This is a genomic window from Oryzobacter faecalis, assembly GCF_046764005.1.
Taxonomy (GTDB): domain Bacteria; phylum Actinomycetota; class Actinomycetes; order Actinomycetales; family Dermatophilaceae; genus Oryzobacter; species Oryzobacter faecalis.
Genome location: NZ_JBKOFW010000002.1, coordinates 338614 through 396029, shown reverse-complemented (window position 1 = coordinate 396029; position 57416 = coordinate 338614). Strand labels below are relative to the sequence as shown.

The following is a 57416-nucleotide window of genomic DNA, read 5'->3' as shown; positions in this document are numbered from 1 at the left end:
TCGGGCCGACCTGCTGTGGGGGCCGCTGGAGGAGGCCCTGCGCGCCAACTCCGACTCGTTCCATTTCACGAACATCACCCCGCAGATGGACGACTTCAACCAGGAGCGGCTCGGCGGCAGCTGGGGGATGCTCGAGGCCGCGATCCTCTCCGCGGAGGGACTGCGCCCACGGCGGCTCACGCTCTTCGGCGGACCGGTGCTCGGGGCCGACGACCCGCCCTACCGCGGGCTCGTCCGCATCCCGCGCGAGCACTGGAAGGTCGTCGTGTACCGGCTCGACGGGGCGCTGCGGTACCGCTGCTTCCTCCTCACCCAGCAGGTCGACCCCGACCTGCGCGGTGCCGTCGGCTACCTCGACGAGTTCGACACCTGGGCCCTGCCCCTGCCCGACCTCGCGTCCCGGACCGGCCTCACCTTCCCCGGCCTCACCGGCGCGACCGGCGACCCGGCGCGGGCTGACGCGGACACCCCCGTCGACGCCGGCCGGGAGGACGGGGCGCGGCTGGTCCTCAGCGCCCTCGACGTGCGCTGGTGACGAGCGGACCCGCGGTCCGCGCGTCAGCCGGCCGGCGGCGGGTAGGTGGAGCCCCGTGGACGTCCTCGTCGGCACCTCGGGCTGGACCTACCGCAGCTGGGCCTCCCCCGTCTACGCGGGTGTGCCGCAGCGACGCTGGCTCGAGCACTACGCCTCGCTCCTTCCGACCGTCGAGCTCAACGCCAGCTTCTACCGGTGGCCGGCCGACCGGACGTTCGCGGGCTGGCACGACCGCCTGCCCCGCGGCTTCGAGATGGCGGTCAAGGCGCCCCGCGCCCTGACGCACGCCCGCCGACTGGCCGACCCGGACCGGTGGGGCGAGATCGTCGGTCGGGGGCTCCGCCTCCTCGGCGACCGCGCCGGGCCCCTCCTCCTGCAGCTGCCCCCGGACCTCGAGCGCGACGTCCCCCTGCTCGGCCGCGCGCTCGCCGCGATGCCGCCGAGCGCCCGGGTCGCCGTGGAGACCCGCCACCCGACCTGGGTGCACGAAGACCTCTTCGCGCTTCTCGAGCGGCACGGGGCGGCGTGGGTCGTCGTCAGCGGCGCCGGTCTGCCGTGCGTGCTCCGGGCCACCGCGCCGCTCGTGTACGTCCGCTGGCACGGACCCGACCCCGACCACCTCTACCGCGGCTCGTACCCGGACCCGGACCTGCACTGGTGGGCCGACCGCATCCACGAGTGGGTGGCCGCGGGGCACGCCGTGCGGGGCTACTTCAACAACGACGAGCACGGGTTCGCGGCGGCCAACGCCCTGCGGCTCAGCGAGATCCTGTCGTCGACAGGGGCCGGGTGAGCACCCGAGGGATGGCCCCATCGGGCCATGGGAAGGCGCCCCCGGGCTTCCTACGCTGGCAGCCGTGGACGCCTTCAGTCACCTCCAGGCCGGCCTGCGCGCCGTGCTGGAGGCGAACGCGCCGGGCTCGACGGTCGAGCACGTCGTCGTCGCGCTGCCCTCGTTCAGCATGGGCGAGACGCTCCTCGCCCACTACGCGACCCGTCTGCCCTCGCTGGAGCACCGCTACCTGCTCGGGGCCCTCCAGGTCGGCCGCACCCCCGGGGCGCACGTCGTCCTCGTCACCAGCGGTCCGCCGTCCGGCGACGTCCTCGACTACTACTCCCGGCTGGCGAGCCCCGACGACCCGGACGACGCCCGCCGCCGGATCTCCTGCCTCGTGGTCCCGGACGCGAGCCCGCGTGGGGTCGCGGCCAAGCTGCTGGACCGGCCCGACCTGCTCGGCGAGCTCCGCGAGCGCATCGGCGGCCGTCCCGCCCTCGTCGAGCCGTGGAACGTCACCGAGGACGAGGTCTCGGTCGCTCTGGCCCTCGGCGCCCCCCTCAACGGCACGCACCCGGCGCTGTGGTCCCTGGGGTTCAAGAGCGCGGGGCGACGACTCTTCACCGAGGCCGGGGTGCCCGTCCCCTCCGGCGTCGAGGACGTCCACGACCGGGAGCAGGCCGCCGCAGCGGTGGCGCTGATCCGGCGGATCCGTCCACACCTGGACCGGGTCGTCCTCAAGCAGGACAACAGCGGTGCGGGGGACGGCAACTGGGTGGTGTCCACCCGGGACGAGGACGGGCGCCGCGTCCCCAGGTCCCGGCTGGGGACGGACGCCTTCGGTGTGGTCCCGGACTGGTTCGCGGCCGACCTGGCCGCGGGCGGGGTCGTCGAGGAGCTCCTCCGCGGTCGCCGGGTCAGCAGCCCCAGCGCCCAGGTGGACATCCGCCCCGGGGGCGAGGTGCGCGTCCTCGCGACCCACGAGCAGGTCCTCGGCGGTCCCAACGGGCAGGTGTTCACCGGGTGCCGCTTCCCGGCCGAGGACGCCTACGCCCCCGAGCTCGCGCGCCACGCGGCCGCCGTCGGCGTCCGCCTCGCAGGGGCCGGCGCGGTCGGGAGGGTGGCGGTCGACTTCGTGGCCGTCCGGCGCCGGGGCACGTGGTCGGTCCACGGCCTCGAGCTCAATCTCCGCAAGGGCGGGACGACGCACCCCTTCACCGCCCTGCGCCACCTCGTGCCGGGCGTCTACGACCCCGGCCGGGGCTGGGTCACGCACGCCGACGGCCTACCGCGGTGCTACCGGTCGAGCGACACGGTCGAGGACCCTGCCTGGGTCGGCCTGCCCCCGGGTCGGGTCATCGAGGCCGTCGCAGGCGCGGGCCTCGCCTTCGACCACGGGACCGGGACCGGCGTCGTCCTCCACATGCTGTCGGCGCTGGAGCGGGACGGGAGGTTCGGGGTGACCGCCATCGCCCCCACGCCGGCGGAGGCGGACGAGATGTACGCGGCGGTACCGTCGGCCCTCGCGGGTCAGCGAGGGACGAGCATGGCCCGGGCCGCGGCGCGCAGGTCGCCGTCGGGGTCGGCCGCGAGCGCGTCACGCATCCGCTGGTAGCCCGCCCCGGCCCGGAGCATCGCCTCGATGCCGGCCAGCTCGGCCTCGCACCCGAGCTTCCGGGCGGTCGGCGCCAACCGGGTCAGGAGCTCGCGCAGGTCGTCGGTGACGAGCACCTCGCGGCTCTGGACGTCGGTGATGATGATGGCGTCCAGCCCGTACCTCGCGGCGCGCCACTTGTTCTCCTGCACGTGCCACGGAGGGAGCGGTGGCGGGAGGGTGCCGTGGTCGAGCTGGCCCTCGAGGTACCGGACGAGGCAGTGGATGAGCGCGGCGACCGCGGCGACGTCCTCGACGCGGGCGAGCCCGTCGCAGGTGCGCACCTCGATCGTGCCGAGCCTCAGCGAGGGCCGGATGTCCCAGCGGAGCTCGCTCGGGTCGCTGACGACGCCGGTGGTGAAGACGTCGCGCAGGTAGGCGCGGTACCCCGACCAGGTGTCGAACTGGAAGGGCAGCCCCGCGGTCGGCAGCTGCTGGAAGAGCATCGTCCGGTTGCTCGCGTACCCGGTGTCCTCGCCCGACCAGTACGGCGAGGACGCGCTGAGCGCGGTGAGGTGCGGGTGGTAGGTGAGGAGGGCGTTGATGAGCGGCCAGACCTTCGCCGCCGACCGGACCCCGACGTGGACGTGGACCCCGAAGATCACCATCTGCCGGCCCCACCACTGGGTGCGGTCGATGAGGGTGGCGTAGCGCTGCCCGTCGGTGACCTCCTGGTCGGCCCACCTCGCGAACGGGTGCGACCCGCCGCCGTAGAGGTCGACCCCCACCTCCTCGGCCGCGGCTCGGATGCGGGCGAGCCCCTCGACGAGGTCGGCGTGCGCCTGGGCGGCGTTCGCGCACACGCCGGTCGTCAGCTCGACGGTATTGGTGAGCAGCTCCTTGGTGACCCGGCTGCGCGCCGTGGCCTGGCGGGCGTGCGCGCCACCCGCGTCGTCGTCGACGAGGGCGAGCAGCTCCTTGGCGCGCGGGACGAGGTCGAGGGTGGTGGGGTCGACGAGGCCGAGCTCCCACTCCACGCCGAGCGTGCGCTCGGGTGAGGGCGGGAAGGTCAGCGTCTCGACGAAGGCCGCGATCTCGTCGGGCCCGGCCCCGTCGGGCACGCTGGTCATGGCGCCAGCGTAGCCGCGCCCCGGTCCACCCCCACCCGGCCTCGAGTGCGGACGACGGTGGCTGGGGCAGCCATGTCCGCACTCACCGCGGGGCGGGGCGGCCCCGCAGTCGTCAGGCGGCGACCAGCTCGGTGTCGTCCGGGCGGCCGGTGAGCTCGGCCCGCCGGTCGGCGGCCCAGCCCGGCCCGCGCAGCAGGAAGCCCCAGCGGTCGCGCCACGTGTCGGCGCCGGCGATGTCGCGGAGCATGTCGCGCCACTCGTGGCTCGCGATGCGCCACCAGCCGAAGCTGTCGATGTTCGTCGTCAGGCCGTAGACGACCGGCTCGCCCTCGGCCTCGAAGGTCCCGAACAGCCTGTCCCAGACGATGAGGATCGAGCCGTGGTTGCGGTCGAGGTAGCGCGAGTTCGAGCCGTGGTGGACCCGGTGGTGGGACGGGGTGTTGAGGACCCTCTCGAGCCGGCCGATCGAGCGGATCGCCTCGGTGTGGATCCAGAACTGGTAGATGAGGTTGAGGGCCCGGGCGTTCTCGATGACGCTCGGCCGCACCCCGGCCAGTGCGAGCAGGCCGTACGGGACCGTCATCGTCAGCCCCTCGGCGACGGGCTGGCGCAGCGCCGTCGAGAGGTTGTAGCGCTCGCTGCTGTGGTGGACGACGTGCATCGCCCACAGCCAGCGGCTCTCGTGGTTGAGCCGGTGGTTCCAGTAGTAGATGGCGTCCCACCCCACGACGGCCACGGTGTTCGCCACCCACCCGGTGCCGAGGTCGCGGCGGTTCGTCGCGTAGAGGCGCGTGGCGCTCGTCTGCGCGGCCCAGGTCGTCGCCACGGTGAGGGCGGTCGAGGCGACGGCGGCCGCCGCCGTCGCCCCGGTGACGCGCGCAGCCAGCGGACGCCGGCCCCGGTTCCGGTCCGTGCGGAGGGCGGACCCGGTGGAGAGGACCGGCCGGTCGCCGCGCCGGGAGGCGACCTCGAGGGCCGGGTGACCCTCGGGCAGGGTCCCCGCAGGCGGCAGGCCCCCCTCGGCCCGGCGCCGGCGGACGACGTCGGCGACCGTCGTCGCGGCGGTGGCGAGGACCGCCGTCGTCATGAGCGCCTTGCCCCAGCGCCCCACCCCCGGGGTCACGGGGTCGAGCAGCCTCTTCGTGACGAACGGAGCGGCGAGGCTGCCGACGCCCATCGCCAGGCTGGCGACGGTGTCGGCGAGCTCGTAGTCACCGGCTCGCACGGTCCCCGGAGGCGCCGGGTTGCGTCGCTCCCAGACGTACTCGGCCGTCATCGCACCGACGTAGGCGGGGATCGCGAGGACCGTGAGGTCGGGTCGGCGCACGGGTCGGGCCTTTCCGTCGGGGCGGGGATGCTACGGCACGTTACCCACCGGTAGGGCGCGGGTCGAGCCACTGTGACGCACCGCCCACCGACGACGCACGGCGACGGTCGCGGGCGGTCTCCACGGTCGCCCCGGTCGCCGACCACCGCCGTGTCGTAGCGTGCTCGCAGATCGGGCGACGACGGAGGACGAGGCGTGGGCACGGACGGCACGGCACCGGCGGGCGACGCGCCCGACGACGGGATCGACGGCGGGGCCGACGCCGGAGCGGGCGGGATGGGGCAGCGGCAGGCCGTCGCCCTCGTCTTCGGGTCCTCCGCGGCGGTGCTCGTCGTCGAGATCGTGGCGCTGCGCCTCCTCGCGCCCTACCTCGGCCTCACCCTCGAGACGAGCACGCTCGTCATCGGCCTGGCGCTGGCGGCGATCGCCGGCGGCTCGTGGGTCGGGGGGCGGTGGGCCGACGACCGCGACGGGCGCGCCCTCCTCGGCCTGCTCCTGTCGGCGTCCGGGGTCGTCGTCGCAGCGACCCCCTTCCTCGTCCGGGGGTCGGCGTCGTTCGCCGGAGGCGCCTTCCTCCTGCTCGCCGCCGCCGCGACCATCATCGTCCCCGGCTGGTTGCTCTCGGCGGTCACGCCCATCGTCACCAAGCTGCGGCTGCGCTCGCTCGCCCGCACCGGCGCGGTCGTCGGCTCCCTGTCGGGCATCGGGACGGTCGGGGCGATCACCGGCACGGTGCTCACCGGGTTCGTCCTCGTCTCACGGGTCCCGGTCACGTGGATCATGGTCGGCCTCGGCATCGGCCTCGTCGTGGCGGGCCTGGCCGTGGAGGTGGTCGCCCGGCGCGGTGCGGCCGCCGCGGTGGCGGGGGTCGTCCTCGTCGGGGGCGTTGCTGCCGGGGTGCTCCCGAGCGGGTGCGACGCCGAGACCCAGTACCACTGCGCCCGCGTCGAGGTCGACCCCGGCCGGGCGAGCGGGCGCACGCTCGTCCTCGACAACCTGCGCCACTCCTACGTCGACCTCGCCGACCCGACGCACCTCGAGTTCGACTACGTCCGGGCGCTCGCCGCGGCGACCGAGAGCCGCTGGCCGGCGGGCGCCCCGCTCGTCGCGCACCACCTGGGCGGGGGCGGCCTGACCCTCCCGCGCTGGCTCGCGGCGACCCGGCCGGGCACGACGAGCACCGTCTCGGAGATCGACGCCGGCGTCGTCGCCATCGACGAGGAGCACCTCGGTCTGCGCACCGGCCCCGATCTCGTCGTCCGGGTCGAGGACGCCCGCCTCGGGCTCGTGGCGGAGGACGCCGGCACGCGCGACCTCGTCGTCGGCGACGCCTTCGGCGGGGTCAGCGTCCCGTGGCACCTGACGACGCGCGAGTCTCTGACCGAGGTGCGCCGGGTGCTGCGCCCGGAGGGGGTGTACGCCGCGAACCTCATCGACAACGCCCCGCACGCGTTCGCGCGCGCCGAGGTGGCCACCCTGCGCACGGTCTTCGACCACGTCGTGCTCGCGACGACACCGGACGTCGCCGAGGGGCGCGGCGGCGGCAACCTCGTCGTGCTCGCGTCGGACGCCCCGCTCGACGCGGCCGCGTGGCAGCGCGCGGTCACCGCGCGCGGCACGGACTGGCGCGTCCTCGAGGGCGAGGCGCTCGACTCGTGGGTCGGCGCCGCGCAGGTCCTCACCGACGACCACGCCCCCGTCGACCAGCTGCTCACCCCGTACCGCATCACCGCCTGACCGCTCCTGCCCACGGCTGCGCCGGCGGCCCACCAGCCCCGGCCGCCCCGGCGGTCCCGGCCGCCCCATCGGTTACTCGCGGGTAAGCGCGGGTCAAGGCGGAGGTAAAAGTTCGTCCAGACCGGGGCGCCCGGACGTCCCGAAACCCCCGCGCCCCGTCTCTGCCGACCTACGGTCACGTGTCCATGACGCCCCGGGGCCCGACCGACAGGGCCGCCACCGCCCGCCATGCGACGGGGCTGGAGGAACGATTCCCCGTGAGAAGCACATCAACGACCGCTCTCGGAGCCGTCGCCCTGGCCGCCCTCGTCGGCCTCGCCGCCACCCCCGCGGCGAGCGCACAGGAGGACCGCGCCCCCGTCTCGGGCTTCCTCGCCGACACCCTCGGTGACCTGTCCGGCAGCGAGCGCGCCGTCGTCATGGTCCACGGCACCTCGCTCGCCGCCGCGCGCGACGCCGTGACCGCTGCCGGCCTGACCAAGGCGTTCTCCTTCGACCGCATCGGCGTCGTCGGCGCGGTCGGCACCGCCGCGCAGATCCAGGCCGTCCGCAGCAAGCCGGGCGTCACCTACGTCGAGGGCAACCAGCCGGTCGAGCTGTTCCAGGAGACCTCGAACATCGCCACCCGCGGCCTCGAGGCCTCGCGCACGCTGACCGGCGCCAACGGCCTGCCCCTCGACGGCAGCGGCGTCAGCGTCGCCGTCATCGACTCCGGCGTCGACCCGACCCACCCGTACTTCAAGGAGGCCGACGGCTCCAGCACGGTCGTCGCCAACCTCAAGACCGTCTGCGAGCCACTGACCGAGGGCGTCTGCACGGTGCAGAGGGTGCCGGGGAACGTCGACACCGACACCCTGTCGGCCGGCGGCCACGGCACGCACGTCAACGGCATCGTCGCGGGCAACCCGACGACCCTCACCGACGGCGGGAAGCTCCAGGGCGCCGCCCCGGGGGCGAAGCTCGTCTCCCTCTCGACCGGCGGTGGCCTGTTCATCATCGGCGCCGACGCCGCCCTCAACTGGGTGCTCGAGAACCACGCCGCCCCCTGTGGCTCCGGGGTCCCGGCGAGCACCTGCCCGCCGATCAAGGTCACGAACAACTCGTACGGCCCGTCCGGTGGCGGCTCGTTCGACCCGAAGTCGGCGACCGTCAAGCTCCAGCGCGAGCTCGTCAAGGCCGGCGTCGTCTCGGTGTGGGCGAACGGCAACGACGGCGGCGACGGCTCCGAGAGCCTGTCGAACCCGCCCGGCATGGACCCGACCGGTGGCATCCTCTCGGTCGCGTCCTACTTCGACCGGGACACCGGCACGCGCAACGGCACCGTCTCCGACTACAGCTCGCGCGGCAAGCGGGGCGACCAGTCGACCTACCCGGACATCTCGGCGCCCGGCGAGAACATCACGTCGTCCTGCCGCCTCTACCTGGCGATCTGCTCGACCGGGCTCGACCCGCGCAACGGCCCCGGCCCGCTCGACATCGGCACCTTCAACACCATCAGCGGGACCTCGATGGCCGCGCCGCACATCGCGGGCATCGTCGCCCAGCTGTTCCAGGCGAACCCGTCGGCCACCCCGGCGCAGGTCGAGACCGCGCTGAAGACGACGGCCTACAAGTACACCGACGGCGCCCCGTACGAGAGCGGCAGCCTCGGCACGACCTCGTTCGACAAGGGCCACGGCCTCGTCGACGTCGTGGCCGCGGCCGGCGCCGTGCGCTGACGTCGCAGCTCACCACCCGCTGCGCCGCGCGGCCGCCCGGTCGGGAACCCTGCAACCGACCGGGCGGTCCGTGGTGCGGCCCCCCTCGACGGGGGCCGCGCGACGGAGCACGATGGAGGCAGGTGCCGAGGGCCGTCGTCACCACCTGCGGCACCCCCCTCCCCCGGTGACGAGGAACCCAGGAGGACGCCATGAGGGCCGACCGCGGAGACCGCATCATCCTGGCCGGTGAGCACGTCGACAACCCGACCCGGGCCGGTGAGGTCCTCGGCTGCGGCGCCGACGGCGGGCCGCCGTACACCGTCCGGTGGGATGACGGGCACACCTCCACCCTGTTCCCCGGGCCCGGGTCGGTCCTGCGCGTCCTCGACGCCGGGGCGCAGCCGGAGACGGTCCCCGAGGCCACCCCGACGGCCTCGGGGGTGCTGCGCGAGTGGACCGTCCGGGTGACGATCTTCGAGCGCGGCGACGACACGACCGCGACCGTCGCGCTGCTCGCCGACGACCCCGACGCCCTCACCGCCCGAGGCACGAGCCATCGCGGCCCCGAGGACGCGGCCGACTCCCGCATCGGCGACGAGGTCGCCGTCGCCCGGGCGCTGCGTCATCTCGCCGACCAGCTGATGGCCACGGCGGAACGGGACATCGAGGCGAGCACGGGCGAGCAGGACGTCCTCGTGCGCGCCCTCTGACCACAGTCGCCAGAGGACGCGCACGTCGGTCACCAGCGGTCAGGGAACCGCGACGCGACCCTCCGCACGACCGTTGGAGTACCAGTGGCTCATGCCCGCGCGGTAGTTGTTGCTGCCGTACGCCGCGCGTAGGTCCGCGTAGGTCCCCATGTAGTAGGCGGGCCCGAACTCCGCCGACCCCTGGCGGCCCTCACTCATGCCGTTGACCGTGAAATGGTCGAGGACAGCCCAGTTGGCCCAACCCGCGAGGTCGCCGTAGCGAGCGCGGTAGTAGTTCGGCTCGAAGAAGGTCGACGCGCGCCGGCCCTCGAAACGGCCGTACGAGACGAAGTGGTTGATCGCCCCGGCGTAGTTGTTCCAGCCGTAGGCGGCCGAGACATCCGGCTGGACATTCATGTAGTAGATCGGGTCGAAGGTCGCCGACCCCGCTCTCCCCCAAGGAATCCCATAGTTCAACCAGTGCCACTGGACGTGGTCGTAGAAGTTGCCGCCCTGGGTCGCGACCTTGCCCTCGGCCCACGACCGGACGTCGGGGTAGGCGGCCGCGTAGAACTTGCGGTCGAAGATGATCCGCACCAGCCGCGGGTCACTCATGTTCGAGTTCTGGATGTAGGTGTAGCCCTGCGTACCGAGCTGGGCCCGCCAACAGTCGTTGTCGCACACGGCAGGCGGCGGGGGCGGCGGGTTCTTCTTCCACACCTTCACCCAGTTCACCTGGAAGTCCTGCGCCGGGTTTCCCGCGGTCTGCTTGTCGATGTTCGTGAGGATGGCGTTGAGCGGGGTGTCCTTCGCGTACTGCGGACCGTACGTCGCCGACAGCACGCCGTCCGTGTAGAACTTGATGTGCTGACCCGGTGCCCACTCGGCGTGGAACGTGTGGAACTGGTTGTCCATCAGGGGGTTCGTCGCCGACTGCGACAGGCAGTGCTTGTAGCCGGTCTTCGGCGTGTACGACGAGTAGTACGTGTGGTTGAGGCCGTAGTACGGGCCGTCGACGGTGCCGTGGTTCGTGGGCATCGACGTGGTCGCCTTGCAGCCGTTGGCGAGGGACTTCTGCCCCGAGTTCTCGATGACGTCGATCTCGTTGGTGGCCCCGGCCCCCGGGGCGGTGTTCAGCCAGAACGAGCTGAGATGCCCCTGAGAGGTGTGGACCTTGATCCGCGCGGCGAAGATGTAGGTGCCGGACCCGAACTGCGCCGTCGAGGTGATCCGGCAGCGCCACAGAGTCTTCGAGGCATCGGCCGGATCCTCGTTCGGGAACGGCTTCAGGGTGAGGATGCCGGCGGCGGTGTCGATGGTGGCGCACTCGTTCATCGGCCGTGGCTTCCACGTGCCGTCGGCGATCGGCTTGTAGCCGAGGTTCTTCCACACCGGTGCACCGCCGACCGTGTAGACGCTCATCCCGTCGTTCGGGTCGGTCCCCACCTCGTGCGCGAGGTTGAACCCGTCCTCGAACACCTTGGTCCAGGACGGGTCGCCGACCGGTGGCAGCGTGGCTTGCGATACCACTGCCGTCTGCACGGACGGCACGACGCGAGCGAGGGGCGCCGCCTGCGAAACGGCTGGACTCGCGCCCCCCGCAAGGCACGCGAGGACGGCAAGTCCGACGATGCTTCGATTCACTTTTCCCCTCCGAATGAATGGTTCTCCCCGAGTACCCGACGCCGTCGAGTGCGCCGAGCCTACTGACAACGCGCCGTTCGGCAACCGGAACCGCGCCGCCGCTCCCCAGGGGCGATGACAAGGCATGGATCGGGTCCGTCAGGGCCTTCGGCACGCAGCGACCGCCCGGCGGACGGGGGTCGCCGGGCGGTCGCCTCCTCGTGCGGTCACTTGGTGCACCCACGCTGCCGCCGGGATCGGGGGGAGGTCAGAAGCCTCCGTCTCTGGCCATGTTGTTGAAGCGGGAGTAGTGCCCCTGGAAGGCGAGCACGATGTCCTTGGTCGGCCCGTTGCGGTGCTTGGCGACGATGACGTCGGCCTCGCCGTCGCGCTCGGGGTCGGACCTGTCGCGGTGCAGGAGGATGACGACGTCGGCGTCCTGCTCGATCGAGCCCGACTCGCGCAGGTCCGACATCTGCGGGCGCTTGTCCGTGCGCTGCTCGGGGCCACGGTTGAGCTGGCTGATCGCGATGACCGGCACCTCGAGCTCCTTGGCGAGCAGCTTGAGCGCGCGCGAGAACTCGGCGACCTCCTGCTGGCGGGACTCGACCTTCTTGCCGGACGTCATCAGCTGGAGGTAGTCGATGACGATGAGCTTGAGGTTGTGCTGCTGCTTGAGCCGGCGCGCCTTGGCCCGGATCTCCATGAGCGACATGTTCGGGCTGTCGTCGATGAACAGCGGGCTGTCGGAGATCTTGCCCATGATGCGCGCCAGCTTGTTCCACTGGTCCTGGCTCTTCAGGCCCTTGCGCAGGTCCTGGAGCTGGATGGTGGCCTCGGCCGAGAGGATGCGCATGGTGATCTCGGTGCGCGACATCTCGAGGGAGAACACCGCGGCGGCCATCTTGTGCTTGATGGCGGCCGCCCGGACGATGTCGATGCCCAGGGTCGACTTGCCGACGGCAGGCCTCGCCGCCACGACGATCATCTGGCCGGGGTGGAGCCCGTGGGTCAGCTCGTCGAGCTCGAGGAAGCCGGTGGGGACACCGATCATGTCGTCGGTGCGCCCCGACGCGGCCTCGATCTCGGTGAGGGTGTCGTCGAGGATGTCGGCGAGGATCGCGTAGTCCTCGCCGCCGCGCTTCTCGGCGACCGAGTAGACCTCGGCCTGGGCGCGGTTGACGATGTCGTCGACGTCGCCCTCGCCCTGGGCGTACCCCATCTGGACGATGCGGGTGCCGGCCTCGACGAGCCGGCGCAGGACCGCCCGCTCGTGGACGATCTCGGCGTAGTAGCCGGCGTTCGCGGCGGTGGGCACCGACTGGATCAGCTGGTGGAGGTAGGCCTGGCCGCCCACGCGCGTGAGGTCGCCGCGCTTGCCGAGCTCGTCGCCGACGGTGATGGCGTCGGCGGGCTCGCCGCGGCCGAAGAGGTCGAGGACCGCGTCGAAGATCAGCTCGTGGGCGGGGCGGTAGAAGTCGTGCGCCTTGACCGCCTCGAGGCAGTCGGCGATGGCGTCCTTGTTGATGAGCATCGACCCCAGCACCGACTGCTCGGCGTGGAGGTCCTGGGGCGGGACGCGCTCGTCCGGCGGGCCGTCGGGCACACCGCCGTACCCGGTGCTCAGCTCCGCGATGGACACCTGCTCTACCCCTTACGTCCGGCTCGCGCCGGGTCGTCGACCTGTGGTGCGCCGGGCCCTCGGACCCGGGAGCAACCCTCCCAGTCGGCACCGACACACCCACGCGCCCGGCCACCGTAGGCGCACGACCGGGACCCACACCAACCCTGCCCGCCAACATCGGCCGAACGGCTGTGCACAGCGTGGGGACAAGCTGGGGAAAACGCCGCGCGGCGATGTGCACACTCGGTGGACAACCCTGTGGAACCCTCTGTGACCGGTCCCACGTCACCCCGGCCGACCTGCACGTTCACCATCCACGCCATGTGGAGGTGAGAAAGTTCGGGCGTGTCGGATGTCCACATGACCCCCTCGGCCGAACGGCCACCGGACGAGGCCGCGCAGGGCGCAACGAGACCTCGCGGCGCGGACCCCAGGGGCCTCAGCCGGCTCGGCCGTACCGCTCCGCGGAGCGTGCCCGCGCCTTGGCCGCCTCGACCTCGCGGTCCTTCGGCGGGGCGTTCGTCACGAGGTGCTCGAGGAGGTGGCGGACGACGTGCGCGACCTCGTCGACGGCCTCGTCGAAGGCCTGCTGGTTCGCCGCCGAGGGCTTGGTCGACCCGCTGACCTTGCGGACGAACTGGAGGGCGGCGGCGTGCACCTCGTCGTCGGTGGCGGGGGGGTCGAAGTTGTGGAGCTGGCGGATGTTGCGGCACATGCCTCCACGGTAGGCCGCCGACCCGACGGTCCGCCCGGTCGACGCCGGGGAGGTGAGGCTCGCCTCGCAGGCGCCGGCCGGGCGCCATCGCCACAATGGGGCCATGAGGACGGTGTCCACCGACGAGCTGGGCCGGGTCCTCGCCGCGCTCCCGGGCGACCCACGGGTCGTCGTCTCCGGCAACTCGGCGGTCCCGTGGCCGGCCGTCCGGGCGCTGGACGAGCACCGCGAGACCTACACCCTCCACGCGCTCAACGCGCCCCCCGGCATCCCCGACCGCGAGGGCGTCACGGCCGAGACGTGCTTCGTCGGCGCCGGGATGCGCCGCCACTCCCGGCTGTCCTACGTGCCGAGCCGGCTCTCCCTCGTGCCCGTCCTCCTCCACCGGCGCCTCACGCCCGACGTCGTCGTCGTCCACTGCGCACCGCCGCGCGACGGGGTGCTCAGCCTCGGCATCGAGGTCAACGTCCTCCCGGCGGCGCTCGAGGCGTGCCGGGCGCGCGGGGGCCTCGTCGTCGCGGTCGTCAACGACGCGATGCCCTACACGTTCGGCGACGCGCAGGTCCCCGTCGAGGCCGTCGACCTCGCCGTCGAGGTCTCCGAGCCCCTGCCGACGCACGTGGACACCGAGCCCGACGAGGACAGCCGCGCCATCGGGCGGCGCGTCGCCGAGCGCGTCCCCGACGGCGCGACCCTCCAGATGGGCATCGGCGCCGTCCCCGACGCCACCCTCGCCGCCCTCACCGGGCGCCGCGGCCTGCGGATCTGGACCGAGATGTTCTCCGACGGCGTCCTCACCCTCGACCGCCTCGGTGCGCTCGACGCGGACCACCCCCTCACCGCGTCCTTCCTCTTCGGCTCACAGGAGCTCTACGACTGGCTCGACGGCAACGAGCGCGTGCGGATGACGCGTACCGAGCGCACGAACGACCCCGGCCTCATCGCGCAGCAGCGGTCGATGACGTCGGTCAACACCGCGCTCGAGGTCGACCTGTTCGGACAGGCCAACGCGTCACGGATCGACGCACGCATCCACTCCGGCTTCGGCGGGCAGACCGACTTCGTCGTCGGGGCGCTGCACTCCCCCGGCGGGCAGTCGCTCATCGCGCTGCGGTCCTGGCACCCCAAGGCCGACGTCTCGACCGTCGTCCCGCTCCTCGACGAGCCGGTGACGAGCTTCCAGCAGAGCGCCGTCGTCACCGAGCAGGGGGTCGCCGAGCTGTTCGGCCACGACCAGCGCACCCAGGCGCGACACCTCATCGAGGAGGCCGCCCACCCCCGCGTCCGGGACGAGCTGTGGGAGGAGGCCGCCCACCTCGGGCTCGCCTGAGCGACAGGGGGATCCGATGATGACGCCGCACCCCTCCCGTCGCTCCGACCCACCCCTGGCCGCGGCCGTCCGCGAGGCCCTCGCCGGGGTCGGCGACCCCGGGCGGGCCCTCGCCCAGCAGGCGTACATGAAGTCGTCCCTGCCCTACCGCGGCGTCACGAGCCCCGAGCTCAAGGCCCTGCTCCGCGGCCTCCTGACCGACCCCTCGCTCGCCCCCGCCGACCGCGCCCAGTGGGAGGCGACCGTCCGCGCCCTCTGGGACGACCCCGAGGTCCGTGAGGAGCGGTACGCGGCCATCGCGGTGACCGGGCACCGGCTGGCCCGCCCGTGGCAGGACCCCGAGGCCCTCACCCTCTACCGGTACCTCGTCGAGACCGGCGCGTGGTGGGACCTCGTCGACGCCGTCGCCCCCGACCGGGTCGGCCCGATCCTGCTGTCGCACCGGAGCGTCGTCGACCCCGTCATCCGGTCGTGGGCGGTCGACGACCACCTGTGGGTACGGCGTTCGGCGATCCTGGCCCAGCTCAGGCACCGCGAGGCCACCGACACCGGGCTGCTCGCCGACGTCCTCGACGCCAACCTCGAGGACTCGCTCCACGGGCGGCAGTTCTTCGTCCGCAAGGCGGTCGGGTGGGCCCTGCGCCAGCACGCGCGCACCGACCCGGCCTGGGTCCGCCGCTACGTGGACGAGCGGGGCGACCGCCTCTCCGGCCTGTCCCGCCGCGAGGCCCTCAAGCACCTCTGACCTCCCCTCCCCCGTGGCCGCCACTCCTCCTCTTTCGCGACCTACCGCCTGGTCGGTGTCGTGATCACGACACCGACCAGGCGGTAGGTCGCGGCGTAGGGGCGGTGGACGAGGGAGAAAGGGGCCGGGCGGGGGGCAGGGAGGGAAGGAGGTCGAGGGCGACCCGTCCCCGGGCGGCGGCCGGGACCGGCCGTCTGGAACAGTGCCGGGATGACGTCGCCCAGCCGGAGCCAGCACCGGGAGGTGCTGCGCCTGGCCGTCCCGGCCTTCCTCGCCCTCGTGGCCGAGCCGCTCTTCCTCCTCGCCGACGCGGCGATCGTCGGCCGCCTCGGCGTCGCGCCGCTCGCCGGGCTGGGCGTCGCGAGCGCGGTCCTCCTCACGGCGGCGAACGTCTTCGTCTTCCTCGCCTACGGCACGACGGCGGTCGTCGCCCGGCAGCTCGGGGCCGGGTCGAGGTCCGGCGCCATCGGTGCGGGGATCGACGGCACCTGGCTGGCGGTCGGCCTCGGGGCCGTCACCTCGGCCGTGGTGGCTGCCGCGGCCGAGCCCGTCTGCCGGGTCTTCGGCGCCTCCGACGCCGCCCTCGACGCGGCGGTCACGTACCTGCGGATCTCGGCGCTCGGCATCCCGGCGATGCTCGTCGTCCTCGCGACGACCGGTGTGCTGCGCGGCCTCCAGGACACCCGGACCCCTCTCGTGGCGGCGGTCGGCGGGTTCGGGGCCAACGTCGTCCTCAACGTGTGGTTCGTCCACGGCCTCGGCTGGGGGATCGCGGGCTCGGCCTGGGGCACCGTCATCGCCCAGACGGGGATGGGTGGCGCGCTCGCCGCCGTGCTCGTGCGGTACGCCCGGGCCGACCACGTGGCGCTCCGCGCCCACCCCGGGCGGGTCGTCGCGGCCGCCCGCGGCGGGGTGCCGCTCCTCGTCCGCACCCTCGCCCTGCGCGCCGTCCTCCTCGTGACGACGTGGGTCGCGGCCGGTCTCGGCGACGTCCCGCTCGCGGCGTACCAGGTCACCGCGACCATCTGGACCTTCCTCACCTTCATGCTCGACGCGCTCGCCATCGCCGCGCAGGCCCTCACCGGGAAGGCCCTCGGCGCGGGCCGCCTGGAGAGCACGCGCGCCGCGACCTCGCTCATGCTCCGCTGGGGGCTCGTCGTCGGTGTCGTCCTCGGGGCCCTGCTCCTGCTCGTCCGCCCCTGGGTCGGGCCGCAGTTCACCCCCGATGCCGCCGTGCAGGCCGCCATCGCCGGCGGTCTCGTCGTCGTGGCGCTGGGGCAGCCCCTCTCCGGGTTCGTCTTCGTCGTCGACGGCGTCCTCATCGGGGCGGGCGACGGCACCTGGCTCGCCCGGGCGATGGTCGTCGTCCTCCTCGCCTACCTGCCGGTCGTCCTCGCCGTCCACGTCGCGGGCGACCGGCTGCTCGGGGAGGGAGGGGACGGCGGTGTCGGCGGCCAGGTCGGGGCCGTGGTGTGGCTGTGGGCGGCCTTCACCGTGTTCATGGCGGTGCGCGGCGTCCTCATGTGGCGCCGGGTGCGCACCGACCGCTGGATGGTCGTCGGCGCCACCCGCTGAGCCCCGGACGCACCGGACCCCGCGACCGTGCGGTCGCGGGGTCCGGTGGTGGAGCGGTGGAGCGTTACGGCGTGACGCCGCCGACGATGACCGCACCGGTGCCGAGGACGGCACCCGCGGTCGAGACGACGCGCATCTCACCGAACAGCTGGCGTCCGGCCGCCGGGGCGACCTTGGCCGTGACGGTGCCCGTCACCGGGGTGGACGCCCCGGCGGCGAGGTCCACGACGGTGTCGGGGACCGCGAGGGTCCCGAGTGCCGGGGAGAAGAAGACGTCGAGGTAGTCGTACTCCGTCGTCCCGGCCGGGACCGCGTAGCCGTCGACGACGACCCGGTAGGTGCCGGCGGTGGGGTTCGCGAGCGAGACCGACTCCTCCGAGTCACCGTCCGCGGCCTGGCCCACCAGGGTCGTGCCCCGGTAGACGAACAGGTCGAGGTCGGCCCCGAGGTCCGAGGTGCGACCGATCGTCGCGGTGAACCGCTCGGCGCCCGCGGGGACGTCGACCGTGAACTCCTTGACCTCGTGGTTGCCGATCGTCTTGCGCTCGGACAGGGCGGAACCGAGGCTGCCACCACGCGCCGACAGCGACACGTCGCCGAAGTCGTTGGTGACGGTCCACGAGACCGGCGTCGCGACGCCCGCCTGGACCGACGGCAGCGTCTGCGACGCCGGGTCGACCGTGACGCCCTGGGCGGCGGCCTTGATCGTGTACGGGTTCACCAGGCTCGGCGACGTGCGCCGTGCCTCGATCTCCAGCTCCCAGACGCCCGGCAGCGGGTTCGCGTAGGCACGCGAGGTGCTGTTGCAGCTGGGGGCGCTGAAGTTCGTGAAGCACGCCAGCGAGCTGGTCGACTCCACGGGGACGCCGTACGGGTTGACGGCGATCCAGCGGACCTGGTCGCTGCCGGCGATGCCGGACAGGTTGACCTGGAGCGCCTTGGCGCCCTGCGGCACCGTCACGAAGAGCTTCTTCGTGAGGTTGCGCTCCACCGTGCCCGACTGGGTCTGGGCGAACGACGGGGCGACGAGGTCCCGGGAGAGGACCACGGTGAGCAGGACCCGCTGGTCGACGACCGGCGTCGCCGGGTCGTCGATCTCGAGGATCGCCGAGTGGGCACCCGGGGTGCTCGTCAGCGCCTTGACGGGGATGTCGACCGCCCCGCCCTTGGGCATGGGGCGGCTGGACGCCGGAAGCGAGAACGTGCCGTCGTTGCCGACGAGGCGCAGGTCGTGCGCGACCCGGCCGCCGGCGCCGCTGGTGCGGGTCGCCTTGACGACGTAGGTCTTGCTCTCCCCGGACACCTGACCGCCGTTGGCGGCGTCGCAGCGGTTGTACACGCCGGTGCCGCGGTCGGGCGTCGCGAGGAAGTCCGAGATCGGCGTGCAGACCGGCGCGTCGACCGTGATGTCCTGCGCGGCGGGCCTGTTCTTCAGCAGCGCCCACGCGCCGGGGACGTCGACCTGGCCGGCGCCCTGCGCGATGGCCTCGACACCCTTGACGAAGTCCGCCGAGGTGTAGAGCGAGTCGCGGATGTGGCGCGGGGTCACGTCGACGCCGGTGGCCTTGGCCGCCGACAGCAGCAGCGCGACGCCGCCCGCGGTCTGCGGGGAGGCCATCGAGGTGCCGTTGAACATCGCGTAGCCCGGGGGCAGCGGGTAGCCGGCCTCGGCGACCGGACCGCCCGGCTGCCAGGTCGGGACCGAGGAGATCGCCGAGCCCGGAGCCATGACGTTGGGCTTGAACCCGCCGTCCTCACGCGGACCGCGCGAGGAGTAGTTGTGCAGGGTCAGCGGGGTCGAGACCTCGGCGCCGTAGTTGGACAGCCAGGTCTCCTTGGTGATCGAGGAGCCGACGCTGATGACCTTCGAGGCCACCGACGGGTCACCGATCGTGTTGATGCCCGGGCCGCTGTTGCCGGCCGAGATGACGAGCTGGACGCCACCGTCGATGAGCGCGTCGTAGAGACGGGCGCGGGCGTTGTTGCCGTCGTTGAGGGCCGGGAGACCGCCGATCGACATGTTGACGACGTCGACGCCGCGGTTCTCGACGAGGTCGACCATGCCGTCGGTCAGCGCGACCGCGGTGCAGCCGCCGCCCCACGAGCAGGCGCGGGTCGAGACGACCTTCGCGCCGGGCGCCTGGCCGTCCATGTCGCCCCCGAACAGGCCGTGGCCCGCAGCGATGCCGGCGACGTGCGTGCCGTGGGCGGACTCGACGATGCCGATGTTCACGAAGTCGGCCTTCTGGCCGGGGAGGCCGGCCGGCGTGAGGTCGATGTCCTCCTTGTACTCCACGACGAACGGCATCGACTCGGCGATGGCGGTCGCCGGGTTGTCGGTCCCGAAGTGACCGATGTCGAAGTTCTCCTTGTACGGGCGCATCCGCTCGGCGTCCGAGAAGGTGCGGTCCTGGTTGGAGTCGACCCAGATGTCGTGGCTCGCCTCGTCGTAGAGGACACCGAAGAGGTCGGTCTTGTCCCCGTCGCGGTTGACGTCACCGGCGGGCTCGCTCGCAGCGGTGATCGCCTCGTTGAAGCGGTTGTACCGGAAGGTGCCCGACCGGGGTGCGGTCCAGGTGAGGCCGGAGGCGGTGAAGGTCGGCGTCGCGGTGACCGAGGTCAGCATGGCGCGCCACGAGCCGTCGTTCTCGAGCAGCGGGTGGGTGCCGGTGACCCAGTCGACGATCTTGCGCTCGCCGGTCGTGGTCTCCTGCAGCGCGGGGTGGTCGAGGTCGACGCCGGAGTCGATGACACCGATGGTGATCCCGCGGCCGTCCCAGGCCGGGTTGGCCTTCTTGAACGCCACCGAGCCGATGTCGCGCGTCGGCATGTACGGGTTGTCGTCGGGGGTGCCGGCGCCGGGCGCGGGCTGCGCGGCGGCGGCCTCGGCCTCGCCGCTCGCGGCCTCGGGCCGGGGCAGGGGGATCGACTCGTTGAGGTCGACGGCGAGCACGGAGCCGGCCTTGGCGACGGCGTCGACCTTGTCGGTCGGGACGCTGGCGCTGACGTAGCCGTACCGGTCGCTCACCGTGGCGGTGAGGCCACCGGCGGCGCGGACGGCGGCAGCCGCCTGCTTCGCCTCGCCCTTCGGCGTCGCGAGGATGACGGTCACGCGCTTGTCACCCTTGCGCTCTGCCTTCGCGAGCAGCTCGCGGTCGCGCGACCCGAGCTTGTCCTTCTTCTGCTGGGCCTTGATGCTGCCCTTGCCCGTCTGTCGGGGCTCGGCAGCCGACGCGGTCGTGGAGACCGCCCCCGCGGCCACGGTCGCGGCGGCCAGGGAGGCCAGGGCGACGCGTGCCCGTCGTCTGTTCGGTGGTGTCATTCGCGGATCCTGTCCAAGCGGATGGTGGGAGAGCGCCCCGGTCGATCGGGCCGGAGCCGGGTCAGTGGATCACGGAAACAGGCCGAAAGGGGAGGTCGGAACCGATTTCTGACCATTCCTTTACCTACCTGAGCGAGCGCCGTTCTCCCCCAACGTCGCCCGCCGTCCACGAGGACCGGGCGTCAGAGGTCGACGACCTCGACCGCCGCCTCCCGCCTGGGGTCGCCCGCGGCCTCGAGCAGGCCGTCCTGGCGACGGTAGGCCGCACCGACGCCGCCGAAGAACATCTGGAGGACGCCGTGGTCGGTGCCGCTCAGCCCGGCCCGCTGGAGGGCCTCGGTGATCCCGGCGTCGGTCTCGTGGTCGACGACGGTGGTGCCGTCGGGGGCGGCCCGCACGTGCAGCCGGGGTGCCTCGATGGCGGTCCGCAGGTCGGCGTCGTGCAGGCAGCCCTGCCCGAGGACCTGCATGAGGGCGGTCGTGATGCGGTCGGCGCCCGGCGAGCCGATGGCGATGACGCGGCCGTCCCGGGTGCGTCCGGTCGTGGGCGCCATGTTCGAGGCGAGGCGGGTGCCGGGCGCGAGCCGGTGCAGCCCGAGGCGGTTGAGCTCGGGCTCACCGAGGGCGTTGTTGAGCAGGATCCCGGTGCCGGGCACCGTGATCCCCGCGCCGTAGCCGCACGACGCGGTGACGGTGCACGCGGTGCCGTCGGCGTCGACGACGGAGATGTTCGCCGTGCTGGCGCTCGTGGGCAGGCCGGCGAGCCCGTGCCGGTCCACCGACAGGAGCAGCTCGTGGCCCGCGGCGTCGAGGTCGTGCGAGACGTCGTGGACGTCCACGCGGTAGCGCAGAACGGCCTGCTGGATGGCGATGACGTCGTCCCATCCGAAGTTCCCGCGAGCGGCCAGCTCGCCGAGCATCACCGCGAGCATCGGCCCCCCGACGCTGGGCGGCGGGTTGACCGCGAGGTCCCAGTCCCCGACGGCCCGGCGCACGGGCGGCCGGACGAGCGGGGTGTACTCGGCGAGGTCGCGGTGGCTGATGAGCCCGCCGTTGCGCGCCATGTCGTCGACCATCGCGCGCCCGACCTCGCCCGTCGTGAGGACGGACGCGCCCTCGCGCCCCACGAGCGAGAGGACGTCCGCGAGAGGCCCGTTCGTGCGGACGTCACCGGGCTGCACCGGGGTCCCGTCATCACGTGTGACGACGGCGAGCGCCTCGGGATCCCGGCCGAAGAGGGCGTGGGCCGTGAAGCCGAGGTAGCGCGAGGCCGCGGCGCCGATGGGGTACCCGGAGCGGCAGGCCGCCTCGGCCGGGGCGACGACGTCGGCCCATGGCAGGGTGCCGAGCTCCTCGACGGCGAGCTCGCAGGCCGTGACGGCCCCGGGGGTCGCGACCGACCCGTGGCCGGCCCAGAGGGTCACGCCGCCGCCGTAGTCGGTGGTGACCTCCTCGACGCCAGCCCCGAAGCGCTCGGCGGGCAGCCCGCGACCGGGCATCTCGACGTTGCCGTCGAGGACGACCGGCGGACCGTCAGCGGGCCACACGGAGACGTAGGCCCCGGACGCGAGGGAGACCATGCCGGGCTCGGTGCTCATGGCGGCGAGGATCGCGGCCACGGCGACGTCGACCGCGTTGCCCCCGGCCCGGGCGACCTCGCGGCCGGCGGCGAGGGACACCGGTCCGGTCGCGGCGATGGCGACCCGTCGACCCATGCGCCGCATCCTGCCACCGCCGCCGCACCTCGTCCCAGAGCCGACCCGACGTCTCACGGGGACCGGTAGCGTTGGCGCGCATGACGCGTCAGCCCCTCGGCATCATCGCCGGCACCGGGTTCTACGACCTCGGGGCGCTCGAGGAGCCGTCCGCCCGCACGGTGTCCACGGCGCACGGCGAGGCCTCCGTGACGACCGGGACGTGGCACGGCCTCCCGGTGGTCTTCCTCACCCGCCACGGGGCGGGGCACTCGGTCCCGCCGCACCTGGTCAACTACCGCGCGAACATCCGCGCCCTGGCCGACCTCGGCGTGCAGGACGTCGTCGCCGTCAACGTCACCGGCAGCATCGACCCGGAGCTCGCCGCGGGCGACCTGCTCGTCCTCGACGACTTCCTCGACTTCACCAGGCAGCGGGCCGTCACCTTCTTCGACGGCACGACCCCCGAGGGGGTCGTCCACACGGACGTCCTCACGCCCTACCACCCCGAGATCCGCCGCGAGCTGCTCGAGGCGGCGGCCGCCGCGGGGCGGCCGGTCCGGGACGGCGGCGTGTACGCGTGCTTCGAGGGCCCCCGCTTCGAGACGCGCGCCGAGATCCGCCTGGCGGCCCTCGCAGGCGCGGACGTCGCGGGCATGACCGGGGTCCCCGAGGTCACCCTCGCCGCCGAGCTCGGGCTGCGCTACGCCGCGATCTCGCTCGTCGTCAACCCCGCCTCCGGTGTCGGGGACGCCGAGGAACCGATCACCATGGAGGAGATCGACGCCGCCCTCGCCGCGTCCTCCGCCCACGTCCTCGCGATCCTCGACGAGCTCGTCCACACCCGCGCGACCCTCACCACGCCCGACGACGGGGACGACGCATGAGCCGCGTCGTCATCGAGAACGCCTCCCTCGTCGTCACCGTCGACGACACCGACACCGTCCTGGCCGACCGGACCATCACCATCGAGAACGGCCGCATCACCGCCATCGGACCCGCGGCCGCCGGCCCGGAGGAGGCACCGGACACCCTCGTCGTCGACGGACGCGGCAGGCTGGTGATGCCGGGCCTGGTCAACCTCCACACGCACCTGCCGATGACGCTGCTGCGCGGCCTCGCCGAGGACGTCGACCTCCAGGGCTTCCTCGCCCGCGTCTGGGCGGCCGAGGGCGCGGTGATGGACCCGGACACCGTCGAGCTCGGGGCCACGCTCGGCGCGCTCGAGAGCCTGCTCGGCGGGTGCACGACGCAGCTCGACATGTACTTCCACCACGAGGCGACCCACCGCGGCGCCGTGGCGGCCGGGAGCCGGCACGTCATCGGTCCGGTGTTCTTCGAGGGGCCGGGCCCGGACGGCCTCGCCTGGCAGGAGCGCCTCGCGGGCCTGCGGGCGTGGCCGGGCGTCCTCGACGCCATCGGCGGGCCGGCCGTCCCCCTCGTCGCCGCCCCGCACGCCACGTACACCTGTCCCCCCGAAGGGTTCGCGGAGGTCGTCGCCGTCCTGCGCGAGCTGCTCGCCGACGGCGACCGGGCCGGCCTGCTCACGACGCACGTGTCGGAGAACGAGGCCGAGAACGCCGGTGTCCGCGAGCGCTACGACGCCACGCCGACCGAGCTGCTCGCCCGCAGCGGCTGGGTCGAGCCGGACCTCCCGCTCGTCCTCGGGCACGGCGTCCACCTCAGCGACACCGACCGCGACCTCCTCGCCCTGGGACGCACCGCCGTCGCCCACTGCCCCGGGTCCAACCTCAAGCTGGCGAGCGGCGCGTTGCGCTGGGGCGACTACTCGCACACCGGTGTCCGGATCGGCCTCGGGACCGACGGGTGCTCGAGCAGCAACGACCTCGACATGTGGCAGGCGATGCGGCAGGCCGCCCTCCTCGCCCGCCTCACAAGTGGCCGGCCGGACGTCGCGAGCGCCCACGAGGTGCTCCGCGCGGCGACGATCGAGGGGGCGCGGGCGCTCGGCCTGGGCGACGAGATCGGCTCGGTGGAGGTCGGCAAGCGGGCCGACCTGGTCCTGCTCGACCTCGCGGCCCCGCACCTGACGCCGGTGCACGACGTCGCGGCGCTCCTCGTCTTCGCCGCGGGGCGGGGCGACGTCACCGACGTCCTCGTCGACGGCGAGGTCGTCGTCCGCGACCGGCGCAGCACCCGGGTCGACACGGCAGACCTCCTCGCCCGGGCCCGCGACCGCGCCGCCGTCGCGGGCGCCGCCGCCGAGGGGGTGCGGGCATGACCTTTCCCGTCGACACCCCGGCCGCGGAGGTCATCAGGGCACTGGAGATGCAGCCGATCCCGGAGGAGGGCGCCTGGTTCGTCGCCGGGCCCCGTACCCAGGCGATCAACGCGATCACGGTGCTCCTCACCGACCAGCCCGACGGCTTCTCGGCGATGCACCGGCTGACGATCGACGAGGGCTGGCAGTGGCTGGGCGGCGCCCCGGCCGCCCTGCTGCGGCTGCGGCCCGGCGGGTCCGGCGTCCTCAACTACGTCGACGCGACCCGCAGCCAGTTCCTCGTCCGGCGCGGCACGTGGATGGGCGCCTCGAGCCTCGGCGCGTGGACCCTCCTGTCCTGCTGGTGCTCACCGGCGTTCCGGCCCGAGCACTTCGAGCTCGGCGACCGCGACCTGCTGACCGCCGGCTACCCCTCGTACGCCAAGGAGATCGCGGCCCTCACCCGCGACGAGCCGGTCGGCCGGATGAGGTCGTGACCGCCCTCGTCACCGGCGCCAGCGGCGGGCTCGGTGCGGCGGTCGCCGTGGCCCTCGCGGCGGCCGGCCACGACGTCGCCGTCCACTACCGCGGCGACGAGGAGGGCGCGGCCCGCACCGTCGCGCGGGCCGAGCACGCCGGCACCCGGGCCGTCGCCCTGCACGCCGACCTCGCCGTCGGGGACGCGGCGGCGCTCGACGCCGCGGTCGAGGACCTCCTCGACCGGTGCGCCCGCGCGGTCGGCGTCCCCGACGTCGTCGTCCTCAACGCCGCGCCGCAGGACCACGTGGCGTGGGACGACCTCGACACGGCCACCTGGGACACCCACCTCGTCGGGGGCCTGCGCCCGACCGCGGCCCTGCTGCACCGGGCGGCCGCGCGGATGACCGACGGCGGGGTGCTCGTCGCCGTCGGCTCGGTGGAGGGACTGCGGGCCACCGGCGCCGGCACGGCCTACGGCGCCGCCAAGGCGGCCCTGCACCACCTCGTCGGGAGCGCCGCCCACGCCCTCGGGCCGCGCGCCGTCCGGGTCGTCGGCGTGGCCCCCGGGCTCGTCGACCGGCCGGGCCTCGAGGACGACTGGCCCGACGGGGTCGCGCGCTGGCGCGCCGCCTCGGCGCTGGGGCGCCCCGTCCTCCCCCTCGAGGTAGCGGCGGTCGTCGCCTTCCTCGCCTCACCCGCCGCATCGGGCATCACGGGCACCGTCCTCCCCGTCGACGCCGGGTGGTCCTCCGGCCCCGGTTGGTGACTCTCGCCAGTCGGGAGGCACACATTCCGTCAGGGCGCCCTCTGGAGCAGGTCACAACCCGGCAACGACACTCGGGGCCTCGGTCGTGCGACCCCCGATGGGCCTTAACATCTGCACGTCTGACCCGACCTTCGAGGAGAAGCTTCATGAAGTCCACCCGTACCCTGGTCGCCGTGCCGGCCATGCTGGCGCTGGCACTGGCCGGCTGTGGCGGTAGCACCGGCACCTCCGGCGGTGGCAGCACCGCCTCCGGTTCGGCCGCCTCCGGCGCACCGACCGACGACAGCAACTGCGCCGACGCCGCCGTCTTCTGCATCGGCCTCGTCACCGACACCGGCAAGGTCGACGACAAGTCGTTCAACCAGTCGGCCCACGAGGGCGCGATGGCCGCCGCCGAGCAGGCGAAGGGCTTCTACAAGTACGTCGAGACCCAGGACGCCAAGGACTACGCCGCGAACATGGCGCAGTTCACCAACAAGAAGTACGACGTCGTCGTCACGGTCGGCTTCCTCATGACCGACGCCACCGCGACCGCCGCCAAGGGCACCCCCACGACGAAGTTCATCGGCGTCGACCAGTTCTTCGACCCGGCGAAGGTCACCGAGAAGAACGTCACCGGCATCCTCTTCCCCGAGGACCAGGCGGGCTACGGCGCCGGCTACCTCGCGGGCCTGATGACCAAGACCAACAAGCTCGGCCAGGTCCTCGGTCTCGAGATCCCGCCGGTCCAGAAGTTCGCGAAGGGCTTCGAGGCCGGCGCCAAGGCGGCCAACCCGAGCGTCTCGGTCACCACCGTCTACCACCCCGCCGGCGACAACGCCTTCAACGACCCGGTGTGGGGCGCCGGCGAGGCCAAGAAGCAGCTCGCCCAGGGTGCCGACATCATCTTCGGCGCCGGCGGCAACACCGGCAACGGGGCGCTGCAGGAGGTCGCGAAGGCGTCCGGCGCCGGCACCGAGAAGTTCTGCATCGGTGTCGACACCGACCAGTGGGACACCGTCCCGGCCGCGCAGCCGTGCCTCATCACCTCGGCGATGAAGCTCATCACCGAGGGCGTCACCACGACGATCCTCGCCGGCAAGGACGGCGACTTCGAGGGCACGACGACCATGGGCAAGGCCGGTCTCGCGCCGTACCACGACTTCGACTCGGTCATCCCGGCCGACGTGAAGACCAAGGTCGAGGAGATCGTCAAGCAGATGGAGGCGGGCACGCTGAAGACCGGCGTCACGCTCTGACGCCTGTCGGCCACCGGCGCGTGAGCGCCACGACCAGCGCCTGACCCTCGAGGGGGCGGGCATCCCTTGAACCGGATGCCCGCCCCTTCGCTTCGCCCCCCGCCTGCACCCCTACCGCCCACCGCCACGCCGGGCCAGACTGTGGGCACCCGAGCCATTGGAGACCCATGTCCGAGACCAGCACGGCGCAGAAGACACCACCCCCGACGAGCCCACCTCCGCAGGAGCAGGACCGCGGAGGGCTTCTCGCCTACCTCATCGGTCACCAGAGCGCCGTCGTCATCGTCGTCGCCCTCGTCATCTCGCTGGCCATCGGTGCCGCGCTCATCCGCTACCAAGGGGTGAACCCCTGGTTCGCCTACGAGACGCTGGTCCGCGAGGCGCTCGTCGTCGACGGCGCCTTCACCCGGACCCTGCAGAAGACGGCCCCGCTCGTCCTCACCGGGCTCGCGGTCGTCCTCCCGCTGCGCGTCGGGCTGTTCAACATCGGCGGTCAGGGCCAGTTCGCCACCGGGGCGATCATGGGCGCCTGGGTCGCCTACCTCGCCGGGGGCGCCGGTGTCCTCGGCGCGGTCCTCGGGATGGTCGTGGGCCTGGTGTTCGGGGCGTTCGTCGGCTGGATCGTCGGCGTCCTCAAGGCGTGGCGCGGGGTCCACGAGGTCATCTCGACGATCATGCTCAACTACATCGTCGCCGGCGTGACGTTCTGGCTCGTCGTCAGCGGCCCCCTCGAGGCCGAGTCGTCGAAGACCAGCGGCATCCCGCAGACCGAGGAGATCCCCGAGGGCGCCCGCATCGGTGCCGTCGTCGGCATCCCCATCGGCTTCGTCATCGCCGTCGCGCTCGCGGTGCTGTGCTGGTGGATGCTGTCGAGGACGACACTCGGCTTCAAGTTCAACACCGTCGGCGCCAACAAGGCCGCGGCCGGCTACGCGGGGATCCCGATCAACCGCATCGTCATCCTCTCGATGGCGCTCGGCGCCGGGCTCGCCGGGCTCGGTGGTGCGCTCGAGGCCGAGGGCACGCTGCACCGCTACGAGCCGGCCATCGTCGGGACGCTCGGCTTCGACGGCATCACCATCGCCCTGCTCGCCCGGGCCAACCCGCTCGCGACGATCCCCGCGGCGGTCCTCGTCGGGATCCTGCGCACCGGTGCCGCCGGCCTGCAGTTCAACACCGGCATCGCACCCGAGATCGTCGACGTCCTCCTCGCGATCATCCTGCTCATGGTCTCGATCCCCATCCTCGGCAAGTGGCTCTTCCGCAGCCGCTCCGACAAGGTGTCCGTGTCCACCTCGAGCTGGGGGAGCTGACATGGGGTCCTGGGTCGCCAAGAACCGCACGACGCTCGCCGTCACCGGCGCCGTCCTCGTCGCCGCCTACGCCTTCTACTTCCTCAAGAACGACATCGCCCCGTCGATGTACGGCGCCGCGTGGGGGTACGCCATCCCCCTCGTCCTCGCCGCCCTCGTCGGCGTCATCGGCGAGCGCTCCGGCGTGGTGAACATCGGCATCGAGGGCCAGATGATCCTCGCCGCGTTCGCCGGCTTCTTCGCCGCCGCGTTCAGCGGGTCGATGGTCGTCGGCGTCCTCGCCGGCATCGGCACCGGCCTCATCGCCGGCGGCTTCCTCGCGTGGACGACGGTCCGCTGGCGGATGGACCAGATCATCGCCGGTGTCGTCCTCAACATCATCGCCACCGGCCTGACCTCCTTCTACCTCGTGTCGGGCGAGATCCTCCCCGGGGTCATCCCGAACCTCGACATCCCGGTGCTCAAGGAGATCCCGCTCCTCGGCGAGACGTTCTTCAGCGGGCGCAGCGTCATCGCCCTCGTCGCGATCATCGCGGCGGTCGTCGTGCACCTGGGCCTGTTCCACACCCGGTGGGGCCTGCGGACCCGCGCGGTCGGCGAGTACCCCTCGGCGGCCGACACCGCCGGCATCAACGTCGAGCGGCTGCGGATGCTCAACGTCACCCTCGCCGGGTCGCTGGCCGGGCTCGCGGGCGTCTACCTGTCGATGGACGCGTCGAGCTCCTTCGAGCGCGGCATCACCGCCGGCCGCGGCTTCCTCGCCCTCGCCATCATGATCATGGGTGCGTGGCGCCCGCTGCGCGCGTTCGCGATGGCGCTGTTCTTCGGCTTCGTCAACGCGGTGGCCTCCCAGCTGCAGCAGTCCGGGCTCGGCCAGGAGGAGGGGAGCGGGTTCTTCCACGGCATCGCCTCCATGGTCACCGCCCCGCAGATCCTCGGGACGTTGCCCTACGTCGCCACCCTCGTCGTCCTCGCGGTCGCCGCCGGCCGGGTCCGGGCGCCGGGTGCGGTCGGGCAGCCCTACGTGAAGAAGGACCAGTGATGAGCAACCAGACCCCCGACGGGCCCGCGGTCCCCGACGTCCACCAGGACCCCGAGGCCGCGGTCGCGGCGCACCTCGACACGAGCGAGGAGCACCTCGCCGCCGTGGTGACCAACGAGGCGATCCTCGAGCTGCCGCCGGAGCAGTCCGGCTTCGGTGAGGGCAACGTCGGCGAGGTGCTGCTCGACATCGAGGGCCTGTCGAAGTCGTTCGGTCCGGTCAGGGCCAACCGCGACATCACCCTCCACGTGCGTCGCGGTGAGATCGTCGCGCTGCTCGGCGAGAACGGCGCCGGCAAGTCGACACTGGTGAACCAGATCTTCGGGCTCATCACGCCCGACAGCGGGACGGTGACGATCAAGGGCGACGCGACGGCCATCAAGGACCCGCGCGACGCGATCCTCCGCGGCATCGGGATGGTGCACCAGCACTTCCAGCTCGTGCCCGTCATGACCGTCGCCGAGAACATGGTGCTCGGGCACGAGCCGGTCAAGGGCGGCCAGGTCCTCGACCTCGCGGCCGCACGCGAGATGGTCCGGACGCTGTCCGCCAAGCACGGGCTCTCCGTCGACCCGGACACCGAGGTCGAGGACCTCCCCGTCGGCACGCAGCAGCGCGTCGAGATCCTCAAGGCCCTCTCGCGCAAGGTCGACCTCCTCATCCTCGACGAGCCGACCGCGGTGCTGACCCCGCAGGAGACCGACGAGCTGCTCGCGGTGATGAAGGAGCTCGCGAACTCCGGGACGTCGATCGTCTTCATCACCCACAAGCTCCGTGAGGTGCTCGCCGTGGCCGACCGCGTCTACGTCCTGCGCCAGGGCGCGGTCGTCGGCGAGGTCGCCACCAAGGACACCGACGCCCGCGGCCTCGCGACGATGATGGTCGGGCGCGAGGTCGTCCTGTCCGTCGACAAGACCGACGCCTCGCCGGGCGAGACCGTCCTGTCGATCGACGACCTCCACGTCAAGGACGACCGCGACCTCGGGGCCGTCAACGGGTTCTCCCTCGAGGTCCGGGCCGGGGAGATCGTCGGGGTCGCCGGCGTCGAGGGCAACGGGCAGCGCGAGCTCGTCGAGGCCCTCGCCGGGATGCGCAAGGTCGTGTCCGGGTCGATGCGCCTGGGCGACCTCGACCTCACCCGGGCCAACCCTCACCAGACGCACCACGCGGGCGTCGGGCACGTGCCCGAGGACCGGGAGAAGCACGGGCTCGTCGCGTCGTACTCGATCGCCGACAACCTCGTCCTCAACGAGTTCGACCAGCCGCCGTACTCGAGGAACGGCGTGCGCCAGTTCGACGCGGTCCGCGAGAACGCCGAGGCGCTGCGCACCGAGTTCGACATCAGGTCCTCGGGCGTCGGGCAGTCGGCGGGGTCGCTCTCGGGCGGCAACAAGCAGAAGGTCGTCGTCGCGCGGGAGATGTCGTTCAAGCCGCGCCTGCTCATGGCGGCCCAGCCGACCCGTGGTGTCGACGTCGGGTCGATCGAGTTCATCCACCGGCGGATCGTCGAGGCGCGCGACGCGGGGGCGGCCGTCCTCCTCGTCTCGGCCGAGCTCGACGAGATCCTCTCGCTGTCGGACCGGATCGCCGTCGTCCACGGCGGCACGGTCGTCGCCGAGATGCCCGGCAAGGGGGCCGACCGCACCGAGATCGGCCGCCTCATGGCCGGCGACCACTGACCCCCTCGCCTCAACTTTCCCGCCTGATGCCAGAAGGTTCGGTGGGGCACCCCGACATTCGGGGTGCCCCGCCGAAGGTTCCGGCATCAGGCGAAAAAGTTCCCTCGTCCTGAGAAGAGACTTGGTTACGTTTGCGTAAGTTACGGAAACGTAGGTTACGCTCGCGTATGTGAGCGCACCTTCCATCGACCGACCGACCACGACGCCCCCGGCGCCGCGCGCGCGGCTCGGGGCGCACACCCCCGGCCCCCTGGGCGGGGCCCTGCGCGGCGCCCGCCGGGTGGCCGAGCTCCTCGCCACCCCGCTGGTCCCCAGCGACTACCTGGACCTCATCGACCCGATGCGCGCCGGCGCCGACCTGCGCGGCCGCATCGTCGAGGTCCGCCCCGAGACCGCCGACGCCGCGACCGTCGTCATCCGTCCCGGGCGCGGCTGGCTCGGGCACGTCCCCGGTCAGTACGTGCGCATCGGCGTCGACATCGAGGGCGTGCGCCACTGGCGCGCGTACAGCCTCACCCACCGCGCCGACGGCTCGCCCGCCGCGGGCATTCCGGCCGGCTGCATCGCCATCACGACCAAGGCGATCCCGGGGGGCAAGGTCAGCACCCACCTCGTCCGCAACACCGCCCCCGGCACCCTCGTCATGCTCGACCAGGCGACGGGCGACTTCACCCTCCCGACCCCCGCGCCGGCGAAGGTCCTCTTTCTCACCGCCGGCAGCGGCGTCACGCCCGTCATGGGGATGCTGCGCAACCACCTTGACGAGCTCGAGGACGTCGCCCACGTCCACTGCGCGCCCACCGCCGCCGACGTCATCTTCGCCGACGAGCTGCTCGAGCACGCCGCCACCGGCCGCCTCGACCTGCGCCTCAACGTCGACGAGGACGACGGCGTCCTCCACCTCTCCCGCCTCGACGCCCTGGTCCCCGACTGGCGCGAGCGCGAGACCTGGCTGTGCGGGCCCACCGGCCTGCTCGACGCCGCCGAGGCGCACTGGGAGGCCGCCGGCGTCGCCGACCGCCTGCACACCGAGCGCTTCCGCCCCACCGTCGTCGAGGCGGGCGAGGGCGGCACCGTGACCTTCCTGCGCAGCGACCGCGTCGTCGAGGCCGACGGCGCGACCCCGATCCTCGACGCCGGCGAGGAGGCCGGCGTCCTCATGCCGAGCGGGTGCCGCATGGGCATCTGCTTCGGCTGCGTCGTCACCATGCGGTCCGGCGCCGTCCGCGACCTGCGCACCGGCGAGGTCACCGTCGTCGAGGACGACGCGACCCTGCCCGTCCAGACCTGCGTCAACGCCGCCGCCGGCTCCTGCCACCTCGAGCTCTGACCGACCCCGACAGCGACCGACCCGCCCGACCACCACCGGAAGGACGTCACCATGACCCTCGCCCCCGAGCGCACCCCGGCCCACGGCTCCACGAAGCCGCAGGGCATCAACCCCCGCCTGCGCGTGGAGTCCGACGCCCCGCGCCCGCAGCGTCCCGCCCTGAAGAAGTCCGGCCGGCCCAACCCCGCCGCGCACCTGACCCCCGAGCAGATCGAGGGCATCGGCCACGAGCTCGACGCCCTGCGCAAGGAGGTCATGGACAGCCGCGGTGCCCGGGACGCCGCCTACATCCGCAAGGTCATCAAGGCCCAGCGCTACCTCGAGATGGGCTCGCGCGCCGTCCTCCTCTTCAGCAACGTCAAGGTCAAGGGCGTCCGCCCGGCCTGGTGGATCGGCACGGCCGGCCTGTCGGTCGCCAAGATCCTCGAGAACATGGAGATCGGCCACAACGTCATGCACGGCCAGTGGGACTGGATGCGTGACCCGAAGATCCACTCGACCGCGTGGGAGTGGGACAACGCCTCGCCCAGCTCGCAGTGGAAGCACAGCCACAACGAGATCCACCACACGTTCACCAACGTCCTCGGCCGCGACAACGACCTCGGCTACGGCATCCTGCGGGTCGACGAGGACCAGCGGTGGAGCCTGTTCTACCTCTTCCAGCCGATCTGGCACGTGGGCAACGCCCTGCTCTTCGAGTACTCGATCGCCGCCTACGACCTCGAGCTCGGCGGCTACCTCGCCAAGAAGCACCGGATGAGCGAGGAGGAGAAGGCGAAGTTCCACGCCGACGCCAAGGAGGTCGTCGCGAAGATCAAGCGCCAGGCCACCAAGGACTACGTCGTCCACCCGGCCCTGTCGGCCGTCACCGGCTCGGCCCGCACGACCCTCACCGCGAACCTCGTCGCCAACCTCGTGCGCAACGTGTGGACGAACACCGTCATCATCTGCGGCCACTTCCCGCCCGGCATCGCGACCTTCGAGAAGACCTCGATCGACGGCGAGACGCGCGGTGAGTGGTACCTGCGCCAGATGCTCGGTTCGGGGAACATCAGCGGGTCCAAGGCCATGCACGTCATGACCGGCAACCTCAGCCACCAGATCGAGCACCACCTGTTCCCGGACATGCCGAGCAACCGCTACGCCGAGATCGCCCCGCGGGTCCGCGACCTCATGGAGCGCCACGACCTGCCGTACGTCACCGGGTCGCTCGGCAAGCAGGCCGCGTCGGTGTACTGGAAGGTCGTCGAGCTCTCCCTCCCCAACAAGGTCGAGGGCCGCCGGCGCCGCGACATCATCCGGCTCGCCGCCAAGAAGGCGTGGCGCAAGAGGTCGCTCGGCCGCTTCTGAGCCCTTCGGCCAGACCGTCTCCTCCGAACGGCGCCGCCCTCCCCGATCCGACGGTGGGAGGGCGGCGCCGCCACGTACCGTCGTCGCCGCAGGGGTGCACCGACCGCCCGACCCCGATGGACCCGTGATGACCCCCTCCCCCGTCCCGATGACGTCCCGCGCGCGCCTCCTCGCGGCCGCCGCCCTGGCGGCTGCCGTGCTGGCCGCGACCGGTGCCACCGCCTCGCCAGCCGGCGCCGCGCCCGCCCGTGGCACCGGCGACGGCCCGCCGCGCTGGGCGCCCTCGTCGACGCGGCTGGTCGGCACGACCGCGGTCTCACCCGGGGGGCGCGTCCGCGTCGCCCGGACCGGAGACCCGGTCGCGGCCGAGGTCGTCCGGCTCGTCAACGTCGAGCGCGCGAAGGTGGGCTGCGTGGCCCTGCGCTCCGACAGCCGCCTCGCCACGGCCGCGCGGCTGCACAGCGAGGACATGGCGCGCCAGGACTACTTCAGCCACACCTCGCTCGACGGGCGCACGTGGATCCAGCGGATCCAGGCTCAGGGGTACACCGCCGGCAGCGGTGAGAACATCGCCGCCGGCTACTCGACCCCCGCGGCCGTCATGACGGCTTGGATGAACAGCAGCGGACACCGGGCCAACATCCTCAACTGCGCCAGCCGCGCCATCGGCGTGGGCATCGGCAAGGGCGGCACCTACGGCACGTACTGGACCCAGGACTTCGGCCGCACCTGACCGTCGGCCCGTGGCGCCGATGGCGTCGCGCGGGCTCTTGGTCGATCTCGGCCCACGGGCGGATGCTGGGACCCCGCACGACCACCGACGCCCCCGAGGAGCAGACCCCGTGACCAGCACCACCGCACGCACGACGACGCCCGGCTTCCGGCGCCGGGAGGACTGCCGCCTCGAGGACCTCCTCGCCGTCCTCGACGAGCCGACCGACGCCACCGCCTTCCCCCACGCCGACCGGGTGGAGCAGGGCGTCCTCGTGTACGAGGCCGCGAGCGTCCGAGCGCTGCTCGACGTCCCCGAGGCCGCCGACGCGCTTCGGGCCGAGCTGGCGGGCGCCCTCGCCGACGGCCCCGGGATCGTCGTCCTCGCCGGCGCGTTCGAGCCGGCCGTCGTCGACCGGGTGACCGCCGTCTTCGAGGAGGTCATCGCCGCCGAGAAGGCGGCCGGCCGCACCGCGGGCGACCACTTCGCGCAGCCCGGCGCCAACGACCGCGTCTGGAACGCCCTGGAGAAGGTCGCCGTCGCCGACCCCGACGCCTTCGTCGCCTACTACGCCAACGACCTGCTCGCCCTCGCTGCCGAGGCGTGGCTCGGCCCGGGCTACCAGGTGACCAGCCAGGTCAACGTCGTCAACCCGGGCGGCGCCGGCCAGACGGTGCACCGCGACTACCACCTCGGCTTCCAGTCACCCGAGGTCACCGGCCGCTACCCCGCACGCGTCCACGACGTCTCGCCGCTGCTCACCCTCCAAGGCGCCGTCGCGCACTGCGACATGCCGGTCGAGACCGGCCCGACCCTCTACCTCCCCCACAGCCAGAAGTACGCGCACGGCTACCTGGCCTACTGGCTCGAGGAGTTCCAGGCGCACTTCGTCGACCACCACGTCCAGCTGCCCCTGCGCACGGGCGACGCCGTCTTCTTCAACCCGGCCCTGTTCCACGCCGCGGGCTCGAACCACACGACCGACGTCCGCCGCACCGCCAACCTGCTGCAGATCTCCTCGGCGTTCGGACGGGCGATGGAGACGGTCGACCGCGACCGCGTGGTCCGGGCCGTCTACCCGGCGCTGCTCGCCGCCGCCGAGGCCGGGATGGCGCCCGCCCACCTCGACCACGCCGTGGCGGCCTCGGCCGAGGGGTACGCCTTCCCGACCAACCTCGACCGCGACCCTCCACTGGACGGGATGACGCCCGCGAGCCAGGCCGACCACGTCCGAGAGGCGCTCGCCGCGCGGCTCACCCCCGCCGAGCTCGGCGCCCGGCTCGACGCCGTGGCCCTCGCCAAGCGCAGCCACTGAGCCCGAGGTCCGCAGCCCGACGTCGACGACCCTCGGCTCGAGCAGCTCGTCCGACCCGTCACCGGACGTGGGTGAAGATCGTCGCTCGGCCGACGATCTTCACCCACGTTCGCGCTCAGGCGTTCTGGGGGAAGCCCAGGTTGAGGCCGCCGTGGCTCGGGTCGAGCCAGCGCGAGGTGACGACCTTGCCGCGGGTGAAGAAGTGCACGCCCTCCATGCCGTGGGCGTGGCTGTCGCCGAAGAGGCTGTTCTTCCACCCACCGAAGGAGTAGTAGGCCATCGGCACGGGGATCGGCACGTTGATGCCCACCATCCCGACCTCCACCTCGTTCTGGAAGCGCCGAGCGGCACCGCCGTCGTTGGTGAAGATCGCGGTGCCGTTGCCGTAGGGGTTGGAGTTGATGAGGTCGAGCGCCTCGTCGTAGGTCTTCGCGCGCAGCACCGAGAGCACCGGACCGAAGATCTCGTCGGTGTAGACCGACATCTCCTTGGTGACGTCGTCGAACAGCGTCGGCCGGAGGAAGTAGCCCTCGCCGTCGGCGTCGACGTCGCCCTCGCGGCCGTCCACGACGAGGGTCGCGCCCGCCTCGACGCCCGCGTCGAGGTAGGAGGCGACCTTGTCGCGGTGCTGGGCGGTGACGAGCGGGCCCATGTCGCAGCCGCGGGTGCCGTCGCCGGTGACGAGCTTGCCCATCCGGTCCTTGATCTTCTCGACGAGCTCGTCGGCGATCGGCTCGAGGGCCACGAGCGCCGAGATCGCCATGCACCGCTCGCCGGCCGAGCCGAAGCCGGCGTTGACGGCGGCGTCCGCCGCGAGGTCGAGGTCGGCGTCGGGGAGGACGATCATGTGGTTCTTCGCGCCGCCCAGCGCCTGCACGCGCTTGCCGTGCGCCGTGCCGGTCTCGTAGACGTACCTGGCGATCGGGGTCGAGCCGACGAAGGAGACGGCCTTGACGTCGGGGTGGGTGAGGAGGGCGTCGACGGCCTCCTTGTCACCGTGGACGACGGAGAGGACGCCGTCGGGCAGGCCGGCCTCCTTCCAGAGGGCGGCGACGGCGTTGACGGCCGACGGGTCCTTCTCGGACGGCTTGATGACGACCGCGTTGCCGCACGCGATCGCGACCGGCACGAACCAGAGCGGCACCATCGCCGGGAAGTTGAACGGGCTGATGACGGCCACGACACCCAGGCTCTGGCGGATCGAGTAGACGTCGACCTTCGTCGAGGCGTTCTCGGTGAAGCCGCCCTTGAGCAGGTGCGGGATCCCGCAGGCGAACTCGGCGACCTCGAGGCCGCGGGTCACCTCGCCGACCGCGTCGGAGAGGACCTTGCCGTGCTCGGCCGTGATGAGGGCGGCGATCTCCTCCTTCCGCTCGTTGAGCAGCTCACGGAAGCGGAAGAGGACCTGGGTTCGCCTGGCGAGCGAGACGTTGCCCCACTCGGCGGCCCAGGCCGCCTTGGCCGTCGTCACGACCTCGTCGACGAGCGCGGCGGAGGCGAGGTCGAGGACGCCGGTCTGCTCGCCGGTCGCGGGGTTGAACACCGGGCTCGTGCGGTCGGCGGTGCCGTCCCACGGGGCCCCGTTCAGGAGGTGGGTGATGCGGGTGGGGGTCGTGCTCACGGCTATCGGTCCTTGTCGTGCGGAGTGGTGGAATCAGTGTGTCAGGCGTCGAGGCAATGGCGGTACCGGGTCCGAGTCGGTGGTTCGGCTACCGATCCCGTAGGTCGGAGGGAAACGGCAGCCGGGGGTCGACCTCCTCGTGGGGCCACGCCTCGCGGACCCAGGCGTGGGCGGGGTCGTCGCAGATCCGCCAGGCCCGCTCCGGCCCGGGGCCGGCCATGACGTTGAGGTAGTACAGGTCGGCGTCGGGAGCGGCGACGGCCGGGCCGTGCCACCCGTGCGGCACGAGGACGACGTCGCCGGTGCGGACCTCGGCGAGGACGTCGAGCGGCCGGGTGGCCGTGGAGCCGTAGACGCGCAGGTAGCCGACCGGGTCGGTGCCGCGAGGGTCGGTGGCCCGGGTCTCGACGTAGTAGATCTCCTCGAGCTCGGTCTCCTCGCCGGGTCGGTTCTCGTCGTGCTTGTGCGGGGGCCACGAGCTCCAGTTTCCGGCCGGGGTGACGACCTCGCACACGAGGAAGGAGTCGGCGTCGAGGACGTCGGGCAGGCCCAGGTTGCGCACCTCGCGGCTCGCCCGCCCCGCGCCGCGGAGCTCGACCGGCACCTCCTCCGCCCGCAGGTGGCGGTAGGGGATCGGGGTGGCCGCGCGCGTGGCGGGGGCGCCGGCGAGCGCGACACGGCCCGTCCCGTCGGTCGTGTTGACGACGCGGACGGTCGAGCCCCGCCCGGCGTAGACGACGTCGGTCGGGCCGTCGAAGACGGAGGCGCGGCCGGGAAGGTCGGCGGCGTGGCTCGTGCCGTCGGCCCCGGTCACCTCCACCCGCCACGACCCCACGAGGGGGACGACGAGGGTCTCCTCCTCGCCCGAGGAGTGCTCGACCTCGCCTGCCGGGGGGCACTCGGCGACGCGCAGCGTCGTGTGGCGCCATCCGGGCGCCGGGTTCGGCGCGGTCGGGGCGACGGCGACCTGGAACCCGCCGTCGGCGGCGGAGCCGAACGGGCGCACCCAGTCGGCGTTGTCGACGCCGACACCGCTCGTCATCGCGCTTCTCCGTGGACGAGGTCGGCCGCGGCGTCGACGGCGGCGGCGACGTCGCCGCCCGGGGGGTAGAGCAGCGCCCGACCGACGACGAGGCCGGCGGCGGACGGACAGGCGAGGGCGCGGCCCCAGTCGGCGTAGGTGTCGGCCGGGTCGCCGGTCGGGTCACCCCCGAGGAGGAGGCAGGGCAGGGTCGTCGCGTCGAGGACCCTGTCCATCTCCTCGACGACGGGCAGCTTCAACCACGTGTGGGCGCTCGTCGCGCCGAGGCCGGCGGCCACGTGGATCGAGTCGACGACGGAGTCCGGGTCGAGCAGGTTGGCGACACGGCGGGGCCCGCGCCGCTCGGTGAGGAACGGCTCGACCATCGCCATGAGGCCGCGGCGGGCCAGTGCCGTGACGGCTGCACCGCTCGCCTCGAGGGTCGCGGCCGTCCCGGCGTCGTCGAGGCAGATGCGCGTCAGCATCTTGCCGCCGTCGAGGCCGTGGTCGGCGATCGCGTCGGCGTCGTAGCCGGTGAAGCGGTCGTCGAGCTCGAAGGTCGCCCCCTGCAGGCCACCCCGGTTCATCGAGCCCACGACGACCTTGTCGTCGAGCAGGCCCATGAGGAGGAGGTCCTCGAGGACGTCGGCCGTGCCGACGACGCCGTCGACGCCGGGCCGTTCGAGGGCGGTGGCGAGGCGCCGGACGAGCTCGGTGCGCGACGCCATCGCCCGGTGGTCGTCGCGGACCGCCAGCGCCCCGCGGGCCGGGTGGTCGGCGGCGACGAGGAGGAGGCGGCCGTCGGTGGTCAGCCGGTCCCGGCGGCGGCGCGACGCCCAGGCCCGGCCCACGGCTCCGGGGTCCGCGACGCGCAGCGCCGTCGTCCCGGAGGCCTCCACGCGGGTCACGACCGCACCTCGCGCCCGGCGAGGAGGGCGTCGACCTCGTCCTCGGTCGGCATCGCCGTCGAACACTCCAGGCGCGAGGCGACGATGGCCCCCGCGGCGTTGGCGAAGCGGACGGTGCGCTCGAGGTCCCAGCCCGACAGCAGCCCGTGGCAGACGGCGCCGCCGAACGCGTCGCCGGCCCCGAGCCCGTTGGCCACCTCGACGGGCAGCGGCGGCACCTCGACCCGGTCACCGGAGGCCGTCACGGCGAGGACCCCCTTCGGCCCCTGCTTGACGATGGCGAGCTCGACGCCCCGGTCGAGCAGGGCAGCGGCCGCGGAGGCGGGGTCGTCGGTGCCGACCGCGACCCGGCACTCCTCACGGTTGCCGATGGCGACGGTGCTCGCCGCGAGCGCGTCGGCGGCGGCCCGCGACGCCTCGGCCTCCGCCCGCCAGAACATCGGCCGGTGGTCGAGGTCGATGGCGGTGTGCGGCACCCGGCCGCGGGCCTCCCAGGCCGTCGCGTGGGCGGTGCGGCTCGGCTCGGCGGACAACCCGGTGAGGGTGGCCCAGAACAGGCGGCTCTCGCGGACGGCGACGGGCGGGATCTCCTCGGGGCTGACGCGCAGGTCCGGCGCCTGGGGATAGCGGTAGAAGTACAGGGGGAAGTGGTCGGGCGGGAAGATCTCGCAGAACGTCACCGGGGTCGGCAGGGAGGGGTCGGTCGTCACGTAGGCCGGGTCGACACCGAGCTCGGCCAGGCTCCTCGTGACGAAGCGGCCGAACGGGTCGTCCCCGGTGCGGCTGACCAGGGCGGCGCTGTGGCCGAGGCGGGCCGCCGCCACCGCGACGTTGGCCGCGCTGCCACCGAGGAACTTGCCGAACGTCGTGACGTCCTCGAGGCCCACGCCGGTCTGCATCGGGTAGAGGTCGACGCCCACGCGCCCGACGGCGAGCACGTCGAACGAGCGCGTCAGCGGCACGTCGGGCTCCTCGGGTCTCTCAGGGGCGGTGCGGGGCTGGGCCCAGCCTCCCCCATCGGCCGCACCCTGTCAACATTTGTAAGAACATTTGGACTTGCTGATGTCTGAGACGTACTGACATAGAGTGGCTTTGTGCAGCAGATCCCCGTCGTCATCGACCGCGGCAGCCCGGTCCCGCTCTACCACCAGCTCGCCGAGCAGCTGACGGCCGCCGTCGAGAACGGGACCCTGCGCCCGGGGGACCCGTTCGAGAACGAGCTCGCCCTCGCCGACCGCCTCGACCTCTCGCGCCCCACCGTGCGCCGCGCCATCGCCGAGCTCGTCGCACGCGGCCTCCTCGTCCGTCGGCGCGGCGTCGGGACCACGGTCGCGAGCCAGGTCATCCACCGCCGTGACGAGCTGACGAGCCTCTACGACGACATGGTCCGCAAGGGGCAGCAGCCGCGCACCGAGGTCCTCTCCTTCGACTCCGGCGTCACGGACGCGGCGGCGGCCGAGGCCCTGGGACTGCCCCCCGACACCCCGCTCGTCTCCGTCGAACGGCTCCGGTCGGTCGGGAAGGTCCCCACAGCCCTCATGCACAACTGGCTGCCGCCGCAGTTCGCCGACCTCACGGCGGCCGACCTCGAGGACGGGAGCCTCTACGGGCTCCTCCGCGCGCGCGGAGTCCGGCCCGTCATCGCCCACCAGTCCATCGGCGCCCGCCGCCCGGTCGCCCGCGAGCGCCGCCTCCTCGGGCTGGGAGCAGGCGACCCCCTCCTCACGATGTCGCGGCGCGCCTACGCCGCCGACGGGTCCGCGGTCGAGTACGGCGACCACTGCTACCGCTACGACCAGTACACCTTCGACGTCACCGTCCACGAGCACTGACCCCTTCCCTTCGTCGGCTCCTTCCGGCTATGGTTCTAATGTTCTGACATTAAACCTGCTTGACCGGTGCTCTGTGGCGCCGCCTCCGGAGGACCCCGTGACGACCTCGCCCCTGCGCACGATGACCGAGACGACACCGACCGCGTTGTGGAACGACAGCTCGACGCTGTCCGAGCTGACGGCGGCCATCGGCTGGGGCGCCGTCGGTGCCACGTGCAACCCGGTCATCGCCCTCGCTGCCATCCGGGCCGACCTGCCCCGCTGGCAGGCCCGCATCGCCGAGCTCGCGCTCGCCCACCCCACGGCCACGGAGTCCCAGCTCGGCTGGCTCGTCGTCGAGGAGGTCTCGGTCGAGGCGGCCAGGCTGCTCGAGCCGGCCTTCGCCGAGCACCGGGGGCGCAACGGTCGCCTGTCGATGCAGACCGACCCCCGCCTCCACCGTGACGCCGCGGCGCTCGTGGCCCAGGCCGAGCACTTCGCCTCCCTCGCCCCGAACGTCATCGTCAAGATCCCCGCGACCTCGGTCGGGATCGAGGCGATCGAGGAGGCGACGTACCGCGGGGTCAGCATCAACGTCACCGTCTCGTTCACGGTGCCGCAGGCGGTCGCCGCCGGCGAGGCGATCCAACGCGGGCTGGCCCGGCGCGACGCCGAGCGTCTGACGACGGCGGAGATGGGCCCGGTCGTGACGATCATGGTCGGCCGCCTCGACGACTGGCTCAAGGCGGTCGTCGCGCGCGACGGCCTCGACGTCGACCCCGAGCACCTCGAGTGGGCCGGAGTGGCCGCCTTCAAGGAGGCCTACCGGGTCTTCGGCGAGCGCGGGCTGCGTCCCCGCCTGCTCGCGGCCGCCTACCGCAACGACCTCCAGTGGACCGAGCTCGTCGGCGGCGACGTCGTCCTCTCCCCGCCCTTCGCGTGGCAGGAGAGGTTCCAGGCGAGCGGCCACGACCCCGAGCCGCGGATGGGCAAGCCGGTCGACGACGTCGTGCTGTCCTCGCTGCGCTCGATCCCCGACTTCGTGCGGGCGTACGAGGTCGACGGGCTCGACCCCGTGGAGTTCGACACCTTCGGCGCGACGCGCCACACCCTGCGACAGTTCCTGGAGGCCGACGCCGAGCTCGACCGCATCGTCCGCGACGTCGTCGTCCCCGCGCCCTGACCACCCCCGCCGACCGCCCCGCCACCCGCCCCGCCTCAAGCCCCGCCTCAAGCCCCGCCTCAAGCCCCGCCTCCAAGGAGTCGACGATGACCCGGACCGTGCGCCTCACGACGGCGCAGGCACTCGTGAAGTTCCTCGCCAACCAGTACTCGGAGCGCGACGGGGTCGAGCAACGGCTCGTGACAGGGATGTTGGGCATCTTCGGTCACGGCAACGTCGCCGGTGTCGGGCAGGCGCTGCTGCAGGCGCAGGTGCAGTCGGAGGAGGGAGCGGCGGGCGACGACGTCCTCGGCGAGCTGCCGTACCTCCTCTCCCGCAACGAGCAGGGGGCCGTGCACACCGCCACGGGCTTCGCCCGCGCGCGGGGCCGCCTCCAGACGATGGCGGTGACGACCTCGATCGGGCCGGGCGCGACCAACATGGTCACCGGGGCGGCGCTGGCGACGACGAACCGGATCCCGGTGCTGCTGCTGCCCTCCGACCAGTTCGCCAGCCGGGTGCCCGACCCGGTGCTCCAGCAGCTCGAGGACCCGGGGACGCTGGACGTGTCGGTCAACGACGCCTTCCGCCCGGTGAGCAGGTTCTTCGACCGGGTCAGCCGCCCCGAGCAGCTGGTCCCGAGCCTGATGAACGCGATGCGCGTCCTCACCGACCCCGCCGACACCGGTGCGGTCACGGTGGCCCTGCCCCAGGACGTCCAGGCCGAGGCGTTCGACTGGCCCCTGGCGTTCTTCGAGCGCCGGGTGTGGCACGTCGCCCGCCCCGTGCCGGAGCCCGCCGCGCTGGCCCGTGCGGTCGAGGTGATCCGGTCCGCGCGCCGGCCGCTGGTCGTCGCGGGCGGTGGCGTCGTCTACTCCGGGGCCTCCGAGGAGCTGCGCGCCTTCGCCTCCGCCACCGGGATCCCGGTGTCCGACACCCATGCCGGCAAGGGCGCCATCAACTGGGACCACCCCTCGGCGGTGGGCGGGGTCGGCTCGACCGGCTCCGCCGCGGCCAACACCCTGGCCAGGGAGGCCGACGTCGTCATCGGCATCGGCACGCGGTACTCCGACTTCACGACCGCGAGCCACACGGCCTTCGGTGCGGAGGACGTGCGCTTCGTCAACGTCAACGTCCTCGGGTTCGACGCCGCCAAGCACGGCGCCACGATGCTCGTCGCCGACGCGCGCGAGGCGCTGCGCGCCCTCACGGACGCGCTCGCCGGGTGGTCTGTCGACGACACCTACCGCCAGGAGGCCGTCGACCTGGACGCCGCGTGGCAGCAGGTCGTCGACGAGTGCTTCCACCGCGACCAGACCCCGCTGCCCGCGCAGACCGAGGTGTTCGGGGCCCTCAACGAGCTCATGGGCCCACGCGACGTCCTCGTCAACGCCGCCGGGTCGATGCCCGGCGACCTCCAGTGCCTCTGGCGGGCCTCGACGCCCGAGCAGTACCACGTGGAGTACGCCTACTCCTGCATGGGCTACGAGATCCCCGCCGCCCTCGGCGTCAGGCTGGCGGTGGGCGACCAGCCCGAGGTCGTGGCGGTCGTCGGCGACGGGACCTACCAGATGCTCCCCATGGAGATCGCGACGATCGTCTCCGAGGGCGCCAAGGTGGTCATCGTGCTCCTCGACAACCACGGGTTCGCCTCGATCGGGGCGCTGTCGGAGTCGCGCGGCTCGCAGCGGTTCGGCACCCGCTACCGGATGCGCCAGGCGTCGACCGGGCGCCTCGACGGCGACGAGGTGCCCTTCGACCTCGCGGCCAACGCGGCGTCCTGGGGGGCCGACGTCCTGCGGTGCGGCTCGATCGCCGAGTTCCGCGAGAACTACGCCAGGGCCGCGGCCTCGGACCGGACGACCGTCCTCCACATCGAGACCGATCTCATGGGCCCCAACCCGCCCGGCACCGCCTGGTGGGACGTGCCCGTCCCGGAGGTCTCCACCCTTCGCTCGACCCAGCAGGCCTTCGCCGAGCACGTCGAGGCGAGGAAGGTCCAGCGCTTCTACCTCTGACGGGGCCGCGCCCGAGCCGCCGGCGCGGCTCCCACCGCGGCGCGGTGGGTCACGAGGAGGCGGCAGCCACCAGGCGCGGGCCGACCCGCTCGGCGAGGTAGGCCAGGCTCGCGCGGACGTCGTCGACCGGCCCGGTGCCCTCGGCGGGGATGCCGGCGGTGAGCGCGGTGTCCTGCTCGAGGACGTACCAGCCGTCGTAGCCGGCGGCCTCGAGCGCGAGGACGGCCTCGTCGATGGCGACGTCGCCGGTGCCCAGCGGCTTGAACAGCCCGGACTGGACGCCCGCGAGCAGGCTGACGTCGCGCGCCAGCACAGAGGCGGCCACCGCGTTGTCGACGTCCTTGAGGTGCACGTGCCCCACCCGGGGGGCGTGCTCACGGGCGAAGGCGACGGGGTCGACGCCGCCGATCTGGAGGTGCCCGGTGTCGAGGCACCACAGGACGTCGGTGTGCTCGAGGGCGAGCCCGACGTCGGCGGCGGTCTCGACGAGCGTGTCGACGTGCGGGTGGAGCACCTGGGTCAGCCCGAGCTCGGCGCACACCTCGTCGACCTGCGCCAGCCCTTCCCCGAGCACCTTCATGCCCTCGGCGTCGAGCGGCACCGGACGCGACCAGCCGTAGTCCTGCACGGCCGCGGTGACGAACCGTGTCGCGCCCTGGCCGGCGAAGAGCTCGGCGGTCTCGCGGGCGCGGCGCAGGGCGTCGGCCCGCTGCTCGCGATCCTGGAGGACGAGCGGGACGAAGCCGCCGACGAGCGAGACACCGTGCTCGGCGAGGGTCGCCCGCAGCGCCTCCGGCTCGTCGGGGAGGAAGCCGGGGGCCCCGAGCTCGGTCGCCGACAGGCCGAGGGAGCGCATCTCCGGGAGCACGCGGGAGGGCGGGAGCATGGCGCCCCACCCGGGCACCTCGCACACCCCCCACGAGATGGGCGCTCCGGCGATGCGGCCGGAGAGCGGGCCGGGGGCGATCGACATCGGGTGCCTCCTGGGCAGGGGGTCGGGTGCGGCAGGCGCTCCGATCGTCCCCTCGGTCGTCGCCCGTGTCAAGCATATGTGCGGACAAGAGCACAATATGGACGCCGGCCGGGGAACGGGGTGCATTCCGGCGCGGGCCCACTACGCTCGGAGGCGTGACCACCCTCGTCCTCACCGTCATCGGCGACGACCGCGCGGGCCTCGTCAAGGCGCTGGCCGACGTCGTGACCGAGCACGGCGGCAACTGGGAGCGCAGCCACCTCGCCGAGCTCGCGGGCAAGTTCGCCGGGATCGTCGTGGTCACGGTGCCGGACGTCGGCGCTCCCGCCCTGCGCGAGGCGCTCGGCCCGCTCGACGGGCTCCTCGACGTCACCGTCCACGAGGGTGGGGCCGACGAGGCGGGCGCGGGGGTGGCCCCGGGCCGGCGGGTGCGCCTGTCGGTGCTCGGCAACGACCACCCGGGCATCGTCCAGGCCGTCTCCGGCACCCTCGCCGAGCTCGGCGTCAGCGTCGTCGAGCTCGAGTCGCTGACCCGCGACGCCCCGATGGCGGGCGGGCGGCTGTTCGAGGCGCAGGCCGTCGTCAGCGTGCCCGACACCGTCAGCCTCGACGTCGTGGCACGCGAGCTCGAGCTGCTGGCCGGCGAGGTCCAGGTCGACGTCGCCCTCGAACCCGCCGACTGACGCCACCTCGGGCCCGGGCAGGTGCGGCCGGCCCACCCCCACCGCCGTACCCTTGACCCTCGTGACCGAGAACGTCCCCGCGCCCGCGACCGAGCCCGACCTGCCCGAGCAGCTGCGGATCCGGCGCGAGAAGCGCGACCGCATCATCGGCGCCGGCGGTCAGGCCTACCCCGTGGCCGTGGCCCGGACGCACTCCCTCGAGCAGGTGCGCGACCAGTGGGGCCACCTCGAGCAGGGCGAGGAGACCCAGGACGTCGTCGGCGTCGCGGGCCGCGTCGTCTTCGTCCGGAACACCGGCAAGCTCGCGTTCGCCACGCTCCAGGAGGGACCCGGCACGCGGCTGCAGGTCATGCTCAGCCTCGCGGAGGTCGGGGAGGACGCCCTCGCCGCCTGGAAGGCCGACGTCGACCTCGGCGACCACGTGTTCGTCGAGGGCCGCGTCATCTCCTCCCGCCGCGGGGAGCTGTCGGTGATGGCGACCCGCTGGGAGATGGCGAGCAAGGCGCTGCGCCCGCTGCCCGTCCTCCACAAGGAGCTGTCCGAGGAGTCGCGGGTGCGGCAGCGGTACGCCGACCTCGTCGTGCGCCAGGAGGCGCGCGACATGGTGCGCACCAAGGCGGCGGCGCTGCGGGCGATCCGCGGCGTCCTCGAGGACCAGGGCTACGTCGAGGTCGAGACCCCCGTCATCCAGCTCGTCCACGGCGGCGCCGCGGCCCGCCCGTTCCGCACCCACATGAACGCCTTCGACCACGAGATGGTCCTGCGGATCGCCCTCGAGCTGAACCTCAAGAAGGCCGTGGTCGGTGGGGTCGACCGCGTCTACGAGATGGGCCGGATCTTCCGCAACGAGGGCGTCGACGCCACCCACTCCCCCGAGTTCACGATGCTCGAGGCCTACCAGGCGTGGGGCGACCAGACGTCCATCGCCGGGCTGATCCGTGACCTCTACCTCGGCGTCGCGGACGCCCTCGGTTCGCGGACCGTCGAGACCCCTGCCGGCACGGTCGACCTCGGCGGCGAGTGGCGCTGGCTGCCGGTCTACGAGGGTGTCTCGGAAGCCGTCGGCGAGACGGTCACCATCGACACCCCGCTCGAGACCCTCGTCGGGTTCGCCGAGGAGCACGGCGTCGAGCTGGCCCCCGGCATGGAGAAGGACAAGGTCTTCCTCGAGCTGCTCGGGGAGCTCGTCGAGCCCGGGCTGCTCCAGCCGACCTTCCTGTGCGACTACCCGGCGATCGCGCAGCCGCTCGCCCGTCCCCACCGCAGCAAGCCCGGCCACATCGAGGCCTGGGACCTCGTCATCGCCGGCGTCGAGCGCGGCACCGGGTTCTCCGAGCTCGTCGACCCCGTCGTCCAGCGCGAGGTGCTGACCGAGCAGTCGCTGCGCGCCGCCGGGGGCGACCCGGAGGCCATGCAGCTGGACGAGGACTTCCTGCGGGCCCTCGAGTACGGTGCCCCGCCGATGGGTGGCCTGGGCCTGGGCATCGACCGGCTGGTCATGCTGTTCACCGGCGCGAACATCCGCGAGACCATCCTTTTCCCGCACCTGAAGCCGGAGGCCTGAGATGGATGCCGTGTGGCCCTATCTCACGGCCATTGTCCCGACCATTGCGGTGGCCGTCCTTTTCTATTTCCTCATCCGCTCGATGATCGAGGGCGACCGCCGGGAGCGCCTCGCCCAGAAACAGTTCGAGCGCGAACAGGACGCACGGACCCATGCGCCGGAGACGGACGGCAACCATTCCCACGGCACGTCGGCACAGGAATAGCACAGGCATTCTCCGTCTCTTCTCGCGAGCGCATTCCGCGCGTATTCACCGGAGGACGTTTCCTGCTACGTTTCCCGGGTGGACGTCAATTCCGGCGCCACACAACGGTGAAGAATGCGCCGCCTGAAGGGACAACCATGGCAAAGAAGGTCCAGGTGCTCCTCGTCGACGACCTCGACAAGAGCTCCCCCGCCGACGAGACCGTCTCGTTCTCGCTCGACGGCGTGTCCTACGAGATCGACCTCACCTCCGACAACGCCGCGAAGCTGCGCGACGAGCTGGCCGTGTGGATCGGTCACGCCGAGCGGACCGGTGGCCGCAAGAGCGCCGGTCGCGCGGCTCGCGGCAGCGCCCGCGGTTCGGGCTCGAAGGCCGACCTCTCCGCCGTCCGCGAGTGGGCCCGCTCCAACGGCCACCAGGTCAGCGACCGTGGCCGCATCTCGGCCGAGGTCCAGGCCGCCTACGACAAGGCGCACGCCTGACCCCATCGACTCCGCACGACACGGCGCCCCCCGACCCGGAGGGCGCCGTGTCGTCGATGTCGCGCCGGCACGCCTGGCTGGTCTTCACGACCGGCGGTCCCCTCCTCCCGCACGACCTCGGCACCGACGCGCGGTCCTGGCAGCACGACCTCGTCGTCCTCCAGTCGCGCTGGTACGACGTCGACGCCCCACCGCAGGTCGCGGCCGCGTTCGTCCTGCAGTGGCTGCTCCAGGTGCCCGCCCACGCCGCGGCGTACGCGGCGTCCTCGGGTCCGTGGCGGGCCGACCTCGCCGGCATCACCTTCGGCCTCGGGCCGGCACTCGTGCCGGACCGGGTCAGGGTCGGCGGCCTCGTGGCGGACGACGGCCCCCTCGGGGACCGGCTCGACCGGGCCGAGGCCGACTACCGCGCCGTCGCCGCGCCGCTGGCCGAGCGGTACGCGGCGGTGGTGCGCCTCGGCCCGCACGCCCGGGCCGCCTTCGTCGACGACATGTGGGCGGCCGCCCGGCGCGAGGCCGAGTCGGCCGCCGGCCTGTTCCGCCCCGGGGTGCCCCCGCGGGCGTCCTGCTGCCTCATCTACGCGCTGCCGGGGTGCGTCGAGTGCGCCGGGTGTCCGAGGGTCACGGAAGGTCGGCGATGAGGTCGCCGTCGGTTCGGATCCGGTCGAGCACCTCGTCGAACATCAGCTGCTGCAACGAGTCCGGCTCTGCCGCACCGCGTTCCACCTCATCCCAGGTGCGAGGTGCGGCGACGCAGGGCAGCTCGCGGCCACGCAGCGAGTAGGGGCTGATCGTCGTCTTCGCGGCGACGTTCTGGCTCCAGTCGAGGAAGACCTTGCCGGGGCGCAGCGACTTCGTCATCTTCCACAGCACGAGGTCGGGGTGCTTCTTCGTCATCTCCTGCGCCAGCTGCATCGCGAGGTCGCGCACCTGGTCCGACGACAGGTCTCCGCCGAGCGCCGCATAGAGCTGCATCCCCTTGCTCCCCGACGTCACGGGGTACAGCTCGAGGCCCAGGGCGTCGAGGCGGTCGCGGACGAGCAGGGCCACCCGGGCGCACTCGTGGAGGCCGGCGGGCTTGCCGGGGTCGAGGTCGATGACGAGCCGGTTCGGCCGCTGCGGCTCACCGTCCTCGACCGTCCACTGCGGCACGTGGAGCTCGAGGGAGTTGAGGTTGACGAGGTAGGTCAGGTCGGCGAGGTCCTCGACGAGGGGGTAGGTCACGTCGTCGACGGGCACCCTCGGCAGCCAGCTCGGCGCCCCTGACGGCAGGTTCTTCTCGAAGAACATCTGGTCCTCGACCCCGTGCGGCCAGCGCACCCGGGTCACCGGGCGGGCGGCGACATGGGGCAGGAGGAACGGCGCGACCTGTGCGTAGTAGCTGAGGACCTCGCCCTTGGTCGTCTCCGTCGCCGGGTACATGACCTTGTCCAGGCTCGTCAGGCGCAGCTTGCGACCGGCGACCTCGACGCGGGTCACCTCGGGGACGTAGCGCTCAGGCATCCTCGGCCTCCACGAGGTCGTCCGGCGTGAGGTCGGAGCGCACGCCGAGGTAGGTCGGCTGGCGCAGCCGGTGCTGGCCCGTCAGCTCGAGCGCCCTCACCTCGACGACGAGCCGCGGCTCGACCCACGTCGTCCCGGAGGCGTCGACCGCCGGGACCTCGTCGCTGAAGGGTGAGTCGTCGCGCTGCATCCGCTGGAGCCGGCGCCGCAGGGCCTCCCCGGCCGAGCCCGCGAGCCCGGACCCCACGCGTCCGGCGTAGCGCCAGCCGCCCGCGCCGTCGGGGAGCCCGACGAGGACCGCACCCAGCCGCGCGGAGGTCGAGCCGGCCTCCGGCCGCCACCCGCCGAGGACGACCGAGTGCGTGGCCCGGTGGGCCGTCTTGCGCCAGTCGGGCGACCGGCGACCGGTGGCGTAGGGGGCCGAGCGACGCTTGCTGACGATCCCCTCGAGCCCCTGCGCCGCCGTCGCCGCGAGCAGCTCGGCTCCGTCGTCGTGGACCGCGGGCACCTGCCACGAACGGCCGGTCAGCTCGAGCCGCTCGAGCAGCTCGCGGCGCGCGCTCCAGGGCTGGCTGCGCAGGTCCTGGCCGAACAGCCGCAGCAGGTCGAACACCATGAGCGTCACCGGACGCGTCGCCATCAGGGCCTCGGCCTGGCGTCGCTTCCCCACGTGCATCCGCTCGGTGAGCGCGTGGAAGCTCGGGCGGCCGGCCTCGAGCGCGACGACCTCGCCGTCGAGGAGCATGTCGTCGTAGGCGTCGGCGAGCGCGTCGAGCTCCGGGAAGGCGGCCGTGACGTCGCGTTCGCTGCGCGACCAGACGGTGACCTTGCCGTCCCGGACGTCGACGAGCACCCGCATCCCGTCCCACTTGACCTCGTGCACCCAGGCGTCGCCGGTCGGGACGCGCTCGGCGACGGTCGCGAGCATCGGACGGAACGGGGCCACGGGCCCCATCCTGCACGGGAGGGTCGAGGAGGAGGCCACTCGGCGCCGTCAGGGGGCCGGCCGGCGGGACAACATCGCCCAATAGGTCGAAGTTCGCACGCACCGCTCTGGGACAACATCGCCCAATAGGTCGAAGTTCGCACGGCTACCGCTCGGACCGACCGCCCCCGTCCGCGCACCGGCATCCAGCTCGACCGCCTCCCCCCCCCCCGTGAACAGGCCGGGACACCGCGGGAGGAGGACCTGCTGGTCGGGGCTGGTTCCGGCACCGGTGAACGGGCCTAGGCTGGGAGTCTGCGCTCCCGATGCGGGGAGCGGGCGACCTCCTCGGAAGGGTGTGGGCTCGATGCGCGCGATCTGGAAGGGCGCGGTCTCCTTCGGCCTCGTCAACGTGCCGGTGCGGCTGTACTCCGCCACCGAGAACCACGACGTGCAGTTCCGCCAGGTGCACCGCGAGGACGGCGGGCGGATCCGGTACCGGCGCATCTGCCAGATCGACGGCGAGGAGGTCTCGTACGACGACATCGCCAAGGGCTACGAGACCGAGGACGGCGACATGGTCATCCTCACCGACGAGGACTTCGCCGACCTCCCCTCGCGCACGAGCAAGGAGATCGGCGTGACGAAGTTCGTCCCCGCCGACCAGATCGACCCCATGTGGCTCGACAAGAGCTACTACCTCGAGCCCGACAAGTCGGCCACCAAGCCCTACGTCCTCCTCCGTGACGCCCTCGAGAAGGAGAAGCGCGTCGCCATCGTCACCGTCTCCATCCGCACCCGCATGACGATGGCCGTCCTCCGCGTCCGCGACGGCGTCATCGTCATGCAGACGATGCTCTGGCCCGACGAGGTCCGCGCTGCCGACTTCGCCAACCTCGGCGGCGACGAGAAGACGTCCAAGCAGGAGATGGACATGGCGAAGATGCTCATCGACCAGCTCGCCGGCGACTACGACCCCGACGAGTACGAGGACGACTACGCCCTCGCCGTCAAGGAGCTCGTCCGCGCCAAGGTCGAGGGCGGCGAGGTCCGGGCCATCGAGACCGAGGAGGAGGAGTCCGGCGAGGTCGTCGACCTGCTCGCCGCGCTCGCCCGTTCGGTCGAGAAGGCCAAGGCCGGCCGGGGTGAGGCGCCCGCCCCCGCGAAGGAGCCGGCGAAGAAGGCCCCGGCCAGGAAGACCGCAGCCACCACGACGAAGAAGGCCGCCGCGAAGAAGGCCCCGGCCAAGAAGACCGCGGCGAAGAAGACCGCGAAGAAGGCCAGCTGAGCGTGAGCACCGTGAGCACCCGCCGCACGTACGTCCTCGTCGACGGCGAGAACCTCGACGCCACCCTCGGCTCGTCCGTCCTCGGCCGGCGACCCCAGCCCGAGGAGCGGCCGCGCTGGCAGCGCCTCACCGACCACCTCGAGGACCGCTGGGGCCAGCCCGCCACCGGCCTGTTCTTCCTCAACGTCTCCGGCGGCACCCTGCCGCTGCCCTTCGTCCAGGCGCTCCTCGCCAACGGCTACCGCCCCGTCGCGCTCACCGGCGACGAGGGCGAGAAGGTCGTCGACATCGGCATCCAGCGCACCCTCGACGCGCTGCGCGACCACGAGGACGCCGATGTCGTCCTCGCCAGCCACGACGCCGACTTCGCCGCTCACCTGCGCACGCTCGTCGAGGACGGTCGCCGCGTCGCCGTCGTCGGGTTCCGCGAGTTCACCGCGGGCGCCCTGCAGATCGAGGGCGTCGAACACATCGACCTCGAGCACGACGTCGGCGCGTTCAACTCGCGCCTGCCGCGCGTGCGCGTCATCCCGCTCTCCGAGTTCGACCCGGAGGAGTTCCTCGGATGACGTCGGCGCGTCGCGGATGACGGCGCGCCACCGGGCCACCGCGGGCGTCGTCCGCGCCGCCTAGGCTGGCGGGCATGCCCGAGGGTCACACGCTGTTCGCGCTCGCCCGCGACCTCCACGAGGCCTTCGCCGGGTCGAACCCGGAGGTCACGAGCCCGCAGGGCCGGTTCACCGAGGGCGCCGCCGAGCTCACCGGCCGCGAGCTGCTCCGTGCCACGAGCCGCGGCAAGCACCTGTTCGTCGAGTTCGCCGGTGACCGGTGGCTGCACGTCCACCTGGGCCTCATCGGCACCTTCACCGTCGACAGCCACGAGTGGACGGCCGAGGTCCCCGCCGTCGGGCAGGTCCGCCTCCGGCTGCGCACGGGGGAGCACGTCGCCGACCTGCGGGGGCCCAACCTCTGCGAGGTCGTCACCCCCGAGCGCGTCGACGCCGTCCTCGCCGGGCTGGGGCCCGACCCCCTGCGCCCCGACGCCGACCCCGACGTGGCGTGGACGCGCATCCACCGGTCGGGCCGGTCGGTCGCCGAGCTCCTCATGGACCAGTCGGTGCTCGCCGGCGTCGGCAACGTCTACCGCTCCGAGGTGCTCTTCCGGCACCGGCTCTCGCCGTTCACCGAGGGCCGCAGGCTCAAGCGCGCGTCGTGGCGGCTCATCTGGGCCGACCTCGCCCGCCTCATGCCTCTCGGTGTCACGACGGGGCGGATCGTCACCGTCGAGGAACAGGTGCTCGAGGTCGAGGCGGCGCTCGGCCGCGGCGAGGTCCCCCGCCTGCTCGAGCGCACCTCCGCCGTCTACAAGCGGGCCGGCCAGCCCTGCCCGGTCTGCGGGTCGAAGGTCCGCACGCAGGTCGTCGCCGGCCGCAACCTGTTCTGGTGCGGCCGCTGCCAGCGCCGCAGCTGACGGCCGGGAGGAAGCCCGCGGGGCCTGAGCAGGGGTTTCCCGTCTGCCCTGAGCGAACACGGAACACGCGCCCGGCGGCCCCACGTTGACACCCTCGAACGATGCGCCGCCCACACCTCGGACCCGAGTCCACAAGGACACCGTCAGGGACAGGCGGCGCGACTAGCATCGAGGGTGACTCGACGTCAGGAGAAGCACCATGTTCGAACGGTTCACCGACCGCGCCAGGCGCGTCGTCGTGCTCGCCCAGGAGGAGGCACGGGGGCTCAACCACAACTACATCGGGACCGAGCACATCCTCCTCGGCCTCATCCACGAGGGTGAGGGAGTGGCCAGCAAGGCCCTCGAGAGCCTCGGCATCTCGCTGGAGGCCGTCCGCGAGCAGGTGCAGGAGATCATCGGCCAGGGCCAGCAGGCCCCCACGGGCCACATCCCGTTCACCCCGCGGGCCAAGAAGGTCCTCGAGCTGAGCCTGCGCGAGGCGCTGCAGCTCGGCCACAACTACATCGGCACCGAGCACATCCTCCTCGGCCTCATCCGTGAGGGCGAGGGCGTCGCGGCCCAGGTGCTCGTCAAGCTCGGCGCCGACCTGTCCCGCGTCCGCCAGCAGGTCATCCAGCTGATCTCGGGGTACCAGGGCGGCAAGGAGGGCCCCTCCTCCGGTGGCGGCGCCACCCAGGGCGGCCCCGCCGAGGGCACCCCTGCCGGCTCCCTCGTCCTCGACCAGTTCGGCCGCAACCTCACCTCCGCCGCCCGCGAGGGCAAGCTCGACCCCGTCATCGGCCGCGAGAAGGAGATCGAGCGGGTCATGCAGGTGCTCTCGCGCCGCACGAAGAACAACCCCGTCCTCATCGGCGAGCCCGGCGTCGGCAAGACCGCCGTCGTCGAGGGCCTGGCCCAGGACATCGTCCGAGGCGAGGTCCCCGAGACCCTCAAGGACAAGCAGCTCTACACCCTCGACCTCGGCGCGCTCGTCGCCGGCAGCCGCTACCGCGGTGACTTCGAGGAGCGGCTGAAGAAGGTCCTCAAGGAGATCCGCACCCGCGGCGACATCGTCCTGTTCATCGACGAGATCCACACCCTCGTGGGTGCGGGTGCCGCCGAGGGCGCCATCGACGCGGCCTCGATCCTCAAGCCGATGCTCGCCCGCGGCGAGCTCCAGGTCATCGGCGCGACGACCCTCGACGAGTACCGCAAGCACATCGAGAAGGACGCCGCACTCGAGCGCCGCTTCCAGCCGATCCAGGTGGCCGAGCCGACGCTCGCGCACGCCATCGAGATCCTCAAGGGCCTGCGCGACCGCTACGAGGCTCACCACCGCGTCTCCATCACCGACGGCGCCCTCGTGGCGGCAGCGAACATGGCCGACCGCTACGTCAACGACCGCTTCCTCCCGGACAAGGCGATCGACCTCATTGACGAGGCGGGCGCGCGACTGCGCATCCGCCGGATGACCGCACCGCCGGACCTGCGCGAGTTCGACGAGAAGATCGCCACCGTCGTCCGCGAGAAGGAGTCGGCCATCGACGGCCAGGACTTCGAGAAGGCCGCGCGCCTGCGTGACGACGAGAAGAACCTGCGCCACGAGAAGGCCAAGCGCGAGGCCGAGTGGAAGTCCGGCGACATGGACGTCATCGCCGAGGTCGACGAGGAGCTCATCGCCGAGGTCCTCGCCGCGTCCACGGGGATCCCGGTGTTCAAGCTGACCGAGGAGGAGTCCAGCCGCCTGCTCCACATGGAGGACGAGCTGCACAAGCGGGTCGTCGGCATGGACGACGCCATCAAGGCGCTGTCCCAGGCCATCCGCCGCACCCGTGCCGGCCTGAAGGACCCCCGCCGTCCCGGTGGCTCGTTCATCTTCGCCGGCCCGACCGGTGTGGGGAAGACCGAGCTCGCCAAGACGCTCGCCGAGTTCCTCTTCGGCGACGAGGACAGCCTCATCCAGCTCGACATGTCCGAGTACAGCGAGAAGCACACCGTGTCACGGCTGTTCGGCTCGCCCCCCGGGTACGTCGGGTACGAGGAGGGCGGCCAGCTCACCGAGAAGGTGCGGCGCAAGCCGTTCTCGGTCGTGCTGTTCGACGAGGTCGAGAAGGCCCACCCGGAGATCTTCAACTCCCTGCTGCAGGTGCTCGAGGACGGCCGCCTCACCGACTCCCAGGGTCGGATGGTCGACTTCAAGAACACCGTCATCATCATGACGACCAACCTCGGGACCCGGGACATCTCCAAGGGCACGCTCGGCTTCTCGGCGGGCCCGGACACGCGCTCGGACTACGAGCGGATGAAGGCCAAGGTCACCGACGAGCTCAAGCAGCACTTCCGCCCCGAGTTCCTCAACCGCGTCGACGACACCATCGTCTTCCCGCAGCTGAGCCAGGCCGAGATCGTCCAGATCGTCGACCTCGAGATCGCCAAGCTCGACAAGCGGCTCAAGGACAAGGACATGGGGATCGAGCTCACCCCGGCCGCGAAGAACCTCCTCGCGACCAAGGGCTACGACCCGGTCCTCGGTGCCCGTCCGCTGCGCCGCACGATCCAGCGCGAGATCGAGGACGTGCTCTCGGAGAAGATCCTCTTCGGCGAGCTGAAGTCCGGCGAGATCGTCGCGGTCGACGCCACGGGCGAGTCCAAGGACGACGGCTTCACCTTCGAGGGGACGCCGCACTCGCGGGCCATCGAGGTGCCGGTGGTCGCCGCCGAGGGCTGAGCCGAGGCGACGCCCTCCGCGACGAGGCCCCCGACCCGCTGGGTCGGGGGCCTCGTCGCGTTCCCGGGGCCAACTCACCCCGCGCCGGGGGATTTGACCCAACTTTTGCCCTTCCTTGACCCGCCTCCAACCACCCGTGGCGCAGGATTGTTCCTGCAAGGGCCTCCGGGGCACCTTGCACGAGCGGCCCGCCACCACCCCTGCGGTGGCGGGCCGCCACCATCTCCGCCTTTCCGGGACGGGAGAGGGTGGTGGGTCGCCGGCAGCTCCCGCACCGCTGTGCTCCAGTGCGCGGGACGGCCCGGGTGTGCCGAGCCGACGACCCGCCACTCACCGCCCGGGATACGCTCGGGCCGTGACCGCCGCCGAGCGCCCCCCGCTCCCCCGCCCGCCGGGGTCCCTGGCGATCCGGGCCGCCCGCACCGCCGACGTCCGCGCCATCCGCGCGCTCGTCGCCCCCCTCGCCGAGCGTCGCGTCCTGCTGAACAAGGAGGCCGTGGCCTACTACGAGTCGGTCGGGGACTTCGTCGTCGCCGAGCTCGACGGGGAGGTCGTCGGCTGCGGGGCCCTCCACGTCCTGTGGGAGGACCTCGGCGAGGTCCGCACGCTCGCGGTCCACGAGTCCGCGCTGGGGCACGGGGTGGGATCGGCCCTGCTCGACCGGCTGGTCGCGCGCGCCCGCGACCTCGGCCTGTCCCGGCTGTTCTGCCTCACCTTCGAGACCGCGTTCTTCTCGCGGCACGGGTTCGAGCCCATCGAGGGCCAGGCGGTCGACCCCGAGGTCTACCTCGAGCTGCTGCGCTCCTACGACGAGGGCGTCGCCGAGTTCCTCGACCTCGAGCGGGTCAAGCCGAACACCCTCGGGAACACCCGGATGCTCCGCGTCCTCTGAGGCTGCCCGTCCCCCGAGCGTGCGCGCACGACGGCGTCAGGAGGGGGCCGTGGGGGTCAGGCCGGCGAGGAGGCGCTCGCGCTCCTGCGCCAGCAGCTGCGCGCGGCGACGGCGGCCGGCGAGGACGCGCCGCGCCAGCAGCAACCCGCCCGCGAGCAGGAGGAACAGGCAGAGCGGGACGGCGAGCCCCACGAGGAGCGAGCGGTCGGCCCGGTCGGTGACCTCGCGGGCAGCCGCGGTCGCCTCGTCGAGCCGTCCCTCGCCGAGCAGGTCGACGGCCTCCACGGCCCGGCCGTCGACGCCGAGGACGGCCGCACCGAGCTCGCTCAGCGGGTCGCGGTCGGCGCGGGCCGCCCGGCGAGCCTCGCCGACGGCGGTCACGGCGGTCGCCGCCTTGGGCAGCGAGGTCGCGAGCGCGGCGTACTGCTCGTCCTGCTCGGCCTTCTCGTACGCGTCGCGGATGACGTCGGGCACCTCGGTGCCGACGCGCTTGGCGGCGTCCTGGACCGCGACCGCCCGCGCGCCGAGGGCCTCGATCTTCGCCCGCACCGACGCGGCGCGCTCGAAGTCCCAGGACGTCATCGCGTCGCGCAGGCCGTCGGGCGGCAGCCATGCGCC

The 57416-nt window shown here is 72.9% G+C and carries 49 protein-coding genes (2 of these 49 only partly in view); 34 read left to right on the top strand and 15 right to left on the bottom strand.

Translation table 11 applies throughout. From position 1 onward, the window contains the following. The 3 genes from ACK8HX_RS05685 to ACK8HX_RS05675 form a co-directional block, all read left to right on the top strand. Positions 1-535, top strand: partial view of a DNA/RNA non-specific endonuclease gene (locus ACK8HX_RS05685; protein WP_411939689.1) — the 3' portion only. 149 nt of this gene lie to the left of the window's left edge; 535 of the gene's 684 nt are visible here — the last part of the coding sequence; the start codon falls outside the window, past its left edge; its stop codon occupies positions 533-535. A 55-nt stretch (positions 536-590) separates the two neighbouring features. Beyond that, on the top strand, positions 591-1328 hold the full coding sequence (locus ACK8HX_RS05680) for a DUF72 domain-containing protein (protein ID WP_411939688.1): 738 nt from the start codon (positions 591-593) through the stop codon (positions 1326-1328). A gap of 64 nt (positions 1329-1392) precedes the next feature. Then, entirely contained in the window at positions 1393-2925 is a 1533-nt protein-coding gene (locus tag ACK8HX_RS05675; protein WP_411939687.1) for a peptide ligase PGM1-related protein, read from the top strand. On the opposite strand, the gene ACK8HX_RS05670 is transcribed toward ACK8HX_RS05675, so the two are convergent. Further along, positions 2841-4034 (bottom strand): glutamate--cysteine ligase, encoded by a 1194-nt coding sequence (locus ACK8HX_RS05670; RefSeq protein WP_411939686.1) that lies wholly within the window; start codon positions 4032-4034, stop codon positions 2841-2843. The genes ACK8HX_RS05675 and ACK8HX_RS05670 overlap by 85 nt on opposite strands. Before the next feature lie 112 nt (positions 4035-4146). Continuing rightward, positions 4147-5361: a sterol desaturase family protein gene (locus tag ACK8HX_RS05665; protein ID WP_411939685.1), complete on the bottom strand. Its 1215-nt coding sequence runs from the start codon at positions 5359-5361 to the stop codon at positions 4147-4149. Positions 5362-5556: 195 nt separating this feature from the next. Between ACK8HX_RS05665 and ACK8HX_RS05660 the strand changes: the two genes are divergently transcribed. The 3 genes from ACK8HX_RS05660 (at position 5557) to ACK8HX_RS05650 (ending at position 9508) form a co-directional block, all read left to right on the top strand. Beyond that, positions 5557-7098, top strand: a complete 1542-nt coding sequence (locus ACK8HX_RS05660) for a fused MFS/spermidine synthase (RefSeq protein WP_411939684.1) — start codon at positions 5557-5559, stop codon at positions 7096-7098. Between the two features lie 257 nt (positions 7099-7355). Further along, entirely contained in the window at positions 7356-8816 is a 1461-nt protein-coding gene (locus ACK8HX_RS05655) for a S8 family peptidase (protein WP_411939683.1), read from the top strand. A 191-nt stretch (positions 8817-9007) separates the two neighbouring features. Continuing rightward, a complete protein-coding gene (locus ACK8HX_RS05650; protein WP_411939682.1) occupies positions 9008-9508 on the top strand; it encodes a dsRBD fold-containing protein in 501 nt (166 codons plus the stop codon). Between the two features lie 39 nt (positions 9509-9547). Here the strand turns inward: ACK8HX_RS05650 and ACK8HX_RS05645 are convergent, their stop codons facing one another. The 3 genes from ACK8HX_RS05645 to ACK8HX_RS05635 form a co-directional block, all read right to left on the bottom strand. Continuing rightward, a complete protein-coding gene (locus ACK8HX_RS05645) occupies positions 9548-11017 on the bottom strand; it encodes a glycoside hydrolase family 16 protein (RefSeq protein ID WP_411939681.1) in 1470 nt (489 codons plus the stop codon). Between the two features lie 361 nt (positions 11018-11378). Further along, a complete protein-coding gene (gene dnaB / locus ACK8HX_RS05640; RefSeq protein WP_411939680.1) occupies positions 11379-12752 on the bottom strand; it encodes a replicative DNA helicase in 1374 nt (457 codons plus the stop codon). 421 nt (positions 12753-13173) lie between these two features. Beyond that, entirely contained in the window at positions 13174-13449 is a 276-nt protein-coding gene (locus tag ACK8HX_RS05635; protein ID WP_411939679.1) for a DUF2277 domain-containing protein, read from the bottom strand. 103 nt (positions 13450-13552) lie between these two features. Here ACK8HX_RS05635 and ACK8HX_RS05630 point away from each other — a divergent pair, with 103 nt between their 5' ends. The 3 genes from ACK8HX_RS05630 to ACK8HX_RS05620 all read left to right on the top strand — a co-directional run bounded on the left by ACK8HX_RS05630 (position 13553) and on the right by ACK8HX_RS05620 (position 17099). Then, positions 13553-14779 carry an acetyl-CoA hydrolase/transferase family protein gene (locus ACK8HX_RS05630; RefSeq protein ID WP_411939678.1) on the top strand — a complete coding sequence of 409 codons (1227 nt, stop codon included), beginning with the start codon at positions 13553-13555 and terminating at the stop codon, positions 14777-14779. 19 nt (positions 14780-14798) lie between these two features. After that, on the top strand, positions 14799-15524 hold the full coding sequence (locus ACK8HX_RS05625; RefSeq protein WP_411939677.1) for a DNA alkylation repair protein: 726 nt from the start codon (positions 14799-14801) through the stop codon (positions 15522-15524). 210 nt (positions 15525-15734) lie between these two features. After that, positions 15735-17099, top strand: a complete 1365-nt coding sequence (locus tag ACK8HX_RS05620; RefSeq protein ID WP_411939676.1) for an MATE family efflux transporter — start codon at positions 15735-15737, stop codon at positions 17097-17099. Between the two features lie 64 nt (positions 17100-17163). Here the strand turns inward: ACK8HX_RS05620 and ACK8HX_RS05615 are convergent, their stop codons facing one another. Both ACK8HX_RS05615 and ACK8HX_RS05610 read right to left on the bottom strand, forming a co-directional pair. Beyond that, positions 17164-20421, bottom strand: coding sequence for a S8 family serine peptidase (locus ACK8HX_RS05615; RefSeq protein ID WP_411939675.1), 3258 nt, complete (start codon positions 20419-20421; stop codon positions 17164-17166). A 182-nt stretch (positions 20422-20603) separates the two neighbouring features. Beyond that, positions 20604-22136, bottom strand: a complete 1533-nt coding sequence (locus ACK8HX_RS05610; RefSeq protein ID WP_411939674.1) for a gamma-glutamyltransferase — start codon at positions 22134-22136, stop codon at positions 20604-20606. An 80-nt stretch (positions 22137-22216) separates the two neighbouring features. Between ACK8HX_RS05610 and ACK8HX_RS05605 the strand changes: the two genes are divergently transcribed. The 12 genes from ACK8HX_RS05605 (at position 22217) to ACK8HX_RS05550 (ending at position 35561) form a co-directional block, all read left to right on the top strand. After that, complete coding sequence (locus ACK8HX_RS05605) at positions 22217-23002, top strand: S-methyl-5'-thioinosine phosphorylase (protein ID WP_411939673.1); 786 nt, start codon at positions 22217-22219, stop codon at positions 23000-23002. Further along, a complete protein-coding gene (locus tag ACK8HX_RS05600) occupies positions 22999-24357 on the top strand; it encodes an amidohydrolase family protein (protein ID WP_411939672.1) in 1359 nt (452 codons plus the stop codon). Before ACK8HX_RS05605 ends, ACK8HX_RS05600 begins: the two co-directional genes overlap by 4 nt. Continuing rightward, entirely contained in the window at positions 24354-24833 is a 480-nt protein-coding gene (locus ACK8HX_RS05595) for a cupin domain-containing protein (protein ID WP_411939671.1), read from the top strand. The genes ACK8HX_RS05600 and ACK8HX_RS05595 overlap by 4 nt, the downstream gene beginning before the upstream one ends. After that, positions 24830-25582, top strand: a complete 753-nt coding sequence (locus ACK8HX_RS05590) for an SDR family NAD(P)-dependent oxidoreductase (RefSeq protein ID WP_411939670.1) — start codon at positions 24830-24832, stop codon at positions 25580-25582. The genes ACK8HX_RS05595 and ACK8HX_RS05590 overlap by 4 nt, the downstream gene beginning before the upstream one ends. A gap of 146 nt (positions 25583-25728) precedes the next feature. Then, on the top strand, positions 25729-26820 hold the full coding sequence (locus ACK8HX_RS05585; protein ID WP_411939669.1) for a BMP family ABC transporter substrate-binding protein: 1092 nt from the start codon (positions 25729-25731) through the stop codon (positions 26818-26820). 167 nt (positions 26821-26987) lie between these two features. Next, entirely contained in the window at positions 26988-28133 is a 1146-nt protein-coding gene (locus ACK8HX_RS05580; RefSeq protein ID WP_411939668.1) for an ABC transporter permease, read from the top strand. 1 nt (position 28134) lies between these two features. Next, positions 28135-29175, top strand: a complete 1041-nt coding sequence (locus ACK8HX_RS05575) for an ABC transporter permease (protein ID WP_411939667.1) — start codon at positions 28135-28137, stop codon at positions 29173-29175. After that, positions 29175-30854: an ABC transporter ATP-binding protein gene (locus ACK8HX_RS05570; protein ID WP_411939666.1), complete on the top strand. Its 1680-nt coding sequence runs from the start codon at positions 29175-29177 to the stop codon at positions 30852-30854. The genes ACK8HX_RS05575 and ACK8HX_RS05570 overlap by 1 nt, the downstream gene beginning before the upstream one ends. Before the next feature lie 169 nt (positions 30855-31023). Continuing rightward, entirely contained in the window at positions 31024-32184 is a 1161-nt protein-coding gene (locus ACK8HX_RS05565; RefSeq protein ID WP_411939665.1) for a ferredoxin reductase, read from the top strand. Between the two features lie 51 nt (positions 32185-32235). Then, a complete protein-coding gene (locus tag ACK8HX_RS05560; protein WP_411939664.1) occupies positions 32236-33534 on the top strand; it encodes a fatty acid desaturase family protein in 1299 nt (432 codons plus the stop codon). 127 nt (positions 33535-33661) lie between these two features. Continuing rightward, positions 33662-34267 carry a CAP domain-containing protein gene (locus tag ACK8HX_RS05555; RefSeq protein WP_411939663.1) on the top strand — a complete coding sequence of 202 codons (606 nt, stop codon included), beginning with the start codon at positions 33662-33664 and terminating at the stop codon, positions 34265-34267. A gap of 109 nt (positions 34268-34376) precedes the next feature. Then, positions 34377-35561, top strand: a complete 1185-nt coding sequence (locus tag ACK8HX_RS05550) for a phytanoyl-CoA dioxygenase family protein (protein ID WP_411939662.1) — start codon at positions 34377-34379, stop codon at positions 35559-35561. A 115-nt stretch (positions 35562-35676) separates the two neighbouring features. Here ACK8HX_RS05550 and ACK8HX_RS05545 read toward each other — a convergent pair whose 3' ends face one another. From ACK8HX_RS05545 to iolC, 4 genes are all read right to left on the bottom strand, one after another. Next, the gene (locus ACK8HX_RS05545) at positions 35677-37182 is read right to left on the bottom strand and encodes a CoA-acylating methylmalonate-semialdehyde dehydrogenase (RefSeq protein WP_411939661.1); all 1506 of its coding nucleotides are present in this window, start codon (positions 37180-37182) and stop codon (positions 35677-35679) included. An 88-nt stretch (positions 37183-37270) separates the two neighbouring features. Beyond that, on the bottom strand, positions 37271-38224 hold the full coding sequence (gene iolB, locus ACK8HX_RS05540) for a 5-deoxy-glucuronate isomerase (protein ID WP_411939660.1): 954 nt from the start codon (positions 38222-38224) through the stop codon (positions 37271-37273). Next, a complete protein-coding gene (locus tag ACK8HX_RS05535) occupies positions 38221-39102 on the bottom strand; it encodes a Cgl0159 family (beta/alpha)8-fold protein (RefSeq protein WP_411939894.1) in 882 nt (293 codons plus the stop codon). Before ACK8HX_RS05535 ends, iolB begins: the two co-directional genes overlap by 4 nt. A 5-nt stretch (positions 39103-39107) precedes the next feature. After that, entirely contained in the window at positions 39108-40067 is a 960-nt protein-coding gene (gene iolC, locus ACK8HX_RS05530; RefSeq protein WP_411939893.1) for a 5-dehydro-2-deoxygluconokinase, read from the bottom strand. Between the two features lie 138 nt (positions 40068-40205). Here iolC and ACK8HX_RS05525 point away from each other — a divergent pair, with 138 nt between their 5' ends. The 3 genes from ACK8HX_RS05525 (at position 40206) to iolD (ending at position 44102) form a co-directional block, all read left to right on the top strand. Further along, on the top strand, positions 40206-40943 hold the full coding sequence (locus tag ACK8HX_RS05525) for a GntR family transcriptional regulator (RefSeq protein ID WP_411939659.1): 738 nt from the start codon (positions 40206-40208) through the stop codon (positions 40941-40943). Positions 40944-41040: 97 nt separating this feature from the next. Further along, on the top strand, positions 41041-42105 hold the full coding sequence (locus tag ACK8HX_RS05520) for a transaldolase family protein (RefSeq protein WP_411939658.1): 1065 nt from the start codon (positions 41041-41043) through the stop codon (positions 42103-42105). Positions 42106-42191: 86 nt separating this feature from the next. Continuing rightward, positions 42192-44102, top strand: coding sequence for a 3D-(3,5/4)-trihydroxycyclohexane-1,2-dione acylhydrolase (decyclizing) (gene iolD, locus ACK8HX_RS05515; RefSeq protein ID WP_411939657.1), 1911 nt, complete (start codon positions 42192-42194; stop codon positions 44100-44102). Positions 44103-44151: 49 nt separating this feature from the next. Here the strand turns inward: iolD and ACK8HX_RS05510 are convergent, their stop codons facing one another. Then, the gene (locus tag ACK8HX_RS05510; protein ID WP_411939656.1) at positions 44152-45075 is read right to left on the bottom strand and encodes a TIM barrel protein; all 924 of its coding nucleotides are present in this window, start codon (positions 45073-45075) and stop codon (positions 44152-44154) included. A gap of 155 nt (positions 45076-45230) precedes the next feature. Between ACK8HX_RS05510 and ACK8HX_RS05505 the strand changes: the two genes are divergently transcribed. From ACK8HX_RS05505 to ACK8HX_RS05485, 5 genes are all read left to right on the top strand, one after another. Continuing rightward, entirely contained in the window at positions 45231-45758 is a 528-nt protein-coding gene (locus tag ACK8HX_RS05505) for a glycine cleavage system transcriptional repressor (protein ID WP_411939655.1), read from the top strand. Positions 45759-45819: 61 nt separating this feature from the next. Continuing rightward, complete coding sequence (locus ACK8HX_RS05500; protein WP_411939654.1) at positions 45820-47322, top strand: lysine--tRNA ligase; 1503 nt, start codon at positions 45820-45822, stop codon at positions 47320-47322. Position 47323: 1 nt separating this feature from the next. Continuing rightward, positions 47324-47527: a lysyl-tRNA synthetase gene (locus tag ACK8HX_RS05495; protein ID WP_411939653.1), complete on the top strand. Its 204-nt coding sequence runs from the start codon at positions 47324-47326 to the stop codon at positions 47525-47527. A 137-nt stretch (positions 47528-47664) separates the two neighbouring features. Then, positions 47665-48009, top strand: a complete 345-nt coding sequence (locus ACK8HX_RS05490) for a histone-like nucleoid-structuring protein Lsr2 (RefSeq protein ID WP_411939652.1) — start codon at positions 47665-47667, stop codon at positions 48007-48009. A gap of 56 nt (positions 48010-48065) precedes the next feature. Continuing rightward, positions 48066-48650, top strand: coding sequence for a (2Fe-2S)-binding protein (locus ACK8HX_RS05485; RefSeq protein WP_411939892.1), 585 nt, complete (start codon positions 48066-48068; stop codon positions 48648-48650). Here ACK8HX_RS05485 and ligD (ACK8HX_RS05480) read toward each other — a convergent pair. Together ligD (ACK8HX_RS05480) and ligD (ACK8HX_RS05475) are read right to left on the bottom strand one after the other, a co-directional pair. Beyond that, positions 48631-49512, bottom strand: a complete 882-nt coding sequence (gene ligD, locus ACK8HX_RS05480; RefSeq protein ID WP_411939651.1) for a non-homologous end-joining DNA ligase — start codon at positions 49510-49512, stop codon at positions 48631-48633. The genes ACK8HX_RS05485 and ligD (ACK8HX_RS05480) overlap by 20 nt on opposite strands. After that, on the bottom strand, positions 49505-50458 hold the full coding sequence (gene ligD / locus ACK8HX_RS05475) for a non-homologous end-joining DNA ligase (protein ID WP_411939650.1): 954 nt from the start codon (positions 50456-50458) through the stop codon (positions 49505-49507). Before ligD (ACK8HX_RS05475) ends, ligD (ACK8HX_RS05480) begins: the two co-directional genes overlap by 8 nt. 346 nt (positions 50459-50804) lie before the next feature. Between ligD (ACK8HX_RS05475) and ku the strand changes: the two genes are divergently transcribed. The 5 genes from ku to ACK8HX_RS05450 all read left to right on the top strand — a co-directional run bounded on the left by ku (position 50805) and on the right by ACK8HX_RS05450 (position 56798). Further along, complete coding sequence (ku, locus tag ACK8HX_RS05470; protein ID WP_411939649.1) at positions 50805-51725, top strand: non-homologous end joining protein Ku; 921 nt, start codon at positions 50805-50807, stop codon at positions 51723-51725. A gap of 11 nt (positions 51726-51736) precedes the next feature. Further along, positions 51737-52294: an NYN domain-containing protein gene (locus tag ACK8HX_RS05465; protein WP_411939648.1), complete on the top strand. Its 558-nt coding sequence runs from the start codon at positions 51737-51739 to the stop codon at positions 52292-52294. Between the two features lie 74 nt (positions 52295-52368). Next, positions 52369-53196, top strand: coding sequence for an Fpg/Nei family DNA glycosylase (locus ACK8HX_RS05460; protein WP_411939647.1), 828 nt, complete (start codon positions 52369-52371; stop codon positions 53194-53196). Between the two features lie 199 nt (positions 53197-53395). After that, positions 53396-55906 (top strand): ATP-dependent Clp protease ATP-binding subunit, encoded by a 2511-nt coding sequence (locus ACK8HX_RS05455; RefSeq protein ID WP_411939646.1) that lies wholly within the window; start codon positions 53396-53398, stop codon positions 55904-55906. 355 nt (positions 55907-56261) lie between these two features. Next, on the top strand, positions 56262-56798 hold the full coding sequence (locus ACK8HX_RS05450) for an amino-acid N-acetyltransferase (protein WP_411939645.1): 537 nt from the start codon (positions 56262-56264) through the stop codon (positions 56796-56798). 36 nt (positions 56799-56834) lie between these two features. Here ACK8HX_RS05450 and ACK8HX_RS05445 read toward each other — a convergent pair whose 3' ends face one another. Further along, positions 56835-57416, bottom strand: partial view of a gluzincin family metallopeptidase gene (locus ACK8HX_RS05445; protein ID WP_411939644.1) — the 3' portion only. Its footprint extends 1410 nt past the window's final position; the window shows 582 of its 1992 coding nt (coding positions 1411-1992); the start codon falls outside the window, past its right edge — the gene reads right to left on this strand; the stop codon is at positions 56835-56837.

What these genes read in the sequence shown, in the direction of transcription:
- ACK8HX_RS05555 (WP_411939663.1), top strand. Translation starts at nt 33,662, where the DNA reads ATGACCCCCTCCCCCGTCCCGATGACGTCCCGCGCGCGCCTCCTCGCG.
- ACK8HX_RS05580 (WP_411939668.1), top strand. Translation starts at nt 26,988, where the DNA reads ATGTCCGAGACCAGCACGGCGCAGAAGACACCACCCCCGACGAGCCCA.
- ACK8HX_RS05460 (WP_411939647.1), top strand. Translation starts at nt 52,369, where the DNA reads ATGCCCGAGGGTCACACGCTGTTCGCGCTCGCCCGCGACCTCCACGAG.
- ACK8HX_RS05495 (WP_411939653.1), top strand. Translation starts at nt 47,324, where the DNA reads ATGGATGCCGTGTGGCCCTATCTCACGGCCATTGTCCCGACCATTGCG.
- ACK8HX_RS05630 (WP_411939678.1), top strand. Translation starts at nt 13,553, where the DNA reads ATGAGGACGGTGTCCACCGACGAGCTGGGCCGGGTCCTCGCCGCGCTC.
- ACK8HX_RS05615 (WP_411939675.1), bottom strand. Translation starts at nt 20,421, where the DNA reads ATGACACCACCGAACAGACGACGGGCACGCGTCGCCCTGGCCTCCCTG.
- ligD (WP_411939651.1), bottom strand. Translation starts at nt 49,512, where the DNA reads ATGCCTGAGCGCTACGTCCCCGAGGTGACCCGCGTCGAGGTCGCCGGT.
- ACK8HX_RS05650 (WP_411939682.1), top strand. Translation starts at nt 9,008, where the DNA reads ATGAGGGCCGACCGCGGAGACCGCATCATCCTGGCCGGTGAGCACGTC.
- ACK8HX_RS05560 (WP_411939664.1), top strand. Translation starts at nt 32,236, where the DNA reads ATGACCCTCGCCCCCGAGCGCACCCCGGCCCACGGCTCCACGAAGCCG.
- ACK8HX_RS05600 (WP_411939672.1), top strand. Translation starts at nt 22,999, where the DNA reads ATGAGCCGCGTCGTCATCGAGAACGCCTCCCTCGTCGTCACCGTCGAC.
- ACK8HX_RS05670 (WP_411939686.1), bottom strand. Translation starts at nt 4,034, where the DNA reads ATGACCAGCGTGCCCGACGGGGCCGGGCCCGACGAGATCGCGGCCTTC.
- ACK8HX_RS05595 (WP_411939671.1), top strand. Translation starts at nt 24,354, where the DNA reads ATGACCTTTCCCGTCGACACCCCGGCCGCGGAGGTCATCAGGGCACTG.
- ACK8HX_RS05610 (WP_411939674.1), bottom strand. Translation starts at nt 22,136, where the DNA reads ATGGGTCGACGGGTCGCCATCGCCGCGACCGGACCGGTGTCCCTCGCC.
- ACK8HX_RS05485 (WP_411939892.1), top strand. Translation starts at nt 48,066, where the DNA reads ATGTCGCGCCGGCACGCCTGGCTGGTCTTCACGACCGGCGGTCCCCTC.
- iolD (WP_411939657.1), top strand. Translation starts at nt 42,192, where the DNA reads ATGACCCGGACCGTGCGCCTCACGACGGCGCAGGCACTCGTGAAGTTC.
- iolB (WP_411939660.1), bottom strand. Translation starts at nt 38,224, where the DNA reads ATGACGAGCGGTGTCGGCGTCGACAACGCCGACTGGGTGCGCCCGTTC.
- ACK8HX_RS05455 (WP_411939646.1), top strand. Translation starts at nt 53,396, where the DNA reads ATGTTCGAACGGTTCACCGACCGCGCCAGGCGCGTCGTCGTGCTCGCC.
- ACK8HX_RS05575 (WP_411939667.1), top strand. Translation starts at nt 28,135, where the DNA reads ATGGGGTCCTGGGTCGCCAAGAACCGCACGACGCTCGCCGTCACCGGC.
- ACK8HX_RS05570 (WP_411939666.1), top strand. Translation starts at nt 29,175, where the DNA reads ATGAGCAACCAGACCCCCGACGGGCCCGCGGTCCCCGACGTCCACCAG.
- ACK8HX_RS05490 (WP_411939652.1), top strand. Translation starts at nt 47,665, where the DNA reads ATGGCAAAGAAGGTCCAGGTGCTCCTCGTCGACGACCTCGACAAGAGC.
- ACK8HX_RS05605 (WP_411939673.1), top strand. Translation starts at nt 22,217, where the DNA reads ATGACGCGTCAGCCCCTCGGCATCATCGCCGGCACCGGGTTCTACGAC.
- ku (WP_411939649.1), top strand. Translation starts at nt 50,805, where the DNA reads ATGCGCGCGATCTGGAAGGGCGCGGTCTCCTTCGGCCTCGTCAACGTG.
- ACK8HX_RS05585 (WP_411939669.1), top strand. Translation starts at nt 25,729, where the DNA reads ATGAAGTCCACCCGTACCCTGGTCGCCGTGCCGGCCATGCTGGCGCTG.
- ACK8HX_RS05620 (WP_411939676.1), top strand. Translation starts at nt 15,735, where the DNA reads ATGACGTCGCCCAGCCGGAGCCAGCACCGGGAGGTGCTGCGCCTGGCC.
- ACK8HX_RS05510 (WP_411939656.1), bottom strand. Translation starts at nt 45,075, where the DNA reads ATGTCGATCGCCCCCGGCCCGCTCTCCGGCCGCATCGCCGGAGCGCCC.
- ACK8HX_RS05635 (WP_411939679.1), bottom strand. Translation starts at nt 13,449, where the DNA reads ATGTGCCGCAACATCCGCCAGCTCCACAACTTCGACCCCCCCGCCACC.
- ACK8HX_RS05625 (WP_411939677.1), top strand. Translation starts at nt 14,799, where the DNA reads ATGACGCCGCACCCCTCCCGTCGCTCCGACCCACCCCTGGCCGCGGCC.